Source organism: Pseudomonas sp. 24 E 13 (assembly GCF_900004715.1).
Lineage (GTDB): Bacteria > Pseudomonadota > Gammaproteobacteria > Pseudomonadales > Pseudomonadaceae > Aquipseudomonas > Aquipseudomonas orientalis_A.
In genome coordinates this window covers 1-40,538 of the sequence record NZ_CVTO01000088.1, presented here as the reverse complement: position 1 = coordinate 40,538, position 40,538 = coordinate 1, and the positions used below count along the sequence as shown (strand labels likewise).

Genomic DNA, 40,538 nt, shown 5'->3' with positions numbered 1-40,538 from the left:
GCAGACAAAATCACCGCCACCGTGGGTCGCGACCTCACGCTGCAAAGCCTGCAGGACACCGATAACTACAAGTCCAAGCAAACGGATGTCAGTGGAGGCGTCAGCTTCGCCATCATCGGCACCGGTGGCAGTGCAAACCTGAGCATCAGCAAAAGCAAGATCGACTCCAAATACCAGAGTGTGCAGGAGCAGACCGGCCTGTTCGGCGGCAAGGGCGGCTACCAGATTGATGTGGGCAACCATACGCAACTCGATGGCAGCGTGATCGCCAGCACGGCTACGCCGGACAAAAACCGCCTGAACACCGGTACGCTGGGATGGAGCGTTTTAAAGAACAAGGCTGAGTACACAAGCCAATTGCAGAGCGCCAGCATCAGCAGTGGCAGCGATGGCACCAACGCGTTCATCAGCAATATGCCCACCGGCAGCTTGGTCGGATTCAACCACGGCGACAGCGACAGCGGCACCACGTCCTCGGCCATTTCCAACGGCACCCTCAACATCCGCGACCCTGCCAAACAGCAGCAGGACGTGGCAACGCTGAGCCACGATGTTGAACACGCCAACGGCGCCATCAGCCCCATCTTCGATAAGGAGAAAGAGCAGAAACGGCTGCGGCAGGTGCAGTTGATTGCGGATATTGGCACTCAAGCGGCGGATATTACACGCACTCAAGGTGCCATTAACGCGGCCAATGCTCAAAAAGATCCCGAAGCGATAGCGGCTGCGCGAGACAAACTTATCCGTGAGGGCAATACCCAGCCGACGGATAAAGAGATCGCCGCACAGGTGACCCGTACGGTGATGCAGCCGTACGAAACGGGGGGCGATTATCAACGTGCCGCTCAAGCGGTGACGGCAGCTTTGCAAGGACTGGCGGGCGGGGACATCGGCTCCGCCCTCGCAGGCGCGTCGGCGCCCTATCTGGCGAACATCATCAAGCAGTCAGCGCAGGACAACGATACCGCCCGAATCATGGCCCACGTGGTATTGGGTGCTGTAGTTGCACAGGCCCAAGGGAACTCGGCGGTTGCCGGCGCCGCAGGAGCTGGCACGGGGGAGTTGATTGCGGCGCAGTTGTATCCGGGTATTAAAACCGAGAATTTGAGTGAGAAGCAGAAACAGACAGTATCGGCGCTTTCGACATTGGCGTCGGGCTTGGCAGGCGGGCTTGCAGGAGGTGACCTGAGCGGTGCACTTGCCGGTGCAAAGGCTGGCAACAATGCGGTTGAGAACAACTCAGTGGCTGATATTGCCAGTGCATTAGCTGAGGGTAAGACGCTTGAACAAAAAGCCGAAGAGCGCATCAACGCTGAAAACGAGCACTACAAGGAGCAAAACTGTGCAGGACTGAGCGCAGAGGCGTGCTCGGCGCAAATGTATGCCGAGCGCCGTGAAAGCCTTGCTTATACGTTGGCGGGTGGTGCTGTTGTAGTCGGAACAGTGGCAGGAGGCATGTTGCTTGGCCCAGCCCTGTTAAATGCCTGCGGGATGAACCCAGTAGCTTGTACCGAACTGACCATAGCAGCAGCAGAGGTGCCTTTTGGTGCCGCGATGGCTGGCGGTGGGGCGTTAGGTGTGGGAGGCTTTGGCAGTCTTGGGGCGAAGGAGGTAGCTGCTACTGCGGATGCTGCTGCTGCGGCGCGGAATGTTGAGACTGTAACAGGTGGCGCTCTTGGTCCAAAAGGGACAGCAGGTGCTTCTGTTGATGGCGCAGGCGGTATTACTGTTGCGCCTAAAACGATCCCATATGAACCAAAGGGCTCTGTTGTTTTACAAGGTGACGCCCCTGTATGCGGACCAGCCTGCGCAGCAATGACAATTACTGACAAAACGGGTGCGGCAATTAGCCTTGACAATGCAATTGGAAGCTTTGTAAATGGGGTCAGGCCGACCGGCGTTAACACTCTGGAATTATCAGATGTGATATCTAAGGCGGGAGTTAAGAATACTGTAAACACTTCAATGCTACCTGAGCAGTTAAACAAAGCACTGCAAGAAGGAACGAGTGTTATCGTTCAGGTTCCCGCTGGCCAAGGAAAACACTTCATTATTGTTGATGGTGTTAAATCTGTTGATGGCGTAAGTTACTATATGACACGAGACCCGTATGTCGGGCCAAGAGGTGTTCAGCAAGGGTTGTTAGATGGCGCAATGTCAACAGGCGTTAATGCCATTGTGATAGGGGAGTGATAATGAATATTGGCGATATTGTTGGGCTGGAGGGCTGGCTGGTTGTTATTGATTATAAACTTTTCCTCATTCCAGAGAACTATTCAGAAAGTTATGAAGATGGTGAAAAAATTGAAATTTCTAACCCTGAAATAATGTTTTCTGTGATGGATGAAATCCTTCCCTTGGCCGGAGGGAAGAGCTTTATATTTCATAAGTCTAAGGTTTCAGGGGTCTTGATAGAGCATTCGCCGATGAAGATTAAGCCAACAGCTTTATCTGTAGAGGAGAGGGGGCGTGGTTTTATTTCTATAGATATTGAGGGTGATGTTGAAAAAAATAAAGCTCGGTACGAGGACTTACTTAAGAAGAGACAGAATGTTAAGTCCGGTGACTGGCTAGATTACTTGTAGGTGCAAAAGCAACGACGACTGCTGGGGAGCTTGCTGGCGCACCTCATCACGCAAAGCCCGCTACAATATCTACAATCAAAATAGATGTTCGGGATAGTGTGATTCAGGCTGCATTCCTGTACTAGTTAGGAACAGTTATGAGCAGCGGCGAAACACTAATAGAACGATTTGTCGTCCAAGAGTTGGGTGACAGTGTTCGCTCTATTTTAAAAGATGCCTTTGACGAGCGGAACCATTCCAAGAGCGTTTTGCTCAGGAAGTTTGAATTTAATTGCTTTGATGTTTCATTGGATTTTGAAAATGACATCGTTACATTGCAAGATATTCTTTCTTCTGGAGAGGGTGACGCCCTTAATGTGCCGATGCACGATTTTATCTCCGCTTGCGGTTTGAATGTCTCTTGTAAGTTGTAGGTTTCTGGATGTTATCTGAATACTTGGTGGCTGACAGCACTGATGGCGCCAAGGAGTTCCTTATCGACTCAGAATCTATTAGGAACACATGCTCCGGGTGTTTTGCATGTGCATTTTCAAGTTAAAGACCCTGTGTCTGGAAAATATATTTCTAATAGTCATGTTTACCTATGCGGACTAGGATGTGAATATGTCTATCATTCGGAAGGGTGTCATTGTTACTGGCGGATACTCTGGGTGGAAAATTGTTGTTGCGGACGACCGTGATGGCGACACTGGCGGGTATTATCTTTACTTGAAGAAAAGTGATATTGAAGGGTTTGATTACTGGTTCGAGCATGAGGCAGGGCTTCAGGCTCAACTAGTTGATTTTGAGGTGGAGTGGATGGTTTAGTAAGTTTGATGAATTTGGCCTTTAATTTGCCTTCGATAACTCTAGAAGGTCTCGAATTGTTTAGCCAAGCTTGTGCTGTACCGGCTCTGTCTTTAGCTGGTAGAGAGGAGTCGATTATTATAGCGACAGAAGCAATATATTAGGCGCCATCAGCCAAATTAGGCATACAAAAACTTTCCAATCACAGCGTAATACCTAACCCAAGGAGTTATTTTTGAACATCCGACTACTTGCCATTTTTTCTACGCTGTTGCTCAGTGGCTGTGGTTCTATTAATCACAAACAGCCTATACAAGAGCAGCCCTACGATCAGGCAACCTCCGCAAGGATCCGTCTTTTCGGAAACAACGGTTTGCCCGCCGCAATCAATCCAGGACAAGACTGCGCTTCGAGCAAAGAACCTATTTATGCCTATGGCGATACACTTGCAGATAAGTTCAACTCCACCCTGGGCAAACACACCATACGAAGTATAGGAATGCCGGCGTCATGGAGGAGCGATCATCTGAGCTATGGCGAGTCGTACTCAGAGTTTGTTATCCCCGCAGGCGCCCCTTCTGTGGTCGTGATGAAAATGGTCACCGACCAATTCAGGTGTGTGCCAGCTCCTCAAGTATTTACTCCTGAGGCAGGTAAGGATTATGAGGCGTATCTGGACCGGCATGACTGGAGATGCGGCGGAGTGATTCGACTTCTCTCCGGTTTAGAGATGCCCGGCCCTGTCGCAGAAGTCCCATCGACTAGTTGCGCAAAACAATAGATATCCTCCCTGAGTTTCGGCGGCTTCTCCCGAGCTCAGGTAGGCCTCCACTGACGTGGCAGCAACTGAGTCAATCCCACTCGCCCGCTGCGTCGACGCTATTCAAACCTACCCCACACATAAATTCCGATAAGTGGGATCCAATTCACACATCCCTCGCGAACTTTTCCCCCTTTCCTTGTACTAACTTATTCGGCGATCTGATGGCTAAGTAATGGCATTTTCCCGATATGGCATTAAAAGCTGACGTTCTATCTCCAGCCAGCCAGCCTGACGATCGCATGTCGACAGTAATGAGCGAGCCCCCAGCGCCGGTTACTGCCGCATGTCCTTAATGCCCGCTGCAACGAGACTACGAAAATGGATGTTCGACAATTCGCCTTCCTGGCCCGCCAACCTTCTGCTGCCCTGAAGCCGCGAAACGCATTCTTCGGCCTGCCCAAGCGCGGGCTGGCGTTGATCCTCGCCAACGCGCTGTTCTGGCAGCCGTTGCTGGCCCAGGCCGAGGGCATCGTGGTCAGTGCGCCGGGTACCACGGTGGGCGCGGCGGGCAATGGTGTGCCGGTGGTGAATATCGCCACGCCGAACGGCGCGGGTCTGTCTCATAACCAGTTCAAGGACTACAACGTCGGCCCCAACGGCGTGATCCTGAACAATGGCAACGGCCCTATGGTCAACACCCAACTGGGCGGGATCATTGTCGGTAACCCCAACCTCAAGGGCGGCGCGGCCAACGTCATCCTCAACGAAGTCAACGGCGGCAGCGCCAGTCAGTTGCGCGGTTATACCGAAGTGGCGGGGCAGTCGGCCAAGGTCATCGTGGCTAACCCGTATGGTGTGACGTGCAGCGGTTGCGGCTTTATCAACACGCCCAACGTCACCCTGACCACCGGCAAGCCGGTCATCGACCCAACCGGCCAGTTGAAAAGCTACCAGGTCGATGGCGGCGCCGTGACCATCGACGGCGAAGGCTTGAACGCCAGCAACGTCGAACGCTTCGACATCATCACCCGCTCCGCCAAAATCAACGCTCAGATCAACGCCCGCGAACTCAACGTGATCGCCGGGCGTAACGACGTCGATGCGCAAAGCCTGAAAACCACCGTGCGCGCCGATGACGGCAGCGCCAAACCCGAGCTGGCGATCGACTCGTCGGCCCTGGGCGGCATGTACGCCGGCGCGATCAAGCTGGTGGGCACCGAGGCCGGTGTGGGCGTGAAGCTCGACGGTACGCTCGCAGCCAGTGGTGGCGATATCCAGCTCGACGCCAACGGCCGCCTGAGCATGGCGCAGGCGGCGGCCACCGGTAACGTCAAGGTCAGCGCACAGACCGTCGACCTCACCGACAAGGTCTACGCCAACGGCAACGTGCGACTGAGCAGCGCCCAGGACCTGGTCAACCGCAAGAGCATTGCCGCCGGCCAGCGCATCGAGATCAATGCGGCCAGCGTGAACAACCCCGGCATCATCGAAGCCGGCGTCGCCGCCGATAACACCCGCAACACCACCGGCGACCTGGTGGTGAACGCGCAGACCGTCACCACCAGCGGCAGCCTGCTGGCCAGCCGAGGCCTGGCGATTACCGCCGCACAAGCGCTGACCAACCAGGGCGCGATCATCCAGGCCAAGAACATCGAGGTCAGCAGCGCCAAGCTCACCAACCAGGGCGCCACCGCGCGTCTGTTCGGCGAGCAGAGCCTGGTGATCAGCTCACCGGCCATCGTCAACCTCGGTGGCCTGATCCGCTTCGGCGAAGGCCAGGCCGCCACGCTCAACAGCGCCTCCCTGGACAACCGCCAGGGTCGTATCGAAATGGCCGGCGGCAGTCTCGCGCTGACCAGCGCCGACCTGAACAACAGCGGCGGGCAAGTCATCGCCAACGACCTGACCGTCAATGCAGGCAACCTGAACAACCAGAACGGCGTACTGGTAGCCAAAACCGCGACCGTCAATGCCAGCGACCTCGACAACAGCCTCAAGGGCCTGATCCAGGCCGACGGCGGCGCGCTCAACCTGAGCGTCGCCAACACCTTCAACAACAACCAGGGTTTCGCCCAGGCCAGCACCGATCTAAACGTTACAGCCGGCACCCTCAGCAGCAACGCAGGCGGCGTATTGAGCGCCGACACCGGCAAGCTCACGCTGACCGCCGCGCAACAGCTCAACAACGCCCAGGGCCGCTTGCAGGCCGGGCAGGGCGATATCGAGTTGCACGCCGCCAACCTGGATAACCAGAGCGGCGTGATCGTCGGCAAGCAACTGCTGCTCGACGTGGCTGGCGGCGACATCGACAACCGCGCCGGGCGCATGTTGGGCGACCGCCTCGACGTACGCGCTTCCGGCCTCGACAACCGCAATGCCGGCCTGCTCGCCGGTGGCGCCCAGGGCGTAAGCCTGCTGCTCAAAGGGCCGGGCCAGTTGCTCAATGCCCAGGGCCGCATCCAGAGCGAGGGCCTGCTGCAACTGCAGGGCGAGCGCTTCGACAACAGCGCCGGCATCCTGCTGGGCCAGACTGTCGACGTCACCGCGCAGACCTTCACCAACAGCAACAAAGGCGCGCTGGTCAGCGATGGCGGCGACGTGGTGCTCAAGGTCAGCGACCTGCTCACCAACGTCGGCGGCCAGATCGACGCGGGCGAACGCAGCGTGCTGGTCAAGCAACTCACCACCCTCAACAACGACGGCGGCACCCTGCGCGGCAAGCGCCTGGACATCGCCGCGCAGCAGTTGAACAACGACAACGGCCAACTGCTGGCCGGCGCCGAAGGCGTGACCTACAGCGGCCAGGACCTGAGCAACCGCAAGGGCCTGATCCTCAGCAGCGGCGCCCCCACCGTGCTCACCACTGCCAGCCTGCACAACCAGGGCGGCACCGTGCAGGGCGACAGCCTGAGCGTCACCGCCAACAGCGTCGATAACGGCAGCGGCGGCCTGATGGCCAGCCTGGTCGGCAACCTGCAATTGACCGTCGAAGCCCTGGCCAACCGTGGCGGCAAACTGTTCGGCAAAGAACAAGTGACCGTCAGCGGCGCGACCCTCGACAACAGTGCGGGCGGCCAGGTCAGCGGCAATCAGATCAGCCTGAACTCACGCGACACCCTCACCAACCAGGGCGGCCTGATCGAGGCCAACCAGGGCCTGACCCTCACCGGCGGCAACCTGGATAACAGCGCAAGCGGGCAACTGCGTGCGCTGGGCGGCGCCAGCAGCAGCGTCAACCTCAGCGGTGCGTTGAACAACCAGAACGGCACCCTCGAATTCGGCAGCCAGGCCTTCAGCCTCGACGCCGCCAGCCTCAACAACCAGAACGGCATGCTGCAACACGCCGGCACCGGCCTGTTCCACCTCAACACCGCCAGCCTCTCCGGCAGCCAGGGCAATATCCAGGGCATGGGCAGCGCCGACTGGGCCTTCGGCAACGTCGACGGCCTGGGCCGCGTACAACTCAACGACGTGCTCACCTACAAGAGCGACCAGGCGCTGGCCCTCAAGGCCGGTGACCGCATGGCCAGCGCCAAGGGCTTGACCCTCAACGTGGCCAGCCTGGACAACGGCGGCGAACTGCTCAGCGACGGTGACATCAGCATCAACACCGGCGATATGAGCAACAGCGGCCGCGTCTCGGCCCTGCAAACACTCACCGTCGCCGCCAACAACCTCAGCCAGAACGGCGGCCGCCTGGCCGCCACCAATACCCGCCTGACCCTGGGCGGCACCCTGGACAACCTCGGCTTCCTCACCGCCCGCCAGCAACTGGATATCGCCGCCGCGCAAATCAACAACCGTGGCACCCTCGGTGCCCAGGGCACGGTGAACCTCACGGCGGTCAACGGCATCACCAATGCCGCCGATTCGCTGCTGTTCAGCGGCGGCGACATGACCTTGCGCAGCAATGGCTTCAGCAACAGCTATGGCGACGTCTACAGCAAAGGCAACTTGAGCTTCGCCGCGCGGGATGGCGGGCGTGCCGTGCTGTTCAGCAACCGTTCCGGCACCGTGGAAAGCGAAGGCTCCATCGGCATCAATGCAGGCTTTATCGAAAACGCCAAGGACGAATTCGAACTCGGGCAGACGCTCACCACCGGTAGCTTGTATTGGGTTTGTTCGCAACACTGCGGCGAGAAAGACGACTGGGAACGTGGCGAGATCACCATCTACGAAACGTACCTTGAGGCGGCGACTAAGGACTCAGTATCGGCGCGCCTGGTGGCCGGCAAAAACATGCTGCTGCAAGGCGACAATGTGCAGAACCGCTACAGCCTGATGGCCGCCAATGGCGACCTGAGCATCACCGCCGGTGACCTGCTCAACCAGGGCGCCGCCACGCGCACGGGGCAGCGCAAGATTGTCGTCAACACGCCGGGGCACGTTCCCGACGATTTGTTTGAACGCATGCGCTATGTCGACGTTCCCGCGTTCAATGCGGCCACGGCAGCGGGGAATTTCGATAAGGCGCGCTTCGAAGAACTGAAAAACCGTTCGCCCAATAGCCGGCCTTTCGTCCACTCAAGCGACGTCACCACCTGGACCAGCAACGGCGGCCCCGGCTACGACGCCACCCTGCAGGCGGGCGGCACGGTCAACCTCAACGTCGCCCGCACCCTGCAAAACGGCACGCTGCACAACAACACCCTGGCCCAGTTGACCGGCACCCTCGGCGACGACCAGACCGGCATCCCCGTCGGCGGCATCAACATCAACCTGAGCAAACACGCCAACGACCCGAGCGCCCAGGCCCCCGGCAGCGTCTTGCCCGTCGTAGGCGTGGCCCCCGGCGGCGGCTTCGTACCGGTGGACTACACCGGCACCGCTTTCGCCCCGGTCGACCCCACCACCTCGCCCACCTTCCAACTGCCCAAGGGCGAGTACGGCCTGTTCGTCAAAAACGCCGACCCCACCAGCCATTACCTGATCGAGACCAACCCCGAGTTCACCTCGGTGTCCGGTTTCTTCAGCTCCGACTACATGCTCGGCAAACTCGGCTTCAACGCCGACAACGCCTGGCGCCGCCTCGGTGACGGCCAGTACGAAACCCGCCTGATCCGCGACGCCGTCCTCGCGCAAACCGGCCAACGCTTCCTCGCCGGCGGCCTGTACAGCGACGCCGACCAGTTCCGTTACCTGATGGACAACGCGCTGGCCAGCAAAGACGCCCTGCGCCTGAGCCTCGGCGTGGCCCTCACCGGCCAGCAAGTCAGCGCCCTGACCCACGACATCGTGTGGATGGAAAACCGCGTCATCGACGGCCAGACCGTGCTCGTGCCGGTGCTGTACCTGGCCCAGGCCGACTCGCGCAACGTGCGCGGCAACAGCCTGATCCAGGGCCGCGACCTCAACCTCGTCACCGGCGGCGACCTGATCAACGTCGGCACCCTGCGCGCCAGCAACAACCTTACCGCCATCAGCAGCGGCAGTATCTACACCGGCGGCCTGGTCGAGGCCGGCAACAACCTGAGCCTGCTGGCCCAGGACAGCATCCGCAACGCCATGGCCGGCGAAATTCGCGGCAAACAAGTCAGCCTCACGGCCCTCAAAGGCGACGTCACCAACGACACCACCGCCATCCAGGTGCGTGACGGCGTCGGCATGCGCACCCTCACCGACACCAGCGCCGGCACCATCGTCGCCCGCGAAAACCTCGCCATCGACGCCGGCCGCGACCTCACCAACCGAGGCGCGCTGACAGCGGGCAACGACGCAAACCTTACCGCCGGCCGCGACCTCAACCTCATCGCCGCCAGCGACACCAGCGTCAAACACGAGACCCGCGACGACGGCGAGAAATCCAGCATCACCACCGACGTCAAAAACCTCGCCGCCAGCGTCACGGCGGGCGGCAACCTCAACCTGCAGGCCGGGCAAGACGTCAACATCATCGGCAGCACCGCCACCGCCGGCAAAGACCTCAACATCGCCGCCGGCCGCGACCTCAACGTCGCCTCGGTCAGCGACATGCACAACGTCGAAGGCAAGGAAAAGCACGGCAAAAAACGCATCAAGACCTCGGACGACCAGACCTCCCAAGTGGCAAGCGTGCTGACGGCGGGTGGAGATTTTGTCAGCCAGGCTGGGCGTGATACCACGATTGTGGCGAGCAGGATCAGTGCGGGGAATGAGGCTTATCTGTATAGCGGGGATAAGTTGAGTTTGTTGGCGGCTGAGAACAGTACGCATACGTTGTATGACATGAAGGAGAAGGGCAGTTGGGGCGCTAAAAAGGCGCAGACGGATGAAGTCACCCGCACGACCCAGGTAGGCACCGAAATCAAGACTGGCGGCAACCTGACACTGAAAAGTGAAGGCGACCAGCTGTATCAAGTCGCCAAGCTCAACAGCGGCAAGGACATCATCCTCGACAGTGGCGGTGCGATCGTCTTTGAAGGCGTCAAGGACCTGCACGATGAGAGCCACACTAAGAGCAAAAGCGACCTCTCGTGGTTCAGCGCTAAGGGCAAAGGTAATACAGACGAAACCTTGCGTCAGAGCGAGTTGGTTGCCCAAGGAAAACTTGTCATCAAGGCCGCCGAAGGCATTCGTATCGACGTCAAACAGGTCGATCAGCAGACTGTAAGCCAGACCGTTGATGCGATGGTCAAGGCTGATCCTAATTTGGCCTGGCTCAAGCAAGCTGAAGCGCGTGGCGACATTGATTGGCGCCAGGTGAAAGAGATTCACGAGAGCTTCAAGTACGACAACTCGGGGCTGGGTGCCGGTGCCAAGATTGCGATTGCGATCATGATGGCGGCGATTATGGGGCCGGCTGGGTTTGGTCTAGGTGGCTGGCAACTGGCGGTCGCTACGAGCTTCTCTACTACGGGTGTTACCAGCACCATTAACAACAAAGGCAACCTCGGCAGGGCCTTGAAGGAGACAGTTAGCGCCAACAGCATCAAGAGTGCGGCAGTCTCTGGTTTTACTGCCGGCGCACTTTCTTATGCTGATACCAATTGGTTTGCCGGTGCAGACAGCGCTGGTGCTGGTACTGTCAGCGGTGTTAGCCCGAGTGCTGGCTCGACGTTGGCGGTCACCAACTCCCCGAGTGATATTTTCACTTGGACATCGGCTGGAGATATTGCACTACGAGCTGGTGGCCGCGCTGTCATTTCCAGTGGGATATCGACGGCTATCCAAGGGGGGAGCTTCGGTGACAACTTCAATGCCGCTTTACTGGGAGAAGCCGGCAACGTCGCCATGGCCACGGGCTTTAACTGGGTTGGCGACACCATCAAGTTCCCGGATGGCAGTGTTCAGAAAATCGTTGCGCATGCCTTGATGGGTGGATTGCTAGCTGAAGCGACCGGTAGTGACTTTAAAACAGGCGCGGCGGCGGCGGGGTTGAATGAAGCGCTGATTAACCAGTTGGACTGGGCGGCACATGGCAACGACGATGTGATGTTGATGCTTTCACAGTTGACAGGTCTAGTGGCTGCCGCCGCAGTCGATGGTGATCTTGAAAAAGGTGCAGAAGTTGCGCAAAAAGCGACTACCTATAACTGGCTCCTGCACAGTGAAATTGAAGCTGCTGATAAAAAACGCGCGGGCTGCAAGTCGCTCGGTGCGGGAGCTGGTGCATGCGAGCGAAAAATCATCAAGGAAATGGATGACCTCGACCAGTCCAGAAACCTTGAAATGCTTGATCATGAGCGCTCCGTTCAATTGGAGGCTTACCTCACTGGTATGACCTTCGATGAGTATCGCGAGGGGGTAGCTAGTTACTTTAATGGTTATGATCGTAGTGAACTTGTTTTTACCGGGTATGAACCCGCGAATAAGTTGAGTTACCGGACAGAGGCCCTCGGAATTGGTGCCGTGGATTACACCGCTGAACTTCCGGGAAAATTCGTGGCTGGGCTCGATAATCTCGTGAAGAATTACAAAGAGATCCCAGCAAGCATTGCTCAGTCGGTGAGTGACGGTTACGAGTGGTTCAATAGCCCAATCCCGGCGCAGGCCATCGCACGAGCTGAGGATAAGCTCATCTTCTCCACCCCAGAGCAGTTGGGCGAGAGGCTCGTCGATACTACGCTGGGTGCTGCTACAGGTGCGGCTGGTGGATTTATTGGTGGAAGGCTGGTTGACTGGGCTGCCGGGCGCTGGGCACTACGGGCGGGGATGGACGCTCAGGAAAGCAAATTTGTTTTCCGAAGCGACAACGATTTTTCATCTACTACGAATGAAAAAGGTGCGCCTAAAGCTTACATAAATGCAGATAATGATCTCGTACCACCGAACCTGAATGGTGAAGGGTCCATTCAGTCCCATATTCGAGGTGGCAACTCTAAGGATTCTCCTTATATATCTACGACAGATCCAGTTGTTGCTGGGGAAATAAAGAATTACGGGGCGCAGCAAATTGCTATTGATGTAGGACAAATGCAAAAAGATATAGATGCTGGTAAATTAGCAAATGTTGAATTTTTAGACAATGCGAGCGTTAGATCAGCGTTGCAGCAGAAGGTAGATCAGGCGGAAAGAAGATTTGCCGTGAAGGCCAGTGACGAAAATGCAAGGCGCTTAAAGGCTGCTCAACAGGATCTTGAGAATGCCACCAGAGATGGAGAGTGCTTAATAAAAGGCTGCGTTCCTTCTCAATATGTTAAGCCTGTAAAGAAATAGGTGACACGAATGAAAAAAGACATAGAGGATTTGCTCTATTCTGTTCCTCCAAATGCAGATTATGCGGTCGATGCTACGGATATAGATGCGGAGGATATCCCACGTAGCAGAGTACAAGGTGTCATTGAGCTATTGGGGCACTCTGAGGAGAGTATTAGATTTGCCGCAGCGAGGTTGTTGACTAGCTGGGGGTATAGAGAGGGATTATCTTATTTATCCAATGCTTTATGCCGTGCGGATGAAATTGGAGAACTCGAAGTTCATAGGTTGTACGGTTACGACGAAACATTCAAGTTGGCATTGGCTGCGCTGGTTGGATATTTCACGCGTTCCTCTGATAGAGGAAATGGCGAGGAAGCAAGGGGTGAAATTTTTGAACCAATTAAGAAAATAATTAAATTATCAAATAGTCGACCTTTTGAGATTTCCGGATTTTTTTGGTTGGTTGAGGATAAGAAATTTTATGAGTATATTCCAGAGCTACGTGAGCACCTCATCGTTGTGATTGAGTCACCTGATCTTCATAGGTGGAAAATTTACGATGTTTTGAGGCTTTTATTGAGGGTTGATAATGCTTTTGCCAGTAATTTTTTAGAAAAAATGAATAAGCAGCTAGATGATTTTAAACTGGGCGGCAAATAAGTTTCTCTTCTGCGAGAAAAAGGGACAGATTTATTTGGAAGAATAGTGGTCTGACCCCTATTCAGCGCTAGAAAAGGGCGCGGATTTATTTTAATTCGAGTTAGTAATAAAAAGCCAATTAAATATAGCTGTTAACTTTTGCAGTAAGTTGCTAGTCAAGGATGCGCGCAATGAGGTTTAATATGTATCCCAGTATAAAAGTGTTTTTCGCCTTCTTATTAATTCCGTTTTTTGCGGGATTGGCAGCTGTGCCATTTATGTTGATTTCGATAATAGTGACAGTGGTCGAAAATTCGTCATTGATAGGAGAGGTAAGAGGAGGTGAGGTTTTTTCGCTATTTATTACGGTTCCCTTGATGGCTCAATTGGTATTTTTTATCCCCGCTCTGGGTTTTGCTATATCACTAATTTTGATTAAGCCAAAAGGTGGATTTAAAGCCTACTTAGTGATTTCAATTGTCGGTGCTTTTGTTTCCTCTATATGGATGTTGGGTGTTATTTTTTTCTTTATAAGTAAGGTTGAGGGTTATCAGATAGCAAGAAATATATTTCCTATGGTTTTGAGTTTTCTGTTAGGGGGGAGCGCTACTTGGGTAGCCGCTTATTGCTTTCTACCTCAACGTCTACCTAGAGAATAGAGTGACGTGAGGGGCGTCGAGGGCAACCGTATTTTACAGAAATGTCAGAATAAGGGAGCGGAAGAAAACTGCGATGGAAGGGAAGGTTAGATGATGAAAGAATCCTCATTTAGCGAAAAAAGGACAGGTTTATTTAAATTTGCGATGGGAAAACATATTAAATGAAAGGTGATCATTTGTTTGACGGCTTAGTGTCGTAGATGATGCTAATCTTAACGCAACAAGAGCAGCCCAGAAAAATGTTCGTAATGATTACTTAGATTTTTTTTGCGAGAGTTCGGAAGCGGGAAAATTGAGTCGGCAGAGTTCACGCTTTATAACGGCTTACTAGATGTAAGTGATATTTTTGATGAGGAGACTGCGGCGTTATTTGAGGGTGTGATGATTTTTGTCGATGATATGCGTGGGGCGATGTGTGGGTTTTGATAAAAATGATAAATGGGCTGTAGTAGAAATAGATTCTGCAGATGTTAGCGTTAAAAAGTTGTATGATGATTTTTCTTTATTTATTTATTATCTGTTGAGTTGAGTTAGGTTGAACAGGGAGTTGGTAGGTTCAGTTGAGGTCGATGCGGCAGAAGAAAGGCTGATTAAATAATTTTTCACCATTGTTAAAATTATAAGGCGCGTTGGTAATGTTAGATAAGCAAGCGTATGAGCTGACGAGGGAAGATCTCATTAATTTTAGCGCTTGGTTCTTTCCGATGGACGCGACCGTGGAGGATGAGTTAACAGTCCGGCCGCTTACTGAAAAAGAAGCCTGCACGGATTTTCAAGTCGTTGTGAGAACCAGTTTTTTTGGAGCGCGCGGCTCTGTATATTTAGGGTTTTTGTATTGGAGCTCTATTACCCCGGTTGAATATGTTAAGCCAGTTATTTTATCGGAAGGCGGCGAAGCTATCTGTTTTTGGAATGGAATAATAAAGCCTCAATGGAGTGGTTCGGAATTTTCCGCTTCGCTTAGAGCGGACTTGCCGATTTCTTATATGTCGGAGCCACTTGTTGATCTTCCTTCACTTCGCGGAAAACTTGAAGGGCTTTATTATCTCGCCGAGGATCAGGTGTGCTGCATAAAGTGATAAAGGAGCGCGCCCCACAGATTCATTTAGCTCTGCAGTTAGCGCACAAAGCGGGCGACACAAAGGCCGCCCGATTTTCACTCAGGACGGATCGGCATTAAGCCTACGACTGATGACATCCAGCAAATCGCACCCATCGCGCAGCGGAATGGCCAGCAAGTGGGCGAAGTCTGAAAGCACTACGGCATCGCTGCTGAGGTGTTCGCGAAAGGCCAGGTTTTCCAGCAGTTGGGTGACGGCCCGAATGCGGTGCACGGCGGCGTCGTGGAGGACGTCGAGAGGTGCCTGGGTGTCGATGATCAGCGCTGGGATGGTGCAGTCGTGGCCGGTTAGGGGCATGTATCGATTCATCATTAAGCTCTCTGGATTATTGAGGGCTCGTTCTTCGGGTCGCCAAACCCGGTCGCCTTTTGAGCGACCGCCGGACTATAAGCCGCACCACCAAACCCACGCAAGGCATCAAAATGCCGCCCCGTCGAAGAGTGCCACCACGACCCCTAATGTCTTCCCACTCGTTGCCGACATACTGCCGACGAGCGAACGCATTACTAATACGCCAATCCACAAGCCCCACCCCAAACATTAAAGGACCAATGTGAAAAACCTCCTCCTGATCCTCTTCACCACCCTCATCCTGGGCGGTTGCGTCAGCCACCCCCTCACTCCCGAAAACCGTGCGCAGATCAAGACCGTCAACGTCCTGCCCGTGAAGTGGGAAAAGAACATGGTGTACTTCGGTCGTGAACAAGCTTGGGGCGCTGCGTTGGGTGCCGGACTGGGCGCGGGTGCCGGCATGGCCAGCGGGGCGTCCAAGGTGGGCACTGCGGCGTTGAGCGGTGCAGGGTTTGCCGCCGGCATGAAGCTCGGGCAGTTGGCCGAGATGCCGACGCCGGTGGCCATTCTGGCGGTGATGGAGGCGGAAAAACTCGATGTAGGCGTGTTGCTCAAGCAGGGCTTTGTCGATGCGCTGGGCAAGACTTCGACGCTCAAGGTGGTCGGCGACGATGAACCGGCCGATGCGCAGATCCAGTTGACCGTGTCCGAGTGGGGCTTTCGCCTGACCCAGGGTTTCAGCAGCGTGATTTACCCCACCCTCAGCGTGGTGGCGCAGATGAATCGCGGCGATGAAATGATCTGGCGCACCTTTGAAACGGTGACGCCATTCAATGGCCAGAATGTTTATGGCTACACGCCGCTCACCTATCGCACAGACCCGGAGGCATTGCGTCGGGCGTTGACCGGGATTACGCAGATTTCTGCGCAGTATCTGGTGAAGGAGCTCAAGTAAGTCTGATGGTGAGGTAACGCGGTTGGTTGGTGCGGGCGTGATGGTGAACGCTCAGGCACCGTGTGTTTCTGGTTGCTCGCGTTATCGTTGGGGATCTTCGCGAGCAAGCTCGCTCCTACGGGATTGGGGGCGTGTCGCATGGTTTTGAACATTTTGTTTATCTCGATGTCTTTACCCCGCCCACCCGCAACCGGTCGGGCTGCATGGACTGCAGCGTTTTCAAATGACATTAAGGATTGATGTGAACCTCTCCCTATTACGGCCTCCTGTCTGCCACCGCCTGCGGTGCACCGGCTCGCGCCTGCGATTCCCAGGGACGCCGGGAGAGCCTCATTCGGATCGATTGATCCTTTCGTACAGCACACCTACTGCTGCCGGGCGTATTGGCGGCTTTGACTGTAGTTCATGGAGTTTGAAATGAAGCGCAAGCAGTTCCAGAAAAGTCTGTTGGCAATCATGGTCGGCGCAATCAGCACGCAGGTGCTGGCAGTCGAGTTCGACCTGGGTCAGGGCAAGAATATTTGGGCCAATGAGACGTTCAACGAGCCGGTCACCATTAACGGCAAGTTTTCCCGGGTGGTCGATTCCAACACCACTGATCCCGCCGGTCTCGGCTTTGTGAACACCAACATTCAAGGCTCGCTGATCAACCGCGCAGACATCACGCTGGACTCACAGGGCAAAACCATTCGTGCGATCGCCATCGACCCGATGTTCTGGTCTGGCCCTTCCAATCTGACACCCGGCACCATCACCGGGGATGTGGTTCAGGCGGGCAATATTCTGATGAACCATGGCGCCTACGAAGGGCTTGAAATCGGTGCCACCACCATTGGCGGCAGCGTTATCAACTCCGGCACCATCCGTTCCACGCCGCCGGTGAGCGCCGAGCCTTTTCCCGGCTACCTGGGCGGTGGCGAAGGCATTTACCTGCACGGCACCACCATTGCGGGCGACGTTTCCAACACCGGTGTGATCGACATGGCCGGTCCGGATGCGATTGGCTTGATCCTTGACGTCAGCGGCGACACGCCGACCACCATCGGCGGCAAGCTGTTGAATTCGGGTTCGATTATCGCCACCGGTGAAGGCGCCTGGGGCATGGAAGTGGAAACCGATACCAACCCCCTGCGTATTGAAAACAGCGGCCTGATTTCCGCCAATGGCAATGAGGCGAGGGGGCTGAGCTTTTTCTCCGGCACCGTCGATTACATTCTCAACACCGGCACCATTGAAGCCAAGGGCGCGTCGGCCAATGCCTTCGATCTTTCCGGCGCCAGCTTTGCGCAGAACAGCGCCACAGGCGCACGGGGTATCGTCAACCGTGGACTCATCGCGGCGGACGGCACGGCGATCCAGGTGGATGCGGCCAGGCAGGTCGAGACGTTTGAAATCAACCAGCAAGCCGGCGAAATCCGCAGCAACAGTGGCATCGCCGTCGACGCCAACAACCTCGCCAGCCTGAACTGGACCGGCGGCAAAATCACCGGCGACCTGCTCAACCTCAGCGCCGTCAACATCGGCGGTCAGGCGGGTTTCAGCGGTAGCCGTATCATCGCGCCGGTATCGGTCAACTCGGGTTCGCTGAACCTCTCGGCGCCCGGCACTGCTATCACCGGCGACCTCAATGTGGCCAGCGGTGCAGGTATTGATATGCACCTAACCGACAGTGTGGTGCCGACCACGCCGTACCTCACCGTCAATGGCACGGCCAATCTGGCTCAAGCTTCCAAGCTGACGGTCAGCGCCAACCCGGGCGACTTCGCGGCGCCTAAAGCCGGCACGCAATACACCTTGCTGCAAGCCACCAACGTGCAGAACAACGGCGTAGCGGTCGCCAGCGCCTCGTCGTTGCTCGACGTGCTCAGCTACTCGGCCGACGCGCAGACGGTCAAGGCCGTGGTGGCGGTGAAAAGCGACCAGCAGGTACAACAGGAACTGGCGGGTGTCAGCGCGGGTGCGTCAGCCGCGACCGCCGTCAATGTGCTGAAAAACGATGTGCTCGGCGGGCTTAACCAGAACGATCCGGTGTTCCAGAGCCTGGCCAACGCCGGGACTGCCCAGCAACTGGCGCAGCTCGCCGATCAACTCACCCCGGACGTCAACCGTGGCGCCCTCGACGTGGCGCTGTCGGGGCAAACCGTGGTCAACGGCGCGATCTTCAATCGCCTCACCGACCAGCGTGAAAGTCACCAGGTCGGCGGCGTGTGGGTGCAGGGCCTGAGCAGCAACATGGACCAGGACGGCCGTGGCGGCAACAACGGTTACTCGGCCAACAGCAGCGGCATGGCGGTGGGCGTGGACGGTCGTGTGAACGACACCACCACTTTGGGCGTGGCCTACAGCTACCTCAATTCCAACATCCATTCGGACCTGGGCAACAAGACCGACGTCGAGGGCCACGCGCTGTCGCTGTACGGCAACTGGGCGCTGCAAAACTGGTTTGTGGATGGCAGCCTCAGCTACGGCCATAACGACAATGACAGCAAGCGCCACGTCGCGGGCACCACGGCCAAGGGCAGTTACGACAGCAATGTGTTGTCGGCCAGCGTGATTGGCGGCTACAGCTTCAAGCCGTCCCAGGCGGTGGTGATCGAGCCGCGTGTGGCTGCGCGCTATGCCAACGTGCGCATGGATGGCTACACCGAGAAAGGTTCGTCGGCGGCCTTGAGCACGTCTTCGCAACGTTATGAAGTGGGCGAACTGGGTGCCGGTGTGCGGTTGGCGGGCAACTTGCCGATGGGCGCGGGCAGCCTGCAACCGGAAGCGACCTTGATGGCCTACCACGACCTGATGGGCGATCGCGTGGCGCAAACCTCCAGCTTCGTCGCCGGTGGTTCGGCGTTTACCGTGACCGGCGCATCGGTGGCGCGTGACAGCTACGAGGCCAGCGTGGGCGTGAACTACCAGGTGTCGGACTTCACCGTCGGCGCCAGCTACACCCGCCAGGCGCGCAGTGGTTTTGACGCCGACGGCGTAATGCTCAAGGCTCGCTACGCCTTCTAAGCCACATCGCAAAACAACTGTGGGAGGGGGATTGCTCCCGGTTGCGGAGGGTCAGTCAATGATGTGTTGGCTGGTTCGCCGCCATCGGGGGCAAGCCCCCTCCCACACTGATATCAGAGGCATCACGCTCTACGTAAGCAGGTTGAGACAGCGCAAGCTGCCCCGGCCCCGCTGCTTCGGATTCACGCAAACCAAATGTGGGAGGGGGCTTGCCCCCGATAGCGGTAGACCAGTCAGTAATGGGTTGACTGACCACATTGGATCTCCACATTCCAGAGGTTTGTGTTGGATTTCACTACTCGGGCCGAAACACCTTGAGAACCGCTCTTAACCCCGTAAAATGCCGCAGCCGTTGCATCACAGTCTTTCAGGGAAGAACTCAGGCCAGCATAGTGTCCAGGCTGCCTCTCTCCTTGGAAAACCCAGCAACGCTGATTTCCTCACCCAAGGAGCACCCTGTGAAGACACTCTCCAAAATCCTGCTGTCGGGCCTTACCGCCGCGGCGCTGTTGACCGTGGCCGGTTGTGCCACCGAGAGCAACCGCGCGATGCCGGTGGAGCAAGTCGCCAGCGCCCATGTCGCCTATTCCGGCGTGCGTGTGCCGATTGCCGTGGGCAAGTTCGATAACCGCTCCAGCTACATGCGCGGCATCTTCTCCGATGGCGTTGACCGTCTCGGCGGCCAGGCCAAGACCATCTTGATCACCCACTTGCAGCAGACCAACCGCTTCAGCGTGCTGGACCGCGACAACATGGGCGAAACCTCCCAGGAAGCCAAGATCAAAGGCACCGTGCAGAAGCTCAAGGGCGCTGACTATGTGGTGACCGGCGATGTGACCGAGTTCGGCCGCAAGGAAACCGGCGACCGCCAGTTGTTCGGCATCCTCGGCCGTGGCAAGACCCAAGTGGCCTACGCCAAAGTCGCGTTGAACATCGTCAACATCAACACCTCCGAAGTGGTGTATTCCACCCAGGGCGCCGGTGAATACGCGCTGTCCAACCGTGAAGTGGTCGGTTTCGGCGGCACCGCCAGCTACGACTCCACCCTCAATGGCAAGGTGCTCGACCTGGCCATGCGCGAAGCGATCAACCGCCTGGTCGACGGCATCAACGCCGGCGCCTGGAACCCGCGTAACTGATCAGCCACACCACAAGGAGCAGTACACGGATGAGCAAGGCAGTGAAGTTGGCGCTGATGCTGACAGCAATCGCGACGGTAGCCGGGTGCCAGACGGCGCCCCAGCCCCTGTATCAATGGGAGAGCTACCAGCCGCAGGTTTACGAATACTTCAAGGGCGAGCCCAAGGAAGCGCAGGTGGAAGCACTGGAACGCGATCTGCAGAAGATCAACGCCAGTGGCCGCAAGGCGCCGCCGGGTTACCATGCGCACCTGGGCATGCTGTACATGAACATGGGCAAGGATGATCAGATGGTGCAGGAGTTTCGCACCGAGAAGGCCCTGTTCCCCGAGTCCGCTGCGTACATGGACTTTCTGCTGAAAAACGCCAAGACCGGAGTCGCCACCAAATGAGCCTGTTAAAACTCACCGGCGCCTTGCTGGCCCTGGCGTTGCTCGGCGGTTGCGCGGCGCCCAAGACAGTCGACTACTCGGCGTACAAACAGGCGCGGCCCAAGTCGATCCTGGTATTGCCGCCGATCAATGAATCGCCGGAAGTGCAGGCGTCCTACAGCCTGGTGTCGCAAGTCACCTACCCGTTGGCCGAAGCCGGCTACTACGTGTTGCCGATTGCCCTGGTGGACGAAACCTTCCGCCAGAACGGCCTGACCACCGCCAACGACATCCAGGGTGTGCCGCCGACCAAGCTGCATGACATCTTTGGTGCGGACGCGGCGTTGTACATCACGGTCAGTGAATACGGCACCAAGTACATGCTGATCTCCAGCGACACCTCAGTGACGGCCTCGGCCAAGCTGGTGGACCTGCGCACCGGCACCACCCTGTGGACCGGCGCGGCGCGAGCGTCCAGCGAGGAAGGCAACAACAACGGTGGCGGCCTGGTCGGCATGCTGATCACGGCGGCGGTCAAGCAGGTGATCAACAGCTCCACCGATGCCGCGCACCCGATTGCCGGTATCACCAGTGCGCGCCTGCTGTCGGCAGGGCAACGCACCGGCATCCTGTACGGCCCGCGTAACCCCAAATACGGTACGGACTGACGTTCTTCAAACACTGAAGATCAACTGTGGGAGGGGGCTTGCCCCCGATGACGGTACATCAGCCACTACTGCAGTGGCTGACCCACCGCCATCGGGAGCAAGCCCCCTCCCACATTGTTTTTTGCTGTCAGGTCAATTGGGGCTTAACCCGAACCTTGCGCACCCCACGTCTGACCTTGTGAACGGCTCATTCATTCACGAGGCCCAGCCCATGTCCCACGCTCTGCTCTCCCTGCGTCCTGCTGCCCAAGGCTTCACCGTTACCCTGATGGTGGCGCTGGCCGGGTGTGGGCTGTCGTCGTCCCCTGACCTGGCGAAACCGGCGGAACCCGTCGCAGCGCTTCAAAGCGCCCCGGCCCAGGGCGCGTTGGTCAAACGCATGGCCATGCCGGCACCGATGATGATGCGGGAGACGGCGACCCTGGCTGAGCGCAGCGAACCGCGCGAGCAATACGCCAACCTGCCCGACAACCCGGTGCATCGCGTCGCCGAAGCACCGGTCTCCACCTTCAGCGTGGATGTCGACACCGGCAGCTACGCCAACGTAAGACGCTTCCTCAACCAGGGTCGTCTGCCGCCCGAAGGCGCGGTGCGATTGGAGGAAATGGTCAACTACTTCCCTTACGACTACGCGCCGCCCACCGACGGCTCACCCTTTGGCGTCACCACGGAAGTCGCCACCACGCCGTGGAACCCACGCACGAAACTCTTGCGCATCGGCATCAAGGCCTCCGACAAAACCGTGGCAGAACTGGCCCCGGCCAACCTGGTATTCCTGGTGGATGTGTCCGGCTCCATGGACCGTCGCGAAGGTCTGCCGCTGGTCAAAAGCACGCTGAAATTACTGGTGGATCAACTGCGTGATCAGGACCGCGTATCACTGGTGGCATACGCCGGTGAATCCCGCGTGGTGCTCAAGCCTACCTCCGGGCGTGACAAAACCACGATCCGCAACGCCATCGACCAACTCACCGCCGGTGGCGCCACCGCTGGCGCGTCCGGCATCGAGCTGGCCTACCAGATGGCCCGCGAAGGCTTTATCGACCAGGGTATCAACCGCATCCTGCTGGCCACCGACGGTGACTTCAACGTGGGCATCAGCGACTTCGACAGCCTCAAGCACATGGCGGCGGACCAGCGCAAAAGCGGCGTATCGCTGACCACCCTCGGCTTTGGCGTAGACAACTACAACGAACACCTGATGGAACAACTGGCCGACGCCGGTGACGGCAACTACGCCTACATCGACAATTTACGTGAGGCACGCAAGGTGCTGGTGGACCAGCTCAGTTCGACCCTGGCGGTGGTGGCGCGGGATGTGAAATTGCAGGTGGAATTCAACCCGGCACAGGTCAGCGAATACCGCCTGCTCGGCTATGAAAACCGCGCCCTGAAGCGTGAGGATTTCAACAACGACAAGGTCGATGCCGGCGAAATTGGCGCAGGGCACACGGTGACCGCGTTGTATGAAATCGTGCCGAAGGGCGAGAAGGGCTGGCTGGAGCCGTTGCGCTATGCCAGAGCGCCTGCGGCTGAAAACACCTCGGCCGAACTGGCGACGGTGCGCGTACGCTACAAACCGGCTGCGGGCGGTGACAGCCAGTTGATCGAACGGACCGTCGACAAAACGATTACCCAGCCCAGCGACGACCTGCGTTTCAGCGCCGCCGTGGCCGCCTTCGCCCAACAGCTCAAGGGCGATGGCCGCTACACTGGCAACATGAGCTGGCAGGACACCGCCGCCCTGGCCCGCTCGGCCCGAGGCGACGACCCGTTCGGCCTGCGCAACGAATTCGTGCAACTGGTGGAACTGGCCCAAAGCCTAAAACCCTTATCCCGAGCACAATGAAGATCAAATGTGGGAGGGGGCTTGCCCCCTCCCACACTTGGATCTGCTTCGATCTGACAAAAAGGAGTCTGCCCACTACATGGCCGTTCCAGACGATCCACCCAGCGACGAATCGCTGCTGGCCCGCTACCGCACCGGCGACGCTGCTGCGTTCGAAGCCTTGTACGCCCGGCACCGCCAGGGCCTGTACCGCTTCCTCGTATCCCTGTGCAACAAACCCGAACTGGCCGAAGAAATCTACCAGGACACCTGGCTCAGCCTGATCCGCAGCACCACCCAGCCACAAGGCCGGGCGAGTTTTCGCACCTGGTTGTTCCAGATTGCGCGCAACCGCCTGATCGACCACTGGCGCAAACACGGCCTGCACAACCCGCTGCACGACAGCTACGACGAGTTGCTGCACGCCCAGCCCGACGACAGCGCCGGCCCCGAACAGCAACTGAGCCTGAACCGCGACCAGGCGCGCCTCGACGCCGCCGTGCAAGCCTTGCCCGAAGACCAGCGCGAAGTCTTCCTGCTGCGCCTGCACGGCGACCTCGAAGTCCCGCAAATCGCCACCCTCACCGGTGCCCCGCTGGAAACCGTTAAAAGCCGCTTGCGCTATGCCCTGCAGAAATTGCGGCGCCTGCTGGCCGACGAGGTAACTGTATGACTGACGCCCGAGACCCGAACGATCCGCGCGACGAAGCGCTGATCCAGCACTATCGCCAGAACAGCGCCGGCGAACCGCCCGCATTCCTGGACACATTCATTCTCAACGCCGCCCGCCGCGAAGCGCCTGCCCCCAAGCCCAGCCTGTGGCAACGCTGGCTGCGTCTGTGCCAGCAACCGCGTTGGCAGATGGCATTCGCCAGCGTGGCCGGTGTGGCGTTGCTGGCGGGCGTGATGACGCGCACCCCCGAGCTTGCCCCGGTGCAAAACACCCGCCTCGCTGCCCCGGCAGCTTTCTCCGCGCCTGCGCCCATGAGCGCGCCGTCGCGTGCCGAGTCGTTCAGCGCCGAAATGAACAGTGACGCCTTGCCCCAAGGCAAGCTGGCCAAGCGCGCAGTGCCGCAGCCGCTGGAGCAGGGCTTGCAGGACGTGTTGCGCTTGCGCGCGGCGGGCGATGAGGGGGCCGCGACGGCGAAACTGGCCGAGTTGCAAAAACGTTTCCCTGCGCAAAATCTTGAGGAGCGGCTCAAGGCATTGCAGTCTCAGTGATCCCTTGGCGATGGCATCGCGCGATACCATCGCCAGTCTGGGTGAAAGGGGTCATAAGCTTATGAATTTATAGTCAGTAGCGGGGCGTGTAATTACTGCTAAGTTAATCGCCGAAAAGACATCATTGTCCCTGCTGGCTGGCCTGGAGAGCTGCTGCTTCATACAAGGAGCTCCCATGTTCACAGCAGCATTGATCTACATCCTGGCGGTGATAAGCCCGGGCCCCAACTTCATAATTGTCAGCCGCTTCGCCTCGCTGGGCTCGGTGCCCACCGGGATCGGCGCGACGCTGGGCATCTGCACGGTGGGCGTGTTTTTCTCGACCCTTTCCCTGCTCGGCCTGGCGGCCTTGTTGCACCAGTACCCGGCGTTTTCCAAAGTCGCCACGTTATGCGGTTCGGCCTACCTGCTGTACATCGCCTACAGCATCATCAAAAGCGTACTGGCCAAGAACACCGGCACCGCCGAAAGCACCGCCCCGGGCGTGACCAGTTTCGCCAAGGCCTACCGCGTGGGTGTCATCACCAATATCAGCAACATGAAAACCATCGCCTTCATGATCAGCATCTACGCCGGCTTTCTATCCGTGCCGCGCTCGGACATCGACAAAGTCCTGGTAGTGCTGCTGTGCTCGACCCTGGAAGTGATCTGGTACTCCGTGGTGGCCCTGCTGTTCGGCCAGGGCCCGATCAAGGCACTGTTTCTCAAATACACCCGGCAGATCGACGTAGGGCTGGCCGTGTTCCTGGTGGCGTTTTCACTGAACAACGCCATTCCTGTGCTGATAGCCAGTCGATGATTTCGCGGCCTTCAGTAATTGGGTGAAGGTATTAATTGCTAGGTGGATGTCATCTTGGGTATCTCCGTCCCATTCCTCAACCGTTTCTAACTCGGCTCGTAAGCTAACGATACGCTGTTCGATTTCTTCGATCTCAGCGGCACCGCATTGCTTAGCGATTGCCTGCCAACGGTCATCAGAGATTTTTTCGTCGAGAGCTAAGCCGGATCGGGCATTGACGATTAGGTTCTGGAGGTTACTCATCTGAGATCTCGGGTGGGTTGCAGAAAAAGGTGCTGGGAACCCTGACGATATACTGAGCATACGGGGCATGAAACCCGCGGGATCGAGTTAGTAGGAAGCATTGGAAGTTACTGAAATTTAAATCGTTGAAATTGAAAGGATTTTGATCGTTCCCACGCCCTGCGTGGGAATGCCGCCCGGGACGCTCCGCGTCCTGCTGTCAACGAAAAGTCGGGCACTTGTGCAAGGTGACGCGGAGCGTCACCGGATGCATTCCCACGCGGAGCGAGGGAACGATCAAAAGCTGAAGAACAAAAAAGCCCCAGGTCTCTCGACCTGGGGCTTTTTCATTTCATATCTGGTGCCCCGGCGTCGTTTGAACTGGGTTGCAAAGTGCCAGGATTTGCTGGGCTTTGTAGGTTCTGTTTCGGTTAGGCATACACGTGGGCATACACGAGGCTAACTGCTAGAGCCACAAAATGCGGTTTCTGTGAGAATTCATTGGTCGCCCACAACGGTGCGGCAGGACAGAAGTGGCATTCTGCTGCTATACATCACGTCAGCATATTCGATGCCTCGGCAAATAAAAGGAGTTAACGATGAAGGTTCTTGCAGGGCTGGTTGGCGGTTTAATATTAGCCATTCTTCTTTCGATGGTCGTAGCCATCGCCGGAGCGGCTTCGCCAGGGGCTGGCGGTGCGACAGGCGCGATTGTGTTCTTCGTCGCATGGATCATTGCACTAGTCGTAGCGATTTATGCTCCCACTCCTGGCAAAGCATGGCGTCGACTTCTAGTGACCTCGGGCATCGCTGCATTCATGCTCCCCTTGTCCGGTATTATTTTCACCGGTAGCCATATCGCTACCAATGTCAGTGGCGCCCACTCAGGTGCAGAAACGGCGGGAGCGGCCATCGGTGGCACTTTGGTGAGTGGCTTTCTAGGATTTGTTGGCTTCTTCCTCGGAGTGATCCTGCTCGTCATCGGCTTGTTGGTGGGTCGAGATAAGCAGATCGTCTACATTCAATCTCCACCAAATTCCTAAGCGCATTCATCTGGATAGCGACCCCAAAGACCTTCCCTTCACCTGCTATCGATCTTTCGTAGCGATACCCGTCGGAGTTTCGTGGCCGATAAGCGCTGGGGACCCTGGTGATTTACTAGCAGTACGGGGCATGAAACCCGCGGGATCGTGGTAGCGGCAACCACACCAGCTTACTGAAATTTCAATGTTGAAATTGAAAGGATCTTGAAGAAAAAGGGCATCGTTACCGTATGGGTAACGGTACTCGCAGACGGCTAAAAGGGTAGGGCATATGCACAGGTGAACTGGAGTTCACCAGGTTCATCTGTTCACTAAGCTGGTGCCCTCCCGCTAACACGATCCGGCGGGTTTCCTACCCCGTATCTTCAAGAATGCGCTAGGGCCCCCACTATCCAACTAAAGCCAAGAGCATGATCGACCTCGCTTCGCTGGAGGAGCAATACTAATGGGGCTAGGGGGATACCCTAACAAACCGTGTTACGGATGTTACGCGTGTTACGTTATTATTTAAGTCTATGATTTTAAATAGTTTTTATTGCGTTACACAGCTCTGACTGGTTTGCCGATATGCGTGTTACACCGCAAATAGGTGTTACATCAATGATGCTCTGGAGCAGCGGTTTGTGATGATTGAGGCGGGAGGTCATCGACTTAGGGGCTTTCGCCTATAAGGGCAGCTACCTGCCAGAAGCAGCCGTTTGCCCACATCGGTTGATGCCAATGATGGATTGGACACGGTAATTTCCAACACTAAGAGATGTATCGCTCAGACCGCTAAACCCCTTCTTTCTATAGAAATTCTTAAGCGACGGGTGATTGCTTCCTGCCTAGAGCAATGCAGGTACTTTGCTTTATTTTTGCTACGGGGGCTAGGCGGCCCTAGTATGGATTGCACAGCTGTACGCTCACAAGGCCGTCAAGCATGCAGTCTATGGAAGCTCGCTAACGAAAAGGGCCTGAAGGCCTCTTTTAGCTTACAGCGTCCTGCCGTCTGACCACATCCTCTAGCCGCTCGGGCCAAGAGGTCCGGTAGGTTGGGAATATGTACAAGCGTTGGAAAGATGCCCACTACAGCGGCCAGGCCAATGACCGCTGGTTCTGTTCCGCCGAGGCCGAGTCGCTGTGCTATTTGTTAGTCCAGATATGCTGGCTCTCTCTCATCGACAATTCCGTCAAGGACTTTGAATACCCCATTCAAATCGTCGGTATAGGAAGCGACATAGTTTGACGTCACTACCTTCCGGTTGGGGGTTTCTTCAGCTTTTGCACGGACCAAAGCCCCATGCTCTTTCCAATAACAGGCAAAGCTCTCAATATCGAAGCATCCGATTAAACCGCTTCTGGCTGCCACGAAGCCATCACCTGGCGTTCCCTCGAAATATGAGTTACTGAGGTGGGAGAGGCAATAATCAAGGAAGTGATAGGCGTTATCTTCATCAACCTTGGGGTTGAAGCAAAAACCGAATACGTAACTAACAATTATTCTTGATATGCCGTGATTGTCCTCAACACCTGATTCATCGTAGTAACCACAACCGACTCCAGAGCCATTCGCGCCTTTGCTATTGCATAGCTGGTATATCACAAAACCTTTTACGCCTGAGCGGCTGGCAAGTATGTTGCTGGCAATTTCATTTTTAATGCTTGGCTCATTTCTATGAGTGAACAAAAGTCCCGTCGTGTCAAAGTTTTCTACTGGAATCGCATCAACTGCAGCGTAAAAATTAACTTTCCTATCAATGTAGTCGGCTTTGAATTTGGCAAAGATTATTTGGGAGATTTTTCTCATTCCCATGATTGCCAATCTTGCCACCGCGCCTGAGGTTTCTGCGTCCGGGTGATCAAACACTATGAGTGCTTTGTGAAGATTATGCAGTTGGCCTTGGCGATCTGCCGAGCATTGGAGCCGAAATAGCATTAAGTCATTCCACCCCAACGCACCTCGATCATCGCTGGCAAGTCGATCAATCAGGCCTTTATTTTTGTACTCTTCCTCGCCAAAAATTCGTTGAGCTATCTCTCTCACATTTTCATTAGAGTTTTCAAAACGATTGCCGCCCGTTCTACTCCATCCAGCTCGATCTAAAAGCCTCAAGAGTGCGTAGATAGATCTATGCCGTAGGCTCCCGTCGGATCGGCCGATAGATGCATATCGGGGGAGGTATTCAACCAAGGTGTTAATGGCATCTTCGGCTGCAATATCGTTGAAGTTGGAGGAGCTATTTACGAGCAGTCTCCAGAACTGATCATGGGCTCGCTCATGAACAGGTAGATAGAAGTTTTTTGACGATAGGATAGTCGCAACTTTTTCATCATTTATAACTGCGTTAACAGCTTGTTGGTACAGGGCGAAGGTATCCTGGGGCTCAGGAGTGGCAAATCTTACAATAAGCTTGAGGTAGTTTTCTAGATTGCGTGATTCTTCATGGTTAAAGCATGCGCGACTGGCTCGTACTGATAGCTCTATGTCGGCGCGTGGCGGGAGTTCTAGAGTTTCTGCGTCGAAGAGCTGACGTAGCAGGAAAGCTTGAGCTGGCTCATTTTCTAATTGTCCCGAGAACTCTGGTGAGTTTATGAAGTAGTCTGATTTAGGATTTCTCTTCAATGAGAAGCGGCCGGATCTACCTTCTGTTTCTTCTGCATAAATTAGCCTGAAGGTGCCTGGGTAGAATAAATGTAGCAATATGAGGTTAATGAGGTCGACCTTGTTGAAGTCTGTGCGTGATAGGTCGCTGCGCTCCATTTGTAGAATAAGCAAGGCGTTCACGAAACGTTTTACCTTTCGAAGATTCCCAACAAAAGGCAAATAGCTAGCAGCGTTATCCCCCTCAAGAATATTCGCAAGCTCGCTGAGCACAGCGCCAAGCTGTACCATTGTGTCAGAAGGCACCGATGCAAGTTCCTGCTCTTTATTACGCCAATCCCTCGTCAGGAAATTCCGTATGGAATTGCTATCGACAAATAAGCTGAACTTCACAGTGACGAATTTTTCTAGGAACTCACGTGCGCGCGAGGTCTCCTCCTGCACTCCTGCTAGAATTTCAGTGTCGTAGCAAAGTATGAAGGTTGCTTGTGATAATTTGAATGTTCTGCGGGTTGCGAACAAAATAGAATTGGCGGTTTTTGCATCTAGGCGGTCAAGATCATCAATGACGATAATAATGCGTCGGCCTATTCTTCGAAGCACATCGTCAATGTCATCTAAAAGTTCATCAAGGGTTTCTTGTGATGGTTCGACAGCGAGCTTGAATCCCAAGAAGGATATATCTGCTTTGCCTTTGATTAGGCGTGAATACCGCGTAGCGGCCGGCCGGAATTCCGGAGCGTAGGCTTCTTTCTGAATAGTTGCCGATAGTTCCTTGATTAACCTATCCGTAAGATCTGGCTCAGAAGCAAAACGGAGTGGTTCGAAGCGGCATACAATTACTTCATTAGAATGTTTTTCCCAGTGGCGGGCTGCCAGGTTTATGAAGCTCGTTTTACCTACGCCCCAGGGCCCATCAATGCCAAATACTAGGCCTGGGTGCGCTTTACTTGCCATCACGGTTTTCGCGAATGATTCAGCTTGAGAATCAGAGCCTAATGCATCTTCATTCTTCTGCTGTATTTCATCGTCTGCTAAAAAATATAGCTGGGAAGTGTCTTTTTGGGTGTCGGCGAGATAGGCTTGAACTAATGGTGATATTAATATTGTGCAGAGCAGCGCCAGAATCGCTGGTGTCCAGTACGGATCGGCACCTTGGATAACCTTGTGGAATATTTCAAGCTTCGAAGAAAGGAGTTCGTTAACACATGCGCCGACTATGGTTGCTAAAAGTAGATCAACTCTACCGCTGCGAACGATGCGAGCAGCATGTGATAATCCTCCTCGCTTTAATATATATAGAAAGCAAGTCAACGCTATGCATAGGACGAATGAGGCTCTAGTACAGAAATTCACATTGATCAATTTCGGGGCAAAGTTATCACCTAGATAGGATGATACCCTCCAGACTTCTGCTATCAGAAATCCAACTGCTAATGCTCGAAGAAACACCATAAATTCTGGCATCTTCATCTCTGGCTTCGCCTTGGCCATCTTTACTCCTAGTGTTTCATTGTGCAGATTTTGCGCTGCGGTAGATTTTTGTCCGGTTAAAACTGGGATGTTTGGCTTTCAAAAAACGCCTCGAGAGAGATATCCATGTGGAGATGAGGGATTTGCTCTGATTTTATGCAGCATTTTTTGTATTTTTTTCCGCTTCCGCAATAGCATGGTGAGTTTCGCGGGGCTCTTTGATGGTCTGGATCGATGCGGATTTTTTCAATGAGGTGGACTTGCGCGAAGCTCAATGGGCAGCATTTTTTTGCGTTGAACTCTAGAACCAATAATCGGAGGAGGTTGAATTCTTGCCTAGAGTCGTCTGGTGCTAAGACCAGACGTTTGTTCTTTGGGTTGGTAACAATCGCTAGATGGTCGATGGTTTTTATGTTTCGAGCAATGGCGATTGCCATTTCCCCTGAATATAGCTGGCCTTTAACATGTGGACACTTATCGCTATCAATGTTCTGAGAGCAAAGGCTGCACTCAAATTTCTCAATAATAAAACCGCAGCTTGAGAAATATTTGTAAGGGTAAACTTTCTCTATGGAGAGTAGTTGTCGAGTCAGGAACTGAAGAGTTTTGTTCTCTTGTTTATAAAATCCCTTGAGTTGACGTAAGTAGTCCAAAGTGTCCTGAAGTTTGCACCAAGAATCGTAATATTTCTCTGACTCAACACACTTCCAGTACGAAGCTAGGCTTTTAAGTAGTTCGAAGAATACGTGATATATAAAACAATTGTTTTTTGTCGGGTCCTCGGTTGTGCCGGTTTTATATTCGTTGATTTCAGTCTGCGCCTCGCCAACTAGCTTAAGCGCATCGTCATAATTCCTGCTAGAAATGTGTATTAGGATTTCTATAATAGTCTTTTGAATACTGGGCAGCTCGGTGACAAGAAGGTTTAGCCCGTACATTAAGGTGATTCCATAAACTTGTTAAGGTCAAATTTTTTTACGCTGGCCTTCAATGCATCTGTGGTTCCCTTGAAATTGAATTCCTTTGTTACAGATCCATCTTGATAGAAAGCGCTTAGCTGGACTTCATCAGACTCACCATCCAAGCGGTTACTGGTGTAGGTCTCTAAATATTGGACTACAAGCGCGAGATAGTTTTGCAAGGACATATCGCTGGCTAGGCTAACCAAGGGCATGATGTATGAGTAGTCGTGGAGATCAAATATCGTCGCATCCTTTGGCGTTTCTACCTCAATCTCAGGATGGTTCATATTGAGCCACTTTTTGAAAGGGCCTGCCTCAACGGCAAGAGCCCCTTCATAACCTCGATCGGTCATAAATTCAATTTTCATATACAGGCCCCATCTTTGGATTAATCAAGCTGGAATCTCTCCATTTATTAGGCGGAAATTAAGACTTGATGTGGATGTGATCGTAGTTCTCGATTAGAGCTGTGGGTCATATTCCTTGCTTCAAAACCAGTCTCACTTATCCCAGGCATCGAATCCTTGCGTCCCTTCCTGACTGCAAAATGCTACTACGTAAAGAGGGTTTGTGAAATCATGCCCAACGAAAGCTGATATCCGCGAAAATCATCAGTGGCGCGTTGTGCCTTCTTGGATCGGCGACTCAGGTGCAGCCGCAACCGATCAGCCGCTGGTGTAAACTGGTGCTGCATTGGAGTTGTCGGCTAATCCAATCAGAGGCCCCTTTTTGGCGGGAGATGATGCCCGACGATCGAGTGCTACTGGCCGATTGCTGCCCGCCATAAACGGCAGAAATCGGCCGATTCTGTTGAAAAAGTCGCCCATGGTATCCACGGCAGAAAAGTACGCGCTTGAGATTGAAATCTTTACTTTGAGCATAGGGTTCCGGGCTCAGATTTCGCGTAGCTGCGCGCAAAAAAGGCATGTTCAGCAGTCAGTACTTGCACAGCCTGAAAGGACCGACTTTTTCAACACAATCGGCCAAAAGCGGACGATCACTATTTAAGAAATCCGGGGCGATTCAAACGGCCGATTGTAGCCATTGGTTGCTCCACGATTCTTTACCTGTCATTGCTTTACTGGCGAATCAGTGTTGGGGCAGCCACGGTGCGACTTAGTATCATCCTAATGCGTACCTACCCACATCCTCGGAGCTAATTCACATGGACATGATCCGGTTCAACGATTTTTACCTCCGCCTCTACGGAGCCAATCTTGAGCAGGATGGCAAGGCCTTGTTGGGCGAGTTCTATGCCCTCTGGCGCGAGGCGGAAACCTCCGGAGTGGACGCCGATACGCTTGTAGATGACGCAAAGAACTGCCTCCATCGGGTTGCGTCTACTGATTTGTTTGTCCTGGCGGCCTGCGACTGGATTGGTGACAAAGGCCACCACAGGCTGAGCAAAGCGTTGGTGCACGAAGTCAGCGTCCAGTACCTCCAACATCCCAAGTTGGTGAGGTTCTCGCTGTTAGGGGCCACAGAGGCATCCACCAGCGCAGTGGCCCGCAGATTGTGTGCCCTGAACGTTTCTGTACCAGTATCACTTGGTTGGGTGTTGAGTTTGAACGAAGACCTGCCCCCAAGCCCTCTGATTTCTGCAACGACCAGTGTGGTGATCGATTTTTTGGCGACAGAGTACCCAGCCACCTGCAAACGTCTCCTTGAAGCAGAGCCGTCACCGTTTACCAAGTCAACTCCCGCCAAGCATCTGGGCGAAAGGCTGTCCGCCGAAAGCAGCGCCTTGGACGCCCTGCCCCACCTCACTGAGCTACAGATGTCATCGGAAATGCGGCGGAGCTTCAGCTACCTTCGTCGGAGTGAGAATCGGGCGGTGACGGAGAAGGCCCACGTCGGATCCCTGTTCGAAATGTTCATGACCGCGCAGCATTTCAAGTATTCCAACCAAGTATCAGTGGAGCATCAGAACGATCACGAGGCCGTCGAGACGATGATTCCCATGTTCACGCAGGAAATGAGTATGGAATTGCCTCAGACCTGGATTGCCGACCCGTTGCTGTATGACCAGAAGATCATGAGCCTATGGAAGGAAGCTGACCAATGAGCATCCAACTGGTTCTCTCACACTACCTTTCAGGGCTTCGCGAGCGCGATGAGCTGGATGCACTCCTTCCAGAGCTTCTCCAAGCGATGGGGCATTCCGTGCACAGTCGTGCTCAGATTGGCGTGAATCAGGGGGGGGTAGACGTCATGTCCACCAAGGAGGATGCTCAGGGGCAGAAGGAAGTTTTCCTGTTCATCATCAAATTTGGCAATGTGAACCGGAACGACTTCTATGGCGCTCAGCAGGCGATCTCGCCCTCCATCCGCCAAGCGTACACCGAGTACGTCCGGAATCGGCTGCAAGAGCCTCTGCGGGGGCTAAAAAAGCGAATCGTCCTGGTTTCAAACGGCATTCTCAAGCAAGACGCACAGTCAGATTATTCGGCAATCTCGAAAGAGGTGGCCGAATTCTCGCCTCTTTGCTCGCTGGATTTCTGGGGCATGGATCAGTTGAGTCCCTACATCGAGGAGTACCTCTTTGACGATGCCTTGCTGCTCGGAAAAGGAAAATCCGACCTGAGGGCAGCCTTGGCCGGGCTTGAAGATACGCAGGCTTCATTCTCCAGGTTCATTCGGTTTGTTGATGACTGCATGGCCGCTCTTGAGGATGACAAAGACGTATCAGAAAATACGCGTGCTAACCGATTCCACAAGCGAGCCGCGGCGGCGGGCATGGGGTGGGCTGTGCTTCTTGTATGGGGCGAAACTGAGGGTAATCAGAAACCAGGCGTGCTCGCAGGTGAGTACCTTTTACTACGCCTCTGGAGCGAATCTATAACGCTTGGCCTGCAGACCGACACTCAGTTCCTCAAACGTTTCGAAACGCTTGCGCGGCTCCATGCGAACGCCTTGTTACGGTACTACGAGCGCGTAATGCCGTCACTTCTGAACCGCAGACGCATGCTCCGTTACCGCCCCGATCAGGTGCTCTACATCGATTTGATTTGCGATGAGCTTGGCCGGTTGGGCACCACACTGCTGTTGCTTCAATCCCTGAAGGTCGATACCGCAACTCTCCGAGCCATGCACGGGTGCCTAGTGTCCTTCATCAACGCGCACAACGGATGCTTGCTACCCGTCTATGACGGACAAGCCATTGACCTTTCGATAGCCATGACCGCGATCATGTCCGTGGGTGATGCGGCCAACACCCAACTCATTGTGCGTGAGTGCATTGAACGCTTTGATGCCGCTCTGCATCTGAACAGGATCATGCCGGTTGATACAGATGATCTTGAAGATGCCATGGCCCTGTTCTCCGGGAAAGAAACTCAAAGAGGTCGATTCTTCAAAACCACGACTTTGGTGCCGCTCCTAGGAACCATGGCTGCACTGCTGGGCGACCAGAAAGCCCTTGATCAATTGACTGCGGAGATTGTGCCAAATCTTGAAGGGGTGACTAAGGAAAGGTGGTTCCCCCAAAAGAAACTGCAGACGCTGACGGGTTCCGATGCCTATATGAATGCCATTGGCATATCACGTGCCCTGATTGGCTTTCGGCAGACGCCAGCTGATGAGGTTGAGGCTTCTGTGAAGGTGCCGAGCCAGGCTGCCTCCCCAGAGGATTTCGCGTGGCACAACACCACCTGGGAAGTGCTTATTGCGATCTCAGCTAGGTTGCATCGCCATCCTTTGCCTACCTGGTACGTTGCGAAGCTTGCCAAAGTACATCTGTCGCTTTGGCCGCACTCACCTGATCAACCTGACCCTCTTCATCGATGAAGAGGGCTAATGCACCGCCAGACGAGCCGTGAGTTAGACAATTTATAGCATTGGGTACATGTGTATTCCAATAAGGTTGCCCACACTATTCCAGTGTGAACCGTCCCTAGTTTCAGAGACCGTCCGTTTCTGGCCGAAAGCGTTCATAAGCCCACAGCCGGCAGAGATCAGAAGCCGAAAAATCTGAAGCCTCGCTTGTAATGGGGGGATCTAACGAAGCGGAAGCTGCTTAAGCTTCCGCTTCTTCATCAACCGCCCTTTCTTTTGAGCTGGTAGTCTATGAAAGCAAGCTCTGCCTCAATTGCATCAATCGTGAGAGTCTCAACCTTGGTGCCTTTGTTTTCTCTTGCGTTGAGCTTTTTCACTCCAGCCATCCCGACAATTATCCCGTTCAAATGCAGCTTTCGGGCCTTTAGGTAATCAGGCATCTGAGCATTGTTCAGTGGTGGTTTATTCATGGTTAGACCCATGGTAGGCCCGAAACAGCCTGCCTTTCTCAGGCTGCTTCAGGGAAGGTTCATGCTAGGCCGCCAGTAGGTCAATCAGGCTGTGTTGGCGAGCGCGATCTGCTAGTTCATTCCAGGTCCAACTTCCAAAGCGCTCTCCCTGTTCAGGGATATCCAGCTTCATCAATGCAACCGGGTCTCGATTGATCAGGTCGCGTGCGGCCCACAACCTACCGCCTGTTTCCAGCAGCGCTTTCGCGGCCTCATTCCACTTTTCTTCTAATACCGTGTTTGCCAGATGTGCTGCTTCTTTTTCAATCTTGGCATGTTCTTTTTGTGCCTCCGTAATGTGCTGATCAATCGTCACCAGCTCCTGCTCCAGGGCGGTGATGAGCAGTTGTTGGCGGCGGTGATGCTCAGCCGCAGTCGTGAGGTTTTTTGCAGCCTTTTGGGCTTCCGCATTAGCGGCTTTCTCGCCCTCTACATCGCCCCAGGCGACAGCCTGTGCATAAGCGGTGGCTGCGTCCGTTTCAGCTTGTCGAGCTTTTACCATGTCTTCCTGATCGCTCTGGCGGACCTGCTGCAACCGGGTCTCGATGCTGCTGCGCTTTTCGTTGAGTTCCATCTCGTCGGCTTTCCAGTTCGCCATATCGCTGAGATAGCCCGCAGCCAAGCTCTCACGGTTTGCCAAGGTCTCTAGGCGATGAATCTTTTGATTCAGGTTGCTGATCTCCAGTTTTCGCGAGTCGATGCGTCTTTTGTGATCGTTGATTTCATCCTGCACGGCTCGTTGACGGCACTGCTGGATGACCTCTGGGGTTTCCAGCGCCTCTTCGAAGGGAGCAAGGTCACCCTGAATGCTCTCAACTTCGAGTGTCAGTTGGTCGCGGCGGTCTTTCAATTCTTGGATAGTGTTCATTCGTATTGTCTCTGGGTATTGCGGTTGATAGGGATGGTTGTCGAACGGCTGGCGAGGCCGGTAATGAGCCGGCGCTACCTCGATCAGCAGGCATGCCGTCAGGCGGCCTTGGCCTCGCCTTCATCCGTTCCCGGAACGGTCCTCACCACGTAGCAGCGTTGAGGCCTTAATCCGGGCAGGCGAAGCAAGCTGTACGCCTTTCCGTCGGTTCCCGGCTCGAGCACGCCCCGTTGCAGCAGCTCCTTGTTCACCGCACTGATATTCATGCCCTTGAAGATTTCGGCCCTCCAGGCTTCTGGCAGCACGTAGTAGGTGTTGGTGGTGTGCAAGGCGTCGCCCATGCCGTGCTCCATCGTCTTGCGAAAGCCCAACCGATCAATCGTGCGTGGGCCGTGTTCGTCGATCTTGGCGGCGGCAGATTCCCAGCGCGTAAAGCGGCTTTCTCCAAAGCGCTCGATGACCTGCTTCAGCCGCGCCAAAATCGCATCGCCCTCGAAGTTTCCGGCGCCTCCGCGTTCTGCTAGCCACGCATGCAGACACACACGTGCGGCGGTCGTGGCCGTGCCATCAGGCCAACCGGTGACGCCGAAGGCGGTGGCCAACTCTCCGGCCGCTGCTGCGAGGCCAAAGCGAAGGGCGGCACGTTGGGCTTGACCACTGGCCGATGCGGGTAGGTTTTGGTTGATGAACTGCTCCACCGTGCGGCGAACGATCACCGACCACCTGAGCATTTCTCCTGGCGCGCATAGTGCGTGCAGGAAGGCGGTGAGGGGCGTGCCGTAGTATTTGGCTACACGGGCCTTGAGGGCATCGGAGAGGGCGGCAGCGTCCTCAAAACCGTTAAGCACATCGAACATCCCGAGGCCTTTGCTGGCATCCGCAGGCACGGCGAGCATGCGCACCTCCATGCCCGCTTTCAGCTCCTTGTTGGCATCCGCCATGTGCTGCGCCAACGTCTTTTCGCCCGTCGAGAGAAACAGCAAGCGCCACTCCTGCACCTGTCGGCCCGCTTGTCCTCGATCATTCGCACGAGCCTTACCGGTGCCATTGCCTAGCATGTACACCGTCTCGCCGATAATGCGCGGATCGCACATGCCGATTTCATCCAGCACCAGTAGGCCGTCCGAATGTGCGGCGGCGATTGACTCCAGTGCGTTATCCGTCGAGCGCCATGAGCGCACCAGACGCGGCCCGCCATAAACCGAGGCCGCGACCTGCAAGTGAGTGGTTTTGCCCCCGGAACTGTCGCCATACAGGTGGAAGCCGCCCGACTCATGACCGAGCATGTTCAACAGAGGCCCTGCAAAGGCCACAGAAACGACAAACGCCAAGCGGTGGTTACCAACGCACAGCGCGCCGATTTGCTGCTGCCATTGCTCCAGAGAACCTGCCTCGCTGATCGGCGGCAACTGCGCACCGGCCTCATAAAAGTGCAGGTGTTCGGCGTGCGAGCCGATCTGTTCTTCGGGCAATAGGAACGCATTGTCGTGCCAGCCCAAGCGTGTCACCAAACGTGCTCGCTGGGCGCTATCGAAGCCGCCAAGGTAACTCTGCAGGTCATTGCGTGCGTTGCGCCCTGATCGGCTTCCAGCAAGGCGCAAGCCCATGTCTACCAGCGGGCCGAGTACGTCCTTACCGAAGTCGCCGGTCATGGTTCGGGCCGGAATGTTCCAGCGTTTTTTGGCACCGTCCGGGTCGTCGAACTCGACCAACAAACCCCAGTTGTGGCCCTTGTCGTCGCGAGTGCGGGCGATGATTTCCAGAGGCGAACAGACGGGGCGCGCCTCGCCATCGTCGCCGGAATAAAAAACCCCTTCAGGCGTCAGGCGAAAGCCGCCCGGCAACAGGTCATTTTTCGATTTCGCAGGGCGTTTGGCGTGCTCCTTAGCCTTGGTTTGTTGAGGCTCAGTGGGCTCAGTAACACTGCCGAAAAACTCGCCGTTGCGCACCAGTTCGGCGACATGGCCAGCGGTCCAGCCTTTGGCTAAGGCGTCCGCTGCATCGTCACCATCCTCCCATTTTCCGCCTTTGATGAGCGTTGGTTTTCCGCCTTTGCTGCTGGGCTTGAGCTTGAACACGTCGAGTGAGACTCGTTGTATTGACGCGGCGCCCAGCTCAATCAACTTGAGTTCGATGGCGTCCATGCAGGCCTTGCCGCTGGCATCGTTATCCGGCCACAGCACCACCGTGCGCCCTTTGAGTGGCGTCAGATCGGCCTTGTGCCAAGAGTTGGAGCCGTTCGGCCAGCACGTGGCTACATACTCCTGCATCAGTTCAGCAGCGGCGTCAGCAGCCTTTTCGCCTTCACACAGCACCACAGGCACGTCGGTACGCTGTGCCAGCTCATCTAGGCGCAGCAATGGCCGAGGTTCCGGCAAGCCTTGCCAGCGCCATTGTGTGGTTTGCCCATCGGAGCGCTTGCACCAGGTTAGCGGTGCAAAGACCTTCCTCGGTTTGCCGTCTTCATCTGGGCCCAGGTCGAAGCGATACAGCGCCATGACTGGCTGGCCCTGAGCATCGCGATAGATCCACACCTTGGACGGAACACCGTGTTGCCGGTGCTTGGCAGGACATTTGTTCATGGCCTCGACCGGGATCGGCTGAATCGCGATCCACTCCGGCGTTGCGTTCTTGGTCGGTGCGCTTTTGGTTGTCGCTGAACCTGCGGAAACGCTGAGCAGATCCGCCAGTTTTTTGCAGGCCTCAACGTCCGTGCCGCCATCGATATAACGCACCAGGTCGATCAGGTCGCCGCCCTTATCGCCGGTGGCAAAATCCGCCCAGGTGCCTTTGCTCAAATTGACCTTGAGCGAGCCTGCACGTTTGTCCGTGCGCGTCGGGTTTGGTGCTGTGTATTCCTTGCCGCCGTCGACGCGTTTGCCGTTCGGCAGCCAGTGAGTAAGAACGCGGTCGATGTTCTTCAGGGCAGCGCTTTTTACGTCGGCAAAGCTGGGGCGTTTTGGGATGTTGCCGGTGCGCTGAGTCATGGTGCGGTCCTCGACTCAAGCAACGCCTCGTTCACGTCGTCGATCAGCGCCTTGGCCATCTCGCCGAGGTAGAACGCAGGCCAACTAAAACGCTCGCCCGCATCGCTGATGGCCGCGTCTAGGATCAGTTGGTTGGCGTGGTGCAGAATCTGGGGGACGGCTTCAAGTGCGTCTTCCAACGGGATACCGGCATTCACTCGAAACAGGTTTTGGCCGTTACCGTTGGCAGGGGAAAACTCGGAGCGTCCAAGCGTGCAGGAGTGGGTCACAGCGCACCGCCTTTCTGGCCCATCGGCACAGAGGAGGCATCACCGTACATGGTCAGTGTTTTGATCAAGCCCAAGGTGCCACGCACGTCCCAAATAACAGACGACAGCACGCGGTTGGAGAGCAAGGGTTTATCCCCGTCTAAGTGGTCTTCCAACAGCATGAGAACTGAGTCGGCACGGTCGAGCGCACAGGTGATGGCGTCGATAGGCAAACCGGCTTCGGCCTCTTGGCTGACGCAGAGGAGATCCTCGGGTAATGCAAAGCCTGTGAGCATGCTCATTGGGCACCCCCTACGGCTTCCAGAGCTCGCGCTTTGGACATATGGGCGTTGTAACGGGCGAGGCGTGTAGCGAGGCTGGAGTTGGCGTGTAAAGCGGCGAGAGCCATTGCTCGATGAGC

32 protein-coding genes are annotated in these 40,538 nt (G+C 55.6%); 21 read left to right on the top strand and 11 right to left on the bottom strand.

The genetic code is table 11. The features are described 5' to 3' along the window. The 9 genes from BFP90_RS28120 to BFP90_RS05600 all read left to right on the top strand — a co-directional run. Positions 1 to 2,193: VENN motif pre-toxin domain-containing protein (locus BFP90_RS28120; protein WP_176718018.1), on the top strand; the 2,193-nt coding region annotated here is incomplete at its 5' end. Positions 2,194 to 2,195: 2 nt separating this feature from the next. Beyond that, positions 2,196 to 2,585 carry a hypothetical protein gene (locus BFP90_RS05630; protein ID WP_083203167.1) on the top strand — a complete coding sequence of 130 codons (390 nt, stop codon included), beginning with the start codon at positions 2,196 to 2,198 and terminating at the stop codon, positions 2,583 to 2,585. A 137-nt stretch (positions 2,586 to 2,722) separates the two neighbouring features. After that, positions 2,723 to 2,998, top strand: a complete 276-nt coding sequence (locus BFP90_RS05625; RefSeq protein WP_065896196.1) for a hypothetical protein — start codon at positions 2,723 to 2,725, stop codon at positions 2,996 to 2,998. Positions 2,999 to 3,188: 190 nt separating this feature from the next. Further along, positions 3,189 to 3,392, top strand: coding sequence for a hypothetical protein (locus BFP90_RS05620; protein WP_065896195.1), 204 nt, complete (start codon positions 3,189 to 3,191; stop codon positions 3,390 to 3,392). Between the two features lie 214 nt (positions 3,393 to 3,606). Further along, complete coding sequence (locus BFP90_RS28115; RefSeq protein ID WP_141688930.1) at positions 3,607 to 4,152, top strand: hypothetical protein; 546 nt, start codon at positions 3,607 to 3,609, stop codon at positions 4,150 to 4,152. 360 nt (positions 4,153 to 4,512) lie between these two features. Next, positions 4,513 to 12,768, top strand: coding sequence for a two-partner secretion domain-containing protein (locus BFP90_RS05615; protein WP_065896194.1), 8,256 nt, complete (start codon positions 4,513 to 4,515; stop codon positions 12,766 to 12,768). Between the two features lie 9 nt (positions 12,769 to 12,777). Then, positions 12,778 to 13,410 carry a hypothetical protein gene (locus BFP90_RS05610; protein WP_065893856.1) on the top strand — a complete coding sequence of 211 codons (633 nt, stop codon included), beginning with the start codon at positions 12,778 to 12,780 and terminating at the stop codon, positions 13,408 to 13,410. A gap of 170 nt (positions 13,411 to 13,580) precedes the next feature. Continuing rightward, positions 13,581 to 14,048, top strand: a complete 468-nt coding sequence (locus BFP90_RS05605; protein ID WP_065893855.1) for a hypothetical protein — start codon at positions 13,581 to 13,583, stop codon at positions 14,046 to 14,048. Positions 14,049 to 14,683: 635 nt separating this feature from the next. Further along, the gene (locus tag BFP90_RS05600) at positions 14,684 to 15,127 is read left to right on the top strand and encodes a hypothetical protein (protein WP_065893854.1); all 444 of its coding nucleotides are present in this window, start codon (positions 14,684 to 14,686) and stop codon (positions 15,125 to 15,127) included. 81 nt (positions 15,128 to 15,208) lie between these two features. On the opposite strand, the gene BFP90_RS05595 is transcribed toward BFP90_RS05600, so the two are convergent. Then, complete coding sequence (locus BFP90_RS05595; protein WP_065883145.1) at positions 15,209 to 15,466, bottom strand: hypothetical protein; 258 nt, start codon at positions 15,464 to 15,466, stop codon at positions 15,209 to 15,211. Between the two features lie 256 nt (positions 15,467 to 15,722). On the opposite strand from BFP90_RS05595, the gene BFP90_RS05590 reads away from it, so the two are divergent. The 9 genes from BFP90_RS05590 (at position 15,723) to BFP90_RS05550 (ending at position 25,447) form a co-directional block, all read left to right on the top strand. After that, entirely contained in the window at positions 15,723 to 16,415 is a 693-nt protein-coding gene (locus BFP90_RS05590) for a hypothetical protein (RefSeq protein WP_065896193.1), read from the top strand. A 417-nt stretch (positions 16,416 to 16,832) separates the two neighbouring features. Further along, positions 16,833 to 19,421: an autotransporter family protein gene (locus tag BFP90_RS05585; protein WP_065896192.1), complete on the top strand. Its 2,589-nt coding sequence runs from the start codon at positions 16,833 to 16,835 to the stop codon at positions 19,419 to 19,421. 458 nt (positions 19,422 to 19,879) lie between these two features. Further along, positions 19,880 to 20,560 carry a CsgG/HfaB family protein gene (locus BFP90_RS05580; protein ID WP_065883139.1) on the top strand — a complete coding sequence of 227 codons (681 nt, stop codon included), beginning with the start codon at positions 19,880 to 19,882 and terminating at the stop codon, positions 20,558 to 20,560. Positions 20,561 to 20,589: 29 nt separating this feature from the next. Next, complete coding sequence (locus BFP90_RS05575; protein ID WP_057010471.1) at positions 20,590 to 20,952, top strand: DUF4810 domain-containing protein; 363 nt, start codon at positions 20,590 to 20,592, stop codon at positions 20,950 to 20,952. Next, the gene (locus BFP90_RS05570) at positions 20,949 to 21,599 is read left to right on the top strand and encodes a DUF799 domain-containing protein (protein ID WP_057725334.1); all 651 of its coding nucleotides are present in this window, start codon (positions 20,949 to 20,951) and stop codon (positions 21,597 to 21,599) included. Before BFP90_RS05575 ends, BFP90_RS05570 begins: the two co-directional genes overlap by 4 nt. Positions 21,600 to 21,810: 211 nt before the next feature. Continuing rightward, positions 21,811 to 23,448 carry a vWA domain-containing protein gene (locus BFP90_RS05565; protein ID WP_065896191.1) on the top strand — a complete coding sequence of 546 codons (1,638 nt, stop codon included), beginning with the start codon at positions 21,811 to 21,813 and terminating at the stop codon, positions 23,446 to 23,448. 79 nt (positions 23,449 to 23,527) lie between these two features. Beyond that, positions 23,528 to 24,100, top strand: a complete 573-nt coding sequence (locus BFP90_RS05560) for an RNA polymerase sigma factor (protein WP_065893850.1) — start codon at positions 23,528 to 23,530, stop codon at positions 24,098 to 24,100. Further along, positions 24,097 to 24,648: a hypothetical protein gene (locus tag BFP90_RS05555; protein WP_065896190.1), complete on the top strand. Its 552-nt coding sequence runs from the start codon at positions 24,097 to 24,099 to the stop codon at positions 24,646 to 24,648. The genes BFP90_RS05560 and BFP90_RS05555 overlap by 4 nt, the downstream gene beginning before the upstream one ends. 175 nt (positions 24,649 to 24,823) lie before the next feature. Next, positions 24,824 to 25,447: a LysE family translocator gene (locus BFP90_RS05550; RefSeq protein ID WP_065896189.1), complete on the top strand. Its 624-nt coding sequence runs from the start codon at positions 24,824 to 24,826 to the stop codon at positions 25,445 to 25,447. Here the strand turns inward: BFP90_RS05550 and BFP90_RS05545 are convergent. Beyond that, positions 25,406 to 25,690, bottom strand: coding sequence for a hypothetical protein (locus BFP90_RS05545; RefSeq protein ID WP_065896188.1), 285 nt, complete (start codon positions 25,688 to 25,690; stop codon positions 25,406 to 25,408). The two genes, BFP90_RS05550 and BFP90_RS05545, sit on opposite strands and share 42 nt — an antisense overlap. 578 nt (positions 25,691 to 26,268) lie before the next feature. Between BFP90_RS05545 and BFP90_RS05540 the strand changes: the two genes are divergently transcribed. Next, positions 26,269 to 26,712: a hypothetical protein gene (locus BFP90_RS05540; protein WP_065896187.1), complete on the top strand. Its 444-nt coding sequence runs from the start codon at positions 26,269 to 26,271 to the stop codon at positions 26,710 to 26,712. 1,132 nt (positions 26,713 to 27,844) lie between these two features. Here the strand turns inward: BFP90_RS05540 and BFP90_RS05535 are convergent. From BFP90_RS05535 to BFP90_RS28755, 4 genes are all read right to left on the bottom strand, one after another. Further along, on the bottom strand, positions 27,845 to 30,790 hold the full coding sequence (locus BFP90_RS05535) for a KAP family NTPase (protein ID WP_065896186.1): 2,946 nt from the start codon (positions 30,788 to 30,790) through the stop codon (positions 27,845 to 27,847). Between the two features lie 56 nt (positions 30,791 to 30,846). Continuing rightward, entirely contained in the window at positions 30,847 to 31,707 is an 861-nt protein-coding gene (locus tag BFP90_RS05530) for an SEC-C metal-binding domain-containing protein (RefSeq protein ID WP_065896185.1), read from the bottom strand. Beyond that, positions 31,707 to 32,099, bottom strand: coding sequence for a hypothetical protein (locus BFP90_RS05525; protein ID WP_065896184.1), 393 nt, complete (start codon positions 32,097 to 32,099; stop codon positions 31,707 to 31,709). The genes BFP90_RS05530 and BFP90_RS05525 overlap by 1 nt, the downstream gene beginning before the upstream one ends. Positions 32,100 to 32,396: 297 nt before the next feature. Beyond that, on the bottom strand, positions 32,397 to 32,612 hold the full coding sequence (locus BFP90_RS28755; protein ID WP_176718017.1) for a hypothetical protein: 216 nt from the start codon (positions 32,610 to 32,612) through the stop codon (positions 32,397 to 32,399). 284 nt (positions 32,613 to 32,896) lie between these two features. Between BFP90_RS28755 and BFP90_RS05515 the strand changes: the two genes are divergently transcribed. After that, the gene (locus BFP90_RS05515) at positions 32,897 to 33,796 is read left to right on the top strand and encodes a hypothetical protein (RefSeq protein WP_065896182.1); all 900 of its coding nucleotides are present in this window, start codon (positions 32,897 to 32,899) and stop codon (positions 33,794 to 33,796) included. Continuing rightward, positions 33,793 to 35,517, top strand: coding sequence for a hypothetical protein (locus BFP90_RS05510; protein ID WP_065896181.1), 1,725 nt, complete (start codon positions 33,793 to 33,795; stop codon positions 35,515 to 35,517). The genes BFP90_RS05515 and BFP90_RS05510 overlap by 4 nt, the downstream gene beginning before the upstream one ends. 248 nt (positions 35,518 to 35,765) lie before the next feature. Here BFP90_RS05510 and BFP90_RS05505 read toward each other — a convergent pair whose 3' ends face one another. From BFP90_RS05505 to BFP90_RS05485, 5 genes are all read right to left on the bottom strand, one after another. Continuing rightward, positions 35,766 to 35,975: a hypothetical protein gene (locus tag BFP90_RS05505; RefSeq protein ID WP_256097457.1), complete on the bottom strand. Its 210-nt coding sequence runs from the start codon at positions 35,973 to 35,975 to the stop codon at positions 35,766 to 35,768. Positions 35,976 to 36,039: 64 nt separating this feature from the next. After that, complete coding sequence (locus tag BFP90_RS05500; protein WP_065896179.1) at positions 36,040 to 36,882, bottom strand: chromosome segregation protein SMC; 843 nt, start codon at positions 36,880 to 36,882, stop codon at positions 36,040 to 36,042. 98 nt (positions 36,883 to 36,980) lie between these two features. Then, entirely contained in the window at positions 36,981 to 39,869 is a 2,889-nt protein-coding gene (locus BFP90_RS05495) for a DUF927 domain-containing protein (protein WP_065896178.1), read from the bottom strand. Next, the gene (locus BFP90_RS05490) at positions 39,866 to 40,138 is read right to left on the bottom strand and encodes a DUF3077 domain-containing protein (RefSeq protein ID WP_065895904.1); all 273 of its coding nucleotides are present in this window, start codon (positions 40,136 to 40,138) and stop codon (positions 39,866 to 39,868) included. Before BFP90_RS05490 ends, BFP90_RS05495 begins: the two co-directional genes overlap by 4 nt. Beyond that, positions 40,135 to 40,419 (bottom strand): hypothetical protein, encoded by a 285-nt coding sequence (locus BFP90_RS05485; protein WP_065895903.1) that lies wholly within the window; start codon positions 40,417 to 40,419, stop codon positions 40,135 to 40,137. Before BFP90_RS05485 ends, BFP90_RS05490 begins: the two co-directional genes overlap by 4 nt. Positions 40,420 to 40,538 lie beyond the last annotated feature (119 nt).

Bases quoted from the DNA above. Each gene is read 5' to 3' on its own strand.
- BFP90_RS05630 (WP_083203167.1), top strand. From the start codon at position 2,196: ATGAATATTGGCGATATTGTTGGGCTGGAGGGCTGGCTGGTTGTTATT.
- BFP90_RS05625 (WP_065896196.1), top strand. From the start codon at position 2,723: ATGAGCAGCGGCGAAACACTAATAGAACGATTTGTCGTCCAAGAGTTG.
- BFP90_RS05620 (WP_065896195.1), top strand. From the start codon at position 3,189: ATGTCTATCATTCGGAAGGGTGTCATTGTTACTGGCGGATACTCTGGG.
- BFP90_RS05615 (WP_065896194.1), top strand. From the start codon at position 4,513: ATGGATGTTCGACAATTCGCCTTCCTGGCCCGCCAACCTTCTGCTGCC.
- BFP90_RS05610 (WP_065893856.1), top strand. From the start codon at position 12,778: ATGAAAAAAGACATAGAGGATTTGCTCTATTCTGTTCCTCCAAATGCA.
- BFP90_RS05605 (WP_065893855.1), top strand. From the start codon at position 13,581: ATGAGGTTTAATATGTATCCCAGTATAAAAGTGTTTTTCGCCTTCTTA.
- BFP90_RS05600 (WP_065893854.1), top strand. From the start codon at position 14,684: ATGTTAGATAAGCAAGCGTATGAGCTGACGAGGGAAGATCTCATTAAT.
- BFP90_RS05595 (WP_065883145.1), bottom strand. From the start codon at position 15,466: ATGCCCCTAACCGGCCACGACTGCACCATCCCAGCGCTGATCATCGAC.
- BFP90_RS05585 (WP_065896192.1), top strand. From the start codon at position 16,833: ATGAAGCGCAAGCAGTTCCAGAAAAGTCTGTTGGCAATCATGGTCGGC.
- BFP90_RS05575 (WP_057010471.1), top strand. From the start codon at position 20,590: ATGAGCAAGGCAGTGAAGTTGGCGCTGATGCTGACAGCAATCGCGACG.
- BFP90_RS05570 (WP_057725334.1), top strand. From the start codon at position 20,949: ATGAGCCTGTTAAAACTCACCGGCGCCTTGCTGGCCCTGGCGTTGCTC.
- BFP90_RS05565 (WP_065896191.1), top strand. From the start codon at position 21,811: ATGTCCCACGCTCTGCTCTCCCTGCGTCCTGCTGCCCAAGGCTTCACC.
- BFP90_RS05560 (WP_065893850.1), top strand. From the start codon at position 23,528: ATGGCCGTTCCAGACGATCCACCCAGCGACGAATCGCTGCTGGCCCGC.
- BFP90_RS05555 (WP_065896190.1), top strand. From the start codon at position 24,097: ATGACTGACGCCCGAGACCCGAACGATCCGCGCGACGAAGCGCTGATC.
- BFP90_RS05550 (WP_065896189.1), top strand. From the start codon at position 24,824: ATGTTCACAGCAGCATTGATCTACATCCTGGCGGTGATAAGCCCGGGC.
- BFP90_RS05545 (WP_065896188.1), bottom strand. From the start codon at position 25,690: ATGAGTAACCTCCAGAACCTAATCGTCAATGCCCGATCCGGCTTAGCT.
- BFP90_RS05540 (WP_065896187.1), top strand. From the start codon at position 26,269: ATGAAGGTTCTTGCAGGGCTGGTTGGCGGTTTAATATTAGCCATTCTT.
- BFP90_RS05535 (WP_065896186.1), bottom strand. From the start codon at position 30,790: ATGGCCAAGGCGAAGCCAGAGATGAAGATGCCAGAATTTATGGTGTTT.
- BFP90_RS05530 (WP_065896185.1), bottom strand. From the start codon at position 31,707: ATGTACGGGCTAAACCTTCTTGTCACCGAGCTGCCCAGTATTCAAAAG.
- BFP90_RS05525 (WP_065896184.1), bottom strand. From the start codon at position 32,099: ATGAAAATTGAATTTATGACCGATCGAGGTTATGAAGGGGCTCTTGCC.
- BFP90_RS28755 (WP_176718017.1), bottom strand. From the start codon at position 32,612: ATGCTCAAAGTAAAGATTTCAATCTCAAGCGCGTACTTTTCTGCCGTG.
- BFP90_RS05515 (WP_065896182.1), top strand. From the start codon at position 32,897: ATGGACATGATCCGGTTCAACGATTTTTACCTCCGCCTCTACGGAGCC.
- BFP90_RS05510 (WP_065896181.1), top strand. From the start codon at position 33,793: ATGAGCATCCAACTGGTTCTCTCACACTACCTTTCAGGGCTTCGCGAG.
- BFP90_RS05505 (WP_256097457.1), bottom strand. From the start codon at position 35,975: ATGAATAAACCACCACTGAACAATGCTCAGATGCCTGATTACCTAAAG.
- BFP90_RS05500 (WP_065896179.1), bottom strand. From the start codon at position 36,882: ATGAACACTATCCAAGAATTGAAAGACCGCCGCGACCAACTGACACTC.
- BFP90_RS05495 (WP_065896178.1), bottom strand. From the start codon at position 39,869: ATGACTCAGCGCACCGGCAACATCCCAAAACGCCCCAGCTTTGCCGAC.
- BFP90_RS05485 (WP_065895903.1), bottom strand. From the start codon at position 40,419: ATGAGCATGCTCACAGGCTTTGCATTACCCGAGGATCTCCTCTGCGTC.